The sequence below is a fragment of the Methylotenera sp. genome (assembly GCF_030653755.1).
Classification (GTDB): domain Bacteria; phylum Pseudomonadota; class Gammaproteobacteria; order Burkholderiales; family Methylophilaceae; genus Methylotenera.
This window is the reverse complement of the sequence record NZ_JAURYU010000047.1, coordinates 1-56,372: the sequence shown is the minus strand read 5'-3', so window position 1 is coordinate 56,372 and position 56,372 is coordinate 1. Positions and strand designations below refer to the sequence as shown.

At 43.5% G+C, this 56,372-nt stretch carries 59 protein-coding genes; 30 read left to right on the top strand and 29 right to left on the bottom strand.

The window, feature by feature from the left end:
• Positions 1-282, bottom strand: a 282-nt coding sequence (locus Q7U33_RS10320; RefSeq protein ID WP_304860536.1) for a sodium-dependent bicarbonate transport family permease, incomplete at its 3' end; no start/stop codon positions are given.
• Between the two features lie 120 nt (positions 283-402).
• Here Q7U33_RS10320 and Q7U33_RS10315 point away from each other — a divergent pair.
• Positions 403-1,293, top strand: a complete 891-nt coding sequence (locus Q7U33_RS10315) for a LysR family transcriptional regulator (protein WP_304860534.1) — start codon at positions 403-405, stop codon at positions 1,291-1,293.
• A gap of 137 nt (positions 1,294-1,430) precedes the next feature.
• On the opposite strand, the gene Q7U33_RS10310 is transcribed toward Q7U33_RS10315, so the two are convergent.
• From Q7U33_RS10310 to Q7U33_RS10285, 6 genes are all read right to left on the bottom strand, one after another.
• Positions 1,431-1,859, bottom strand: coding sequence for an OsmC family protein (locus Q7U33_RS10310; RefSeq protein WP_304860532.1), 429 nt, complete (start codon positions 1,857-1,859; stop codon positions 1,431-1,433).
• Positions 1,860-1,966: 107 nt separating this feature from the next.
• The gene (locus tag Q7U33_RS10305; protein ID WP_304860530.1) at positions 1,967-2,440 is read right to left on the bottom strand and encodes an FKBP-type peptidyl-prolyl cis-trans isomerase; all 474 of its coding nucleotides are present in this window, start codon (positions 2,438-2,440) and stop codon (positions 1,967-1,969) included.
• Positions 2,441-2,542: 102 nt separating this feature from the next.
• Positions 2,543-3,946 carry a D-alanyl-D-alanine carboxypeptidase/D-alanyl-D-alanine-endopeptidase gene (gene dacB / locus Q7U33_RS10300; protein WP_304860528.1) on the bottom strand — a complete coding sequence of 468 codons (1,404 nt, stop codon included), beginning with the start codon at positions 3,944-3,946 and terminating at the stop codon, positions 2,543-2,545.
• The gene (gene bioA / locus Q7U33_RS10295) at positions 3,943-5,271 is read right to left on the bottom strand and encodes an adenosylmethionine--8-amino-7-oxononanoate transaminase (RefSeq protein WP_304860526.1); all 1,329 of its coding nucleotides are present in this window, start codon (positions 5,269-5,271) and stop codon (positions 3,943-3,945) included. Before bioA ends, dacB begins: the two co-directional genes overlap by 4 nt.
• A 16-nt stretch (positions 5,272-5,287) precedes the next feature.
• Positions 5,288-5,578: a type II toxin-antitoxin system RelE/ParE family toxin gene (locus tag Q7U33_RS10290; RefSeq protein ID WP_304860523.1), complete on the bottom strand. Its 291-nt coding sequence runs from the start codon at positions 5,576-5,578 to the stop codon at positions 5,288-5,290.
• A gap of 16 nt (positions 5,579-5,594) precedes the next feature.
• The gene (locus Q7U33_RS10285; RefSeq protein ID WP_304860520.1) at positions 5,595-5,876 is read right to left on the bottom strand and encodes a ribbon-helix-helix protein, CopG family; all 282 of its coding nucleotides are present in this window, start codon (positions 5,874-5,876) and stop codon (positions 5,595-5,597) included.
• A gap of 109 nt (positions 5,877-5,985) precedes the next feature.
• Here Q7U33_RS10285 and Q7U33_RS10280 point away from each other — a divergent pair, with 109 nt between their 5' ends.
• Positions 5,986-7,908: a U32 family peptidase gene (locus tag Q7U33_RS10280; protein ID WP_304860518.1), complete on the top strand. Its 1,923-nt coding sequence runs from the start codon at positions 5,986-5,988 to the stop codon at positions 7,906-7,908.
• Here Q7U33_RS10280 and Q7U33_RS10275 read toward each other — a convergent pair.
• From Q7U33_RS10275 to Q7U33_RS10265, 3 genes are all read right to left on the bottom strand, one after another.
• The gene (locus tag Q7U33_RS10275; protein ID WP_304860515.1) at positions 7,905-9,521 is read right to left on the bottom strand and encodes a diguanylate cyclase; all 1,617 of its coding nucleotides are present in this window, start codon (positions 9,519-9,521) and stop codon (positions 7,905-7,907) included. The two genes, Q7U33_RS10280 and Q7U33_RS10275, sit on opposite strands and share 4 nt — an antisense overlap.
• A gap of 162 nt (positions 9,522-9,683) precedes the next feature.
• Positions 9,684-10,025, bottom strand: a complete 342-nt coding sequence (locus tag Q7U33_RS10270; RefSeq protein ID WP_304860512.1) for a zinc ribbon domain-containing protein YjdM — start codon at positions 10,023-10,025, stop codon at positions 9,684-9,686.
• A gap of 132 nt (positions 10,026-10,157) precedes the next feature.
• Positions 10,158-11,228, bottom strand: a complete 1,071-nt coding sequence (locus tag Q7U33_RS10265; RefSeq protein WP_304860509.1) for an aldo/keto reductase — start codon at positions 11,226-11,228, stop codon at positions 10,158-10,160.
• Between the two features lie 162 nt (positions 11,229-11,390).
• On the opposite strand from Q7U33_RS10265, the gene Q7U33_RS10260 reads away from it, so the two are divergent.
• Together Q7U33_RS10260 and groL are read left to right on the top strand one after the other, a co-directional pair.
• Positions 11,391-11,678, top strand: coding sequence for a co-chaperone GroES (locus Q7U33_RS10260; protein WP_015831377.1), 288 nt, complete (start codon positions 11,391-11,393; stop codon positions 11,676-11,678).
• An 86-nt stretch (positions 11,679-11,764) separates the two neighbouring features.
• Positions 11,765-13,405 (top strand): chaperonin GroEL, encoded by a 1,641-nt coding sequence (gene groL, locus Q7U33_RS10255; RefSeq protein WP_304860506.1) that lies wholly within the window; start codon positions 11,765-11,767, stop codon positions 13,403-13,405.
• Positions 13,406-13,630: 225 nt separating this feature from the next.
• Here groL and Q7U33_RS10250 read toward each other — a convergent pair whose 3' ends face one another.
• Together Q7U33_RS10250 and Q7U33_RS10245 are read right to left on the bottom strand one after the other, a co-directional pair.
• A complete protein-coding gene (locus Q7U33_RS10250) occupies positions 13,631-14,359 on the bottom strand; it encodes a hypothetical protein (RefSeq protein WP_304860503.1) in 729 nt (242 codons plus the stop codon).
• Positions 14,360-14,983 carry a hypothetical protein gene (locus Q7U33_RS10245; RefSeq protein WP_304860501.1) on the bottom strand — a complete coding sequence of 208 codons (624 nt, stop codon included), beginning with the start codon at positions 14,981-14,983 and terminating at the stop codon, positions 14,360-14,362.
• 284 nt (positions 14,984-15,267) lie between these two features.
• On the opposite strand from Q7U33_RS10245, the gene Q7U33_RS10240 reads away from it, so the two are divergent.
• From Q7U33_RS10240 to Q7U33_RS10225, 4 genes are all read left to right on the top strand, one after another.
• Positions 15,268-15,894, top strand: coding sequence for an FKBP-type peptidyl-prolyl cis-trans isomerase (locus Q7U33_RS10240; RefSeq protein WP_029144172.1), 627 nt, complete (start codon positions 15,268-15,270; stop codon positions 15,892-15,894).
• Positions 15,895-16,192: 298 nt separating this feature from the next.
• Positions 16,193-17,002, top strand: a complete 810-nt coding sequence (locus Q7U33_RS10235) for an alpha/beta fold hydrolase (protein WP_304860498.1) — start codon at positions 16,193-16,195, stop codon at positions 17,000-17,002.
• 180 nt (positions 17,003-17,182) lie between these two features.
• Positions 17,183-18,433, top strand: a complete 1,251-nt coding sequence (locus Q7U33_RS10230; RefSeq protein WP_304860496.1) for an OmpP1/FadL family transporter — start codon at positions 17,183-17,185, stop codon at positions 18,431-18,433.
• A gap of 233 nt (positions 18,434-18,666) precedes the next feature.
• Positions 18,667-19,059: a cupin domain-containing protein gene (locus Q7U33_RS10225; RefSeq protein ID WP_304860494.1), complete on the top strand. Its 393-nt coding sequence runs from the start codon at positions 18,667-18,669 to the stop codon at positions 19,057-19,059.
• 103 nt (positions 19,060-19,162) lie between these two features.
• Here Q7U33_RS10225 and Q7U33_RS10220 read toward each other — a convergent pair whose 3' ends face one another.
• Complete coding sequence (locus Q7U33_RS10220) at positions 19,163-20,308, bottom strand: mechanosensitive ion channel protein MscS (protein ID WP_304860492.1); 1,146 nt, start codon at positions 20,306-20,308, stop codon at positions 19,163-19,165.
• A 612-nt stretch (positions 20,309-20,920) separates the two neighbouring features.
• Here Q7U33_RS10220 and Q7U33_RS10215 point away from each other — a divergent pair.
• The gene (locus tag Q7U33_RS10215; RefSeq protein ID WP_304860490.1) at positions 20,921-21,622 is read left to right on the top strand and encodes a pirin family protein; all 702 of its coding nucleotides are present in this window, start codon (positions 20,921-20,923) and stop codon (positions 21,620-21,622) included.
• Positions 21,623-21,755: 133 nt separating this feature from the next.
• Here Q7U33_RS10215 and Q7U33_RS10210 read toward each other — a convergent pair whose 3' ends face one another.
• A complete protein-coding gene (locus Q7U33_RS10210; RefSeq protein WP_304860489.1) occupies positions 21,756-22,559 on the bottom strand; it encodes a class III extradiol ring-cleavage dioxygenase in 804 nt (267 codons plus the stop codon).
• A gap of 468 nt (positions 22,560-23,027) precedes the next feature.
• On the opposite strand from Q7U33_RS10210, the gene Q7U33_RS10205 reads away from it, so the two are divergent.
• On the top strand, positions 23,028-25,259 hold the full coding sequence (locus Q7U33_RS10205; protein ID WP_304860487.1) for a UvrD-helicase domain-containing protein: 2,232 nt from the start codon (positions 23,028-23,030) through the stop codon (positions 25,257-25,259).
• 664 nt (positions 25,260-25,923) lie between these two features.
• Here Q7U33_RS10205 and Q7U33_RS10200 read toward each other — a convergent pair.
• The 4 genes from Q7U33_RS10200 to Q7U33_RS10185 form a co-directional block, all read right to left on the bottom strand.
• Positions 25,924-26,700 (bottom strand): BPSS1780 family membrane protein, encoded by a 777-nt coding sequence (locus Q7U33_RS10200; RefSeq protein ID WP_304860485.1) that lies wholly within the window; start codon positions 26,698-26,700, stop codon positions 25,924-25,926.
• A 111-nt stretch (positions 26,701-26,811) separates the two neighbouring features.
• The gene (gene thrB, locus Q7U33_RS10195) at positions 26,812-27,747 is read right to left on the bottom strand and encodes a homoserine kinase (protein WP_304860482.1); all 936 of its coding nucleotides are present in this window, start codon (positions 27,745-27,747) and stop codon (positions 26,812-26,814) included.
• A gap of 109 nt (positions 27,748-27,856) precedes the next feature.
• Positions 27,857-28,204, bottom strand: a complete 348-nt coding sequence (locus tag Q7U33_RS10190; protein WP_304860479.1) for a DUF2782 domain-containing protein — start codon at positions 28,202-28,204, stop codon at positions 27,857-27,859.
• Between the two features lie 86 nt (positions 28,205-28,290).
• Entirely contained in the window at positions 28,291-29,019 is a 729-nt protein-coding gene (locus tag Q7U33_RS10185) for a TIGR00730 family Rossman fold protein (protein ID WP_304860477.1), read from the bottom strand.
• A gap of 216 nt (positions 29,020-29,235) precedes the next feature.
• Between Q7U33_RS10185 and polA the strand changes: the two genes are divergently transcribed.
• The 4 genes from polA to Q7U33_RS10165 are packed head-to-tail and all read left to right on the top strand — an operon-like array spanning position 29,236 to position 33,765.
• Entirely contained in the window at positions 29,236-32,097 is a 2,862-nt protein-coding gene (polA, locus tag Q7U33_RS10180) for a DNA polymerase I (protein ID WP_304860474.1), read from the top strand.
• A gap of 29 nt (positions 32,098-32,126) precedes the next feature.
• Positions 32,127-32,873 carry a molybdopterin-binding protein gene (locus Q7U33_RS10175; protein ID WP_304860470.1) on the top strand — a complete coding sequence of 249 codons (747 nt, stop codon included), beginning with the start codon at positions 32,127-32,129 and terminating at the stop codon, positions 32,871-32,873.
• Positions 32,852-33,475 carry a hypothetical protein gene (locus tag Q7U33_RS10170; RefSeq protein WP_304860468.1) on the top strand — a complete coding sequence of 208 codons (624 nt, stop codon included), beginning with the start codon at positions 32,852-32,854 and terminating at the stop codon, positions 33,473-33,475. The genes Q7U33_RS10175 and Q7U33_RS10170 overlap by 22 nt, the downstream gene beginning before the upstream one ends.
• Positions 33,476-33,495: 20 nt before the next feature.
• Entirely contained in the window at positions 33,496-33,765 is a 270-nt protein-coding gene (locus tag Q7U33_RS10165) for a YkgJ family cysteine cluster protein (protein ID WP_304860466.1), read from the top strand.
• Here Q7U33_RS10165 and Q7U33_RS10160 read toward each other — a convergent pair.
• A complete protein-coding gene (locus Q7U33_RS10160; RefSeq protein WP_304860463.1) occupies positions 33,727-34,995 on the bottom strand; it encodes an MFS transporter in 1,269 nt (422 codons plus the stop codon). The two genes, Q7U33_RS10165 and Q7U33_RS10160, sit on opposite strands and share 39 nt — an antisense overlap.
• 292 nt (positions 34,996-35,287) lie before the next feature.
• Between Q7U33_RS10160 and dusB the strand changes: the two genes are divergently transcribed.
• The 8 genes from dusB to Q7U33_RS10120 all read left to right on the top strand — a co-directional run bounded on the left by dusB (position 35,288) and on the right by Q7U33_RS10120 (position 44,780).
• Entirely contained in the window at positions 35,288-36,331 is a 1,044-nt protein-coding gene (gene dusB, locus Q7U33_RS10155; RefSeq protein ID WP_304860461.1) for a tRNA dihydrouridine synthase DusB, read from the top strand.
• Between the two features lie 8 nt (positions 36,332-36,339).
• Entirely contained in the window at positions 36,340-36,576 is a 237-nt protein-coding gene (locus tag Q7U33_RS10150; RefSeq protein WP_019899687.1) for a helix-turn-helix domain-containing protein, read from the top strand.
• 193 nt (positions 36,577-36,769) lie between these two features.
• Positions 36,770-38,356 (top strand): bifunctional phosphoribosylaminoimidazolecarboxamide formyltransferase/IMP cyclohydrolase, encoded by a 1,587-nt coding sequence (gene purH, locus Q7U33_RS10145; RefSeq protein ID WP_304860457.1) that lies wholly within the window; start codon positions 36,770-36,772, stop codon positions 38,354-38,356.
• An 89-nt stretch (positions 38,357-38,445) separates the two neighbouring features.
• Positions 38,446-39,714, top strand: a complete 1,269-nt coding sequence (purD, locus tag Q7U33_RS10140; protein ID WP_304860455.1) for a phosphoribosylamine--glycine ligase — start codon at positions 38,446-38,448, stop codon at positions 39,712-39,714.
• 17 nt (positions 39,715-39,731) lie between these two features.
• Positions 39,732-40,646: an oxygen-dependent coproporphyrinogen oxidase gene (hemF, locus tag Q7U33_RS10135; RefSeq protein WP_304860453.1), complete on the top strand. Its 915-nt coding sequence runs from the start codon at positions 39,732-39,734 to the stop codon at positions 40,644-40,646.
• Positions 40,647-40,651: 5 nt separating this feature from the next.
• Positions 40,652-41,956 (top strand): M18 family aminopeptidase, encoded by a 1,305-nt coding sequence (locus tag Q7U33_RS10130; RefSeq protein WP_304860451.1) that lies wholly within the window; start codon positions 40,652-40,654, stop codon positions 41,954-41,956.
• Positions 41,957-42,042: 86 nt separating this feature from the next.
• Positions 42,043-43,386 carry a sodium:alanine symporter family protein gene (locus Q7U33_RS10125; RefSeq protein ID WP_304860448.1) on the top strand — a complete coding sequence of 448 codons (1,344 nt, stop codon included), beginning with the start codon at positions 42,043-42,045 and terminating at the stop codon, positions 43,384-43,386.
• A 41-nt stretch (positions 43,387-43,427) separates the two neighbouring features.
• The gene (locus Q7U33_RS10120; protein WP_304860446.1) at positions 43,428-44,780 is read left to right on the top strand and encodes a sodium-dependent transporter; all 1,353 of its coding nucleotides are present in this window, start codon (positions 43,428-43,430) and stop codon (positions 44,778-44,780) included.
• Positions 44,781-44,898: 118 nt separating this feature from the next.
• Here the strand turns inward: Q7U33_RS10120 and Q7U33_RS10115 are convergent, their stop codons facing one another.
• From Q7U33_RS10115 to Q7U33_RS10090, 6 genes are all read right to left on the bottom strand, one after another.
• Positions 44,899-45,228 (bottom strand): c-type cytochrome, encoded by a 330-nt coding sequence (locus tag Q7U33_RS10115; protein WP_304860444.1) that lies wholly within the window; start codon positions 45,226-45,228, stop codon positions 44,899-44,901.
• Positions 45,229-45,454: 226 nt separating this feature from the next.
• Positions 45,455-46,393, bottom strand: coding sequence for a D-hexose-6-phosphate mutarotase (locus tag Q7U33_RS10110; protein WP_304860442.1), 939 nt, complete (start codon positions 46,391-46,393; stop codon positions 45,455-45,457).
• A 107-nt stretch (positions 46,394-46,500) separates the two neighbouring features.
• Positions 46,501-48,351: a dihydroxy-acid dehydratase gene (ilvD, locus tag Q7U33_RS10105; protein WP_304860439.1), complete on the bottom strand. Its 1,851-nt coding sequence runs from the start codon at positions 48,349-48,351 to the stop codon at positions 46,501-46,503.
• A 90-nt stretch (positions 48,352-48,441) separates the two neighbouring features.
• On the bottom strand, positions 48,442-48,828 hold the full coding sequence (locus tag Q7U33_RS10100; RefSeq protein WP_304860437.1) for a type II toxin-antitoxin system death-on-curing family toxin: 387 nt from the start codon (positions 48,826-48,828) through the stop codon (positions 48,442-48,444).
• A gap of 2 nt (positions 48,829-48,830) precedes the next feature.
• Complete coding sequence (locus tag Q7U33_RS10095) at positions 48,831-49,055, bottom strand: AbrB/MazE/SpoVT family DNA-binding domain-containing protein (protein WP_304860434.1); 225 nt, start codon at positions 49,053-49,055, stop codon at positions 48,831-48,833.
• A gap of 141 nt (positions 49,056-49,196) precedes the next feature.
• Positions 49,197-50,195, bottom strand: a complete 999-nt coding sequence (locus Q7U33_RS10090) for an integron integrase (RefSeq protein WP_304860432.1) — start codon at positions 50,193-50,195, stop codon at positions 49,197-49,199.
• Between the two features lie 154 nt (positions 50,196-50,349).
• Between Q7U33_RS10090 and Q7U33_RS10085 the strand changes: the two genes are divergently transcribed.
• Both Q7U33_RS10085 and Q7U33_RS10080 read left to right on the top strand, forming a co-directional pair.
• Complete coding sequence (locus Q7U33_RS10085) at positions 50,350-50,583, top strand: hypothetical protein (protein WP_304860430.1); 234 nt, start codon at positions 50,350-50,352, stop codon at positions 50,581-50,583.
• 56 nt (positions 50,584-50,639) lie between these two features.
• Entirely contained in the window at positions 50,640-50,918 is a 279-nt protein-coding gene (locus Q7U33_RS10080) for a hypothetical protein (protein ID WP_304860428.1), read from the top strand.
• 109 nt (positions 50,919-51,027) lie between these two features.
• On the opposite strand, the gene Q7U33_RS10075 is transcribed toward Q7U33_RS10080, so the two are convergent.
• Positions 51,028-51,303: a hypothetical protein gene (locus tag Q7U33_RS10075; RefSeq protein ID WP_304860426.1), complete on the bottom strand. Its 276-nt coding sequence runs from the start codon at positions 51,301-51,303 to the stop codon at positions 51,028-51,030.
• Between the two features lie 69 nt (positions 51,304-51,372).
• Between Q7U33_RS10075 and Q7U33_RS10070 the strand changes: the two genes are divergently transcribed.
• From Q7U33_RS10070 to Q7U33_RS10045, 6 genes are all read left to right on the top strand, one after another.
• Positions 51,373-51,792 (top strand): hypothetical protein, encoded by a 420-nt coding sequence (locus tag Q7U33_RS10070; protein ID WP_304860424.1) that lies wholly within the window; start codon positions 51,373-51,375, stop codon positions 51,790-51,792.
• Between the two features lie 64 nt (positions 51,793-51,856).
• The gene (locus Q7U33_RS10065; RefSeq protein ID WP_304860422.1) at positions 51,857-52,249 is read left to right on the top strand and encodes a hypothetical protein; all 393 of its coding nucleotides are present in this window, start codon (positions 51,857-51,859) and stop codon (positions 52,247-52,249) included.
• A 60-nt stretch (positions 52,250-52,309) separates the two neighbouring features.
• Positions 52,310-52,756 carry an SMI1/KNR4 family protein gene (locus Q7U33_RS10060; protein WP_304860420.1) on the top strand — a complete coding sequence of 149 codons (447 nt, stop codon included), beginning with the start codon at positions 52,310-52,312 and terminating at the stop codon, positions 52,754-52,756.
• Positions 52,757-52,821: 65 nt separating this feature from the next.
• Positions 52,822-53,304: a hypothetical protein gene (locus tag Q7U33_RS10055; RefSeq protein WP_304860417.1), complete on the top strand. Its 483-nt coding sequence runs from the start codon at positions 52,822-52,824 to the stop codon at positions 53,302-53,304.
• 78 nt (positions 53,305-53,382) lie between these two features.
• Entirely contained in the window at positions 53,383-53,850 is a 468-nt protein-coding gene (locus tag Q7U33_RS10050; RefSeq protein ID WP_304860415.1) for a hypothetical protein, read from the top strand.
• A gap of 548 nt (positions 53,851-54,398) precedes the next feature.
• Positions 54,399-54,596: a hypothetical protein gene (locus tag Q7U33_RS10045; protein ID WP_304860413.1), complete on the top strand. Its 198-nt coding sequence runs from the start codon at positions 54,399-54,401 to the stop codon at positions 54,594-54,596.
• 63 nt (positions 54,597-54,659) lie between these two features.
• Here the strand turns inward: Q7U33_RS10045 and Q7U33_RS10040 are convergent, their stop codons facing one another.
• The 3 genes from Q7U33_RS10040 to Q7U33_RS10030 form a co-directional block, all read right to left on the bottom strand.
• Positions 54,660-55,448: a DNA adenine methylase gene (locus tag Q7U33_RS10040; RefSeq protein WP_304860410.1), complete on the bottom strand. Its 789-nt coding sequence runs from the start codon at positions 55,446-55,448 to the stop codon at positions 54,660-54,662.
• A 234-nt stretch (positions 55,449-55,682) separates the two neighbouring features.
• A complete protein-coding gene (locus Q7U33_RS10035; RefSeq protein ID WP_304860408.1) occupies positions 55,683-55,982 on the bottom strand; it encodes a Gp49 family protein in 300 nt (99 codons plus the stop codon).
• Positions 55,983-55,986: 4 nt separating this feature from the next.
• On the bottom strand, positions 55,987-56,109 hold the full coding sequence (locus Q7U33_RS10030; RefSeq protein WP_304860406.1) for a Com family DNA-binding transcriptional regulator: 123 nt from the start codon (positions 56,107-56,109) through the stop codon (positions 55,987-55,989).
• Between the last annotated feature and the right edge of the window lie 263 nt (positions 56,110-56,372).

The window sequence follows — 56,372 nt, the reverse complement described above, 5'->3', positions numbered from 1 at the left end:
ATTTAAATGGTCAATTTTTCCAATTCTATTAATAATAAAATAAGCAATAATCGGCAATGAAACACCAAGCATTATTGCCGTCAATATTGAGGGTACTGCATCAAAAAAAGTCGTATGCGATAGCTCTATACCGCAGTGTATCCCTACACTAAGTAAAAGATAGATAGTGATAGACTTCGTGAGTTCTACTGGTAACTTTAAATCAGATTTAATTAATTGCGCTATAAAACCTAGCGCAAAAAACATGATTGATGGAGTTAATAAGCTTTGAAAGCTATTCAATTGTGGATTCCTGTTAGAAGATGATGGCTATTCTCACCCACATTAATTGTTCTGTATAATATATTTTTTATATTAGAACATTCTTTAAAATAGAACCTTATAAATTTTACTTAATTATCAATGTCCAAGCTTAACTACCATCACTTAAATTACTTCTGGCATGTCGCTAAAATTGGGAATCTAACCAAAGCAGCTGAAATATTGCATGTCTCTCAATCTGCCTTATCTGTTCAAATTAGGCAGTTAGAAGAGAGTGTGGGCAAGCAGCTATTTACAAGACAAAATCGAAAGCTAATCCTAACAGACACAGGTAATATTACTTTTTCATATGCTGAATCAATATTTAATATTGGCGATGAGTTGGAGGCGCTGCTTAAAAAAGGGCTACCATCAGAAAGTCAGGTACTTAGAATCGGCATGCTATCAACCATGTCTCGTAACTTTGTTGAAGACTTTATCAATCCGCTGATGAATAACCCAAAAGTTAAATTAAATATTGCCGCACGGGGGCAAACAAACTTATTAAATGACCTAGCAAATCATCAGTTTGATTTAGCACTCACCAATATTGAGGTTAGAGGTACAAATAAGCAAATGTGGCAATGCCAGTTACTTGTGCAGCAACCTATCTGCGTCATTGGGCAATCTGGGCTTCAACTTAGTCAACAGTTTAATCAAAACTATAAGTCCGTTGATTGGATATTACCGACATCAGGGACCCCTACCCGATCAGCATTTGACGGATTCTGCGCACAACATCAATTTCAGCCCAATATCGTAGGTGAGGCAGATGATATGGCGATGCTCAGATTGCTTGCCAGAGACAGTAAGGCTCTAGCTGTCATGCCAGACGTAGTCGTGAAAGATGAGATTTCTGCTGGCAGTTTAACGTCATACATGACCCTGCCTAATATATATGAGAACTTTTATGTCGTGACCGTAAAAAAACATTTAACTAATCACTTAGTCTCTGACCTGATCAAGCACTACACCAGCGCTGAAAGAATATAATCTGATTGAGATTAGCAACGCATAAGTAAATATAGTTAAAAAAGGGGCTGAAATATCAGCCCCTTTTTTAACAATTGAACAAGTATTTTCACAACTGCGCAAGGGCGCAATTACGATGTAGCATAAACCAACAAACCTTAAGCCGCTATAGTCAATGGCTTAATCTCAAAATCATGTGTGATTTCTACACTTTTACTCAACATAATAGAGGCTGAACAATATTTCTCAGCCGATAATTTAACGGCTCGCTCCACTTGTACTGCGTTTAAATTATCGCCAGTAATCACAAAATGCACATGAATTTTTGTAAACACTTTGGGAATTTCATCAGCGCGCGTTGCGTCAATTTCTGCAACACAATCAACAATAGGCTGACGTGCTTTTTTCAGAATCGCGACCACGTCAAATGAAGTGCAACCACCCATGCCGATTAACAGCATTTCCATCGGGCGCATGCCAATGTTACGGCCTCCGTTTTCAGGCGCACCATCTAGCACAACTGCATGACCAGTCTCTGACTCGCCCACAAAACTTACACCGTCAATCCACTTAATTCTAACTTTCATGTTCCATCTCTCGTACAGTGAGGTCAATCAATCGTTGTTAGCAAATAATGTGCAATAGCACACAGTAGACAGGCCATTAGATGCTAACCATGAAAACTATTAATGAGTTATTTAACGCCTAATAATTCCACATCAAAAATCAAGTCCGCATTAGGAGGAATCACACCGCCAGCACCGCGTGCGCCGTAGCCCATCTCTGAAGGGATAATCAATGTACGTTTACCACCGATTTTCATGCCTGCAAAACCTTCGTCCCAACCCTGAATCACTTGGCCGCCGCCTAAGAAAAACACAAACGGCTCTTTACGGTCTACACTGCTGTCAAACTTTTTGCCTTTACCTTCTGCAGCAGATGGGTCGTACAACCAACCTGTGTAATGCACAGTGACATTAAATCCAGGCTCAGCCTCACGGCCATCACCAACCAATGTATCAATCTTTTGTAACTCTTTCACTTGTTCTGTCATCGCTTTTGCTTCCTTTACTGTTGATTTATTTGATGTTGGCTGATTTTGTTCAGCTTGGCAGGCGCTTAAGCTTAACAAGCAAAGCCCTGCAAGTAGTGACCCTAATAATTTCATTCTATGTCCTGTGGCGTTGTATTTAAATTAGCGGTTTTTAAAAGACTTAATACGTAATCATACTTTAAATTTGCACCCAACGTTAACCCCAAGGTCGTTAACTCAAGGCAACTGATGCACCCATTCCACTAAGGCATCTTGCGCACCTCGGCTAGCACCCGCGTTAGCATGATTCACTAGCATCACCATCACATGGCGATGTCCGTTTGCATCTAACACATACCCTGCAATTGAACTTACGCCATTAATTGAGCCGGTTTTAAGATGCGCACGTCCATTCGAGGCACTATCTTGCAAGCGTTGTTTCACAGTACCATCCATCGACAAAATGGGCATAGAGGATATGAATTCAGGCATCACCGGGCTTAAGTAAGCACGTACTAACATCTTGCCTAATTGCTCTGCGCTGATGCGCTCAACACGCGACAACCCTGAGCCATTTTCGAGCACGAATCCATTGACATTTACCCCACTTGCTGACAGCCAGCTTTTAATCGCCACCACGCCTTTTGCGACAGTAGCAGGTGTGCTTACTTTTTCTGCGGCTATGGTCAGCAATAGTTGCCGTGCCATCAGGTTATTGCTCCATTTATTGATATCGCGCACGACACTACCTAATGGCTCAGAAGTTTGCTCTAACAATTTATGAGTTGTGCTGGGTATTGGCTGACGCTTCAATGTGCCTGCAAACTCGCCACCTAAGTCACGCCATATTTTTTTAAAGGTGAAAAACGCATATTGCGCATCATCAAACAAACTAAGCTCTAAGAACCGCTCGCCACAGTCGGGGGCATAAACACCATTAAAAGTGATGACTGCTGTATTGGTGTTGGTTTGCACATCATAGTTCATTCTGCCGCGCCAATTTCCACAATCGCCTTTAACCGTTTTCATGTTGTTAACAATCGTCACCTCAGGTAGCTCAAACTCCTGATTCACATTCAGCGCATCGTCGTTCGCGCTAAACCTAAAACTGGTACTGCGGCCATTCACAGAAAATGCGCTTGGCTTTGCGTTATAAGCACGCCACTTTTCGTCATCAAAGCTAATGCCGTTATCCACATCATCAGCAAAGTAAGTTTTATCGATAATTAAGTCACCATTAATTTTCTTAACGCCTGCTTGCCTTAAACTCATTAATAAACGCCAAAAATCCTGCGCTTTAAAGCTAGGGTCACCATAGCCTTTAATCATTAAATTACCATTTAACTCCCAATTTTTAATGTACCCATCATGATACAACGCAGTTTTCCAACGATAAGCAGGGGTGAGTAAATCAAGCGCAGCATTGGTGGTGACCATTTTCATGACCGATGCAGGATTCATACTTTTGTCTTCATTGTGTTTTAAGATGGCGACATTGCTATCCACCGCTTGCACGTAAACAGACACGTTTTGCTGAGGGACACCCGCTTCCTTAAGAGCATTGGCAACGGGTGCGGGAAGTTCAGCTTGCGCTTGCAGGCAATACCAGATCAAACCAAGAAATAGTACGAATCTTTTCATAAAATATTCTGAATCACTGCATTGGTTTGACTCACCATGAACTCAATTTCGGCTTCATTAATGGTATAGGGCGGCATAAAGTAAATTGTGTTGCCTATAGGTCGTAATAATAAGCCTTGCTGCATTGCCACTTGGTAACATTGCTTTGCAAACTGCGCATTATCCGTTACGACATCAAACGCAAAGATCATCCCTTGATGTCGTAAATGTTGAATTGGCAGGTGAGTAAGTACTTGCATCTCTTTCAAAATCAGCGCCGATTTTTCAAGATTTTTCTGGACGATATTTTGTGACTCAAAAATATCTAGGGTCGCTAATGCCGCACTACATGCGAGTGGGTTACCTGTATAACTATGGCTATGTAGAAAACCTCGTACAGTACTATCGTCATAAAATGCCTGATAAACAGTATCAGTCGTTAGCACTGCCGATAACGGTAAATATCCGCCAGTAATGCCCTTAGAGAGGCAAACAAAATCAGCAATATCACCTACTTTACACCCCTCAGTTTTTGCTTGTTCAGTCGCAAACATTGAGCCTGTGCGGCCAAACCCTACGGCAATCTCATCCACAATTAAATGCACCTGATATTGCGTACAAATCTCGCGTGCTTTAGCAAGGTAAGTCGGGTGATACATCGCCATGCCTGCGGCACATTGCACCAGCGGCTCAATAATAAATGCCGCCAACTCTGCATGATGCTGGGCAATATAGCTGTTCAGTTGCTCGGCACAGCGCAGTGCGTAATCTTCTGCACTTTCGCCTACTTCGGCCAACCTAAAATCGGGGCTAGGCATTTGTGCAGATTGCCTTAACAAAGGCGCGTAAGTATCTTTAAAGATAGCAACGTCCGTCACGCTCAACGCGCCTAACGTTTCACCGTGGTAGCTATTTTGCAGGCTTATAAATTTGGACTTATCAGGTTGGCCAATATTACGCCAATAGTGAAAGCTCATCTTTAAAGCAATTTCAGTAGCACTTGCACCATCACTTGCGTAAAACGCATGGCCAAGACCTGTGAGTATAGCTAATCTCTCTGAAAGGCTAATCACGGGCTCATGCGTAAAGCCAGCCAACATGACGTGTTCTAAAGTATCAAGCTGTTGCTTGATGGCATCTTTGATATGCGGGTTATTATGCCCAAACAGATTCACCCACCATGAGCTGACAGTATCTAAATACTTGTTACCATCTGCATCATAGAGCCAGACACCTTCACCTTTATGAATCGGCGTTAATGGAAAAGATTCATGTTGTTTCATCTGTGTGCAAGGATGCCATACAGATTGCATACTGCGGTTGAGCAGGTTTTTATTGGTTGTCATATTTTTAGAAAAATCTTTAGCTAAATGGGTCTTCACGCTGATGTTTAATTGCCAATACCACCACAACATTCACTAATCTATCAAACTCGTAAATAGCTATATAGCCTGTATTGCCACGTGAAATTACTAACTCACGCATACAAGTGCCTACCAAGCGCCCAACTTCTGGATGACGTTTTAGCAGATGAAGGCCGTCGTCAATGATGTCAAATGTATCAAGTGCCGCGCCTAAATCCACATCCATTAAAAAATTAACTAACCGTTCAATATCAGCCATTGCCGCGTTTGAATACTCAAGCTTTGTCATTTAATGACCCTAGCACTCAACCGCGTTTAATGGGCTGTGGTTTTGGCAAGTCAATGCCTTGAATTTTCGCGCGAAAATAAGCACTTGCATCATCAGCATCGTAGGCAATGCCCGTTTCTTGATAATGCTTTAGTGATGCCTCAGCGCGCGCCATAAAGGCTCGGTCCTCTTCAATACGGTCTGTCTGCTCTGCAATTGCTTCTACCATAAATGCATGTGCAGATTTGCCTGTATCTGCAGCTAGTTTTACGATGCGCTCTTTTAAGCTATCAGGAAGTTTTAAGCTTGTCGTTGCCATTTTGTTCTCCTTAACTCGACAAAGTGTTACCAAAGTAACACCTTGCATTAAAGCTGTCAAACCGTGTTTATGGTATAGTGCGCATCTTATTGATTTAACTGTAATATCCATGCAAAAAACTCGTCGCCATTTAGAACTACTCGCTCCTGCAAAAAATGCTGATTTTGGCATTGAAGCCATTAATCATGGTGCAGATGCAGTGTATATTGGTGGCCCAGCCTTTGGTGCGCGTGCTAAAGCGCCTAACACCATTGCTGACATTGCACGCTTAGTGAAACATGCACACCGCTACCACGCAGAGGTGTTTGTGGCGCTCAACACCATTTTTCATGATAACGAGCTTGAGGGTGCGCGTGAGCTTGTGCACCAACTTTACGATGCTGAAGTAGACGCACTCATCGTGCAAGATATGGGCCTGCTAGAAATGGATTTACCGCCGATACAGCTACACGCCAGTACACAGACGGATATCCGTACGGTAGAAAAAGCAGCGTTTCTCGATCAAGTTGGCTTTTCACAAATAGTACTCGCGCGCGAGCTTGATTTAAACACCATCAAAAAAATCGCTGACGCCACCTCATGTAATCTGGAATTTTTCATTCACGGTGCGTTATGCGTAGCTTTCAGTGGTCAATGTTTTATCAGCCATGCACACACAGGACGTAGCGCCAACCGTGGTGAATGCTCACAGGAATGTCGCTTACCATTTACGCTAGAAGATCAAAAAGGTCGCATTATTGGTAAGGATAAGCACTTTTTATCCATGAAAGATAACGACCAAAGTGCCAACTTGCATGCATTGATTGAGGCTGGTGTTAGCTCATTTAAAATTGAGGGTCGCTACAAAGACTTACCCTATGTAAAAAACGCCACCGCGCATTACCGTGAGTTGATTGATGAAATCCTGAACGACAGGCCAGAGCTGGCAAAATCATCCTCAGGCCATGCCACTTACACATTCACACCGCAACCAGAAAAAACCTTTAACCGCAGTGCAACCGACTATTTTGTGAACGGACGCCAAGCTGATATTGGTGCGTTTGATACGCCTAAATTCTCTGGTGAAGCATTAGGCAAAGTCACCAAAGTTGGTAACAATTACTTTGAAGTGGAAACCAATATCGAGCTACACAATGGCGACGGCGTATGCTTCTTTGATGTACATAAAGAACTAGTCGGCTTACGCGTGAACACGGTAGAAGGCAAAAGACTCTACCCCAACGAAATGCCAGCAGATATCCGCCGCAACACCATCGTCTACCGCAATCGCGACCACGCGTTTATGCGCCTGCTAGAAAAAGATTCAGCACAGCGTAAAATAGCAGTTGCCATGAATTTTTACGAAACTGCTAATGGTTTTGCATTAACCATTACCGATGAAAATGGCTTTAGCGCAACTGCCACCTGCGAAGCAGAAAAGCAAAGCGCACAAAATCTGGAAAAAGCGGAAACTAGCCTGCGTGAAAACCTGAGTAAACTTGGCGGTACAGACTTTACCACCCAAGAAATTCAGATTAGCACTGCTCAAACATGGTTTATCCCCGCCTCGATTATTAATAATTTACGACGTGATGCAATCGAGCAATTACAGCAAACACGTGATTTAGGCTACCAACGCCCACCACGCCGTGAGGCAGCGCAACCACCTGCTATTTTCCCTGAAGATACACTCAGCTACCTTGCCAATGTGTACAACAAAAAAGCACGTCAGTTTTATGAAAAACATGGCGTAAAAATGATTGCAGCGGCGTACGAAGCCAATAAAGAACTCGATGAGGTACCGCTCATGATTACCAAGCACTGCCTGCGCTTTAGCCACGGTTTGTGCCCGAAAGAAGCTAAAGGCGTGATTGGCGTGCAAGGGACTGTTACCGCAGAACCAATGACGCTGATTAACGGCAATGACCGTTACACATTAAAGTTTGATTGCAAACCATGCGAGATGCATGTGATGGGTAAAATACGCAAAAACATTTTGCAAATACCAGCGCCGCAGCCAGTGAGCTTTTTCCCTAAGGCATTTTCACGTTAATAAAATTGCTCATTCTGAGCGCGTTTATGAGAGCGCTTATTTTCATACATACGCAGGTCAGCCATATGCATCACAGCATTGTAATTATCCATCTCCTCATAGATAAATGCCGTCCCTGCGCTCACGCCGGCTAGTTCGAAGCCATTAGCTATTAAATGTGCCACGGTTTCATCCAACATCGCTTGAATTTTTACCGCATCTCCATAATGCGAGGTAATCGCAAACTCATCACCACCTAAACGATGCAAAATCGCCATGCCACCCAATTTTTCTTGTAAAACACGGCTAAAGTCGCACAGCAACTTATCACCGTAAGCATGCCCAAATTTATCGTTATAATATTTGAGACGATCTAAATCTAATATGGTGATGCTGCCCGTTTTGGGTAGCCCCTGAATAGCCGCCTCCAGTGCAACCCGATTGGGCAAGCCCGTTAATTTATCTATTTTAATTTGCGCCTCACTAATACCTAACGCTGCCAATACCTGCTCTTTTTCATTAAACAACTCACTAAATTGGTAGCTAAGTACAAATGACAGCAACAGCGCTTCTACTGTTACCGCAGCCAAGCCTAAATGCTCAACATAGAGCGTATAACCAGCAACATCTTGAGCCGCAATCGTTAAGCCACCTAAAACAAAAAACGTAATAATCGCAATCAGATAATAGCGCGCAGTCATATTCTTTTTACTGCTGAGGTAAAGGCTGCATGCCAACCCAAGACTGAGAAAAATCCCAACGCCATAACGCGCCATCTCCATCATCCAGTGAGGCGCAACCATACCCCATAACGCAAACAAAACCAGTATCACTAGTGCATATTGAATCCAGCGATACAGTTTAGGATTGCTTTGCTGACGTATACCCAGCAAACCTTTCACAAAAAACACATAAGCGATATTGGAAAACAAAATAGGGAATGCGCTCAAGTAAAACCAACGAATACCAAATGTGTCGGAGAACACCAATAAAGATGTGCCCTGCATGAATAGGTTACCTAAAATGAATAGCGCGTACATGCCATGCACCATTTGCCCTCTTATTAAGCCCAGCACTACATAATAAGCCAGCAATGCGGCCAACATGCCTAGACAAAGCAGCGCGATCACATTACCAAGCTTAATCGCCTGCTGGTAATGTTCTTTTAAGTCTAAATACGGCAGTGGTTGCGCAATAAGATAAGGTGTTTTGAGCGAAGTCTCCAGCGTGTAGCTTCCGGCATCTAAATACACCTCCCGCGCATGCCTTAAAGCAAATGGATTGATTTCAGCACTACTAATACCACCTTGTAACTCCGCCACTACCACTTTGCGACTATTCAGCACCGTATGTTTAAACATCGAAAATGTGCTGGTGTTTTTAAAATCAATCACATAGTTACCCGTTACAGCAACTTGCAACGTACCTTTGAACACAAAATCACCACCAGTTAAGGGTAAAGCTTTAATCGGTGAAGTAGGTTGATCAACGACATACCACTGCCCAACAATCAGACTAGGGCTTGCATGGCAAGGAAAGATAATGAATAAAAAAAGACCGATAAAAATCGAAAGGTAATGTACCAAACAAGCCGAACCAGCGCGCAACTTTTGTTGATTAAACCATGGCATCATTTGGTAATAGTATCTGCGTATTAATGGTAGATAACCTACAATATACAGACTAATGGCTGTTTATTGAAGTGCTTCTTTAGGTAAGTGCTCAGCCTTAACCATGAGTGGATCACCACCAGCTTTAAAAGCTTAAATGATGACCACACTACCACCAAACAAATACTAAGCTTTTTTCACAAACTCAGACTTCAACTTCATCGCACCAATGCCATCAATTTTGCAATCAATATCATGGTCACCGTCCACCAGCCGAATGTTTTTGACTTTAGTACCTACTTTAACCACCAATGAAGACCCCTTTACTTTCAGGTCTTTAATTACAGTAATCGTATCGCCGTCTTGCAGCACGTTACCATTGGAATCTTTAATGACACGCACATCATCAGTGCTTTCTGCGCCACCATCTTTTGACCACTCATGCGCACACTCTGGGCAAACGTACATATCGCCATCTTCATAAGTGTATTCAGAGTTACATTGAGGACATGATGGAAGTTGAGACATAGATAACTTTCTAAACGATTAAACAATATTTAGAATTGTAGTTCAGTAGAGGCCTTAAGGGAAAGACAATATCTTGAACATGGTTATATTAAGCTGGATATTTAACACAACAATAAAAACAGATTTCAATCACTAAGGCGCTGGATTCATCATCGTCAAATGTAAATGCTCAATCTCTTGTATAACTTCTGGTGATAGCTTGGTATCCCACGCATCAATATTTTCTTTTAATTGCTGCATCGTAGTCGCACCAATTATCGTGCTGCTCACAAACCAGCGGTGATACACAAAGCTCAATGCTAATTGTGTGGGTGTAAGCCCATGCGCCCTTGCCAGCTTGGCATATGCCGCACTCGCAGGAAATACACCTGGCTTTTTGTAGCGCTGTGCATAGCCTAAAAACATGGTGACGCGCCCTTTTGCCTCAGGGTTATCAATGTACTTTGCTGTTAGGTGACCAAATGCCAGCGGAGAATACGCAAGCAAACCCACTTGCTCGCGATACAACACTTCAGACATACCAAACTCCATGCCGCGGTTAATCAAGTTATAGCAGTTTTGCACACTGGCAATGTGCGGCAGGTTATAAGTTTTAGCGATACGCACAAACTCCATCACACCCCACGGCTGCTCATTCGATAAACCGACATAACGCACTTTGCCCTCTTGCACTAACTCAGCCAGCGTTTCTAGCTGGTTCTGTATCGACACCCACGCCTTTTCTTCGCCTTGCTGATAAACGCCAGACTCAAACTCACCCGCAGGGTCAAACTGATATTGCCCAAACATCGGCACATTGCGCTCTGGCCAGTGCAATTGGTATAAATCGATATAATCAGTCTGCAAACGCTGCAACGAGCCCTCAATCGCAGCGCGGATATTGGCACGATCTAGTGATGGTGGGCCGCCGCGAATCCAATCTAATCCACGGCGTGGCCCTGAAACTTTACCCGCTAAAATAATCTTGTCTCGTGGCTGCCTCTTGAGCCAAGTACCCACCATCGTTTCTGTACGTGTATAAGTATCAGCCTTTGGCGGCACTGGGTACATTTCAGCCGTATCAATAAAATTAATGCCGCGCGCCAACGCATAGTCTAATTGCTCGTGCGCCTCTGCTTCAGTGTTTTGGTCGCCATATGTCATGGTACCTAAACAGACTTTAGAGACATTAAGCGCTGAGTTTCCTAACTTAGTAAATTCCACCGTACAACCTCATTTATTTTAAAAAAATATCAGCATCAGCACTTGAAATTAATTTTTAGTGCCCCAAATTAGCAATCAAGGTGTGCGAGTGCTAAAATACCGCATTACCCATGCAATTCAATATTTAGATGTATATTTTAAGACTTAATCAGGAGAAACCGTATGAAAATTCGTCCTTTACACGATCGCGTTATTGTTAAACGTTCAGAAGAAGAGCGTACAACCGCATCTGGCATTGTGATTCCAGATTCTGCCACAGAAAAACCAGACCAAGGCGTGATTCAAGCTGTAGGTTCTGGCAAGCGCGATGAAAGCGGCAAAGTAATTGCCCTTGACGTTAAAGTAGGCGACAAAGTGCTTTTCGGCAAATATGCAGGCCAAACTGTTAAAGTTGACGGTGAAGAGCTACTAGTAATGCGCGAAGAAGACATCATGGCGATCGTTGAGTAATCTAAAGCTTACAACGGGTAATTGCCCGTTTCAGCACGTTAGATCCAACAAAGTATTAGTAAAGACTAAATTAGGAGATTTAAATTATGGCAGCTAAAGACGTAAGATTCGGCGATGACGTTCGCCAAAAAATGGTAAACGGTGTCAATATTTTAGCAAACGCAGTGCGCGTCACTTTAGGCCCTAAAGGCCGTAACGTAGTGTTAGAGCGTTCATTCGGCGCACCTACCATCACTAAAGATGGTGTTTCAGTAGCTAAAGAAATCGAATTAAAAGACAAATTCGAAAACATGGGCGCACAAATGGTGAAAGAAGTTGCTTCTAAAACCAATGACATCGCTGGTGACGGTACAACAACTGCAACAGTATTAGCACAAGCAATCATCCGTGAAGGTATGAAATCTGTTGCTGCTGGTATGAACCCAATGGATTTAAAACGTGGTATCGACAAAGCAGTTGAAGCAGCAGTGGCTGATTTAAAAGCACAATCAAAACAATGTACAACTAGCAAAGAAATCGCTCAAGTTGGTTCTATTTCAGCTAACTCAGACACATCAGTTGGCCAAATCATTGCTGATGCAATGGACAAAGTAGGTAAAGAAGGCGTCATCACTGTTGAAGATGGTTCAGGCCTAAGCAACGAACTAGACGTCGTTGAAGGTATGCAGTTTGACCGTGGCTACTTATCACCATACTTCATCAACAACCCAGAGCGTCAAATCGCTTTAATGGACAATCCATTCGTGTTGTTGCATGACAAAAAAATCTCAAACATCCGTGATTTGTTACCAACTTTAGAGCAAGTAGCTAAAGCTGGCCGTCCGTTGTTAATCATCGCGGAAGATGTTGATGGCGAAGCATTGGCAACATTGGTTGTTAACTACATCCGCGGTATCTTGAAAACTGTGGCTGTTAAAGCTCCTGGTTTCGGTGATCGTCGTAAAGCAATGCTAGAAGATATCGCTATCTTAACGGGCGGTACAGTGATTGCTGAAGAAGTTGGCCTAAAACTTGAAAACGTAACGCTTGAAGATTTAGGTCAAGCTAAACGTATTGAAGTAGGTAAAGAAAACACGATCATCATTGATGGTCACGGTGTTGAAGCAAACATCAAATCACGCATCACACAAATCAAAACTCAAATCGAAGAAGCGACAAGCGACTACGACCGTGAAAAACTACAAGAACGCGTAGCTAAATTAGCTGGCGGTGTTGCAGTGATCAAGGTTGGCGCGACCACTGAAATCGAAATGAAAGAGAAAAAAGCACGCGTTGAAGATGCATTACACGCAACACGCGCAGCAGTTGAAGAAGGTATCGTAGCTGGTGGTGGCGTAGCGTTGATTCGTGCACGTGACGCTATCTCTAAAGTGAAAGGTGACAACCTTGACCAAGAAGCTGGTATCAAAATCGTATTGCGCGCAGTTGAAGAGCCATTACGCCAAATCACACAAAACGCTGGTGTTGAACCATCAGTAGTGGTGAACAACGTGGCAGCAGGTACTGGTAACTACGGTTACAACGCTGCTAACGAAACTTATGGCGACATGATCGAAATGGGTATTTTAGATCCAACTAAAGTAACACGCTCAGCATTGCAAAATGCAGGTTCAGTGGCTGGCTTAATGCTAACTACTGATTGTATGGTGGCTGAACTACCTAAAGATGACGGCCCAGCGATGGGTGGGGATATGGGTGGGATGGGCGGCATGGGCGGTATGATGTAATTCCATTCTTCACTTCTTTGGTGATGCGTTGTTGGTTTCACCGTTTGCGCCTAGTCGTACTAAACGTACTGCCTTCGTTGCAAACGGCTCACCGCCTAGCCTCACCTTCGAATTGAAGCTGGAATGCAGAGTTAGTCCAACTGCAGTTAAATAAAAAAGCCTCGCAATTGCGAGGCTTTTTTATTTAACTGCATAATTATTTACATTAATTTAGTTTGCTAATATCTATTTCGCTAATCCAGATTTGTAGAGTAACTCTTCAATAGTTGCCCTATATTTAAGTTTAATCGGCTCTATATCACTTCGCCTTGCATTGTAATAAATCTTATGTGCTGAATAATTTCCTAACTCTCTAAATATATCTAGTGTTACCTTTGAATCCTTTGATAAGGATATTTTCTTTGATTGCTTCGCTAATTTAATAATATTTTCAAGAGATAAGTAGCCATGCTCTGAATCTTTAATTTCATTACTTATCAATAGATTTTCATAGGTTAATATCAACAATATTTCCACTAACCTTCTCATCAAAACTGCGCAACCGTCGAATATATTAAATTGATAACTAGCATTGATTTGACGAACCAAAAGCTCAATATAACCTCTCGTATTAGAGATCAGAGCTGTCGATATAATCGTATCATCACTAACTATGTCATCGCTTTTTTGGATTAGATATGGATATTCCTGTTCTAGGGTACGTATTTCTTTAGCATGTAGTTTGAAATCACCACCACTCCCTTTTATAAAGCTACTGGAAGCTATTAATTTATCTCTAAGGCGACTCACATTAGGTTTAGCTAAATGTAATTGATCTAGTACTTCTATCACAGAAGCTATACTAAACTCAGCCTGCTTTTTACTTATTAGCAAATAGAAAGCGATCAATCTGACTTTATCAAGCTCCGTAGCTTCAAGTAAAGCAGATTTCTCAACAAATGTATTTAATCCCATTTATTTTTTAGTCTTTTCTACTTTTGGAAGATCGTGCTCTATAAAAACAACGCCTCTGTGAGGAATAACATAGCTTCCATCATCGTTGAGTTCGATATAACCAAGTTTACTTTGTGCGTCTCTAAAACTTTGCTTGAAATGTTCTGCCGGTTTTTTCTTTACTTCCGCATAGCACGTATATACTTGATCAAAGGTAGCATTACTAAATCCTTTAAGTTTTATTAAGTAATAAATCGCCAGTGCATTAAACTCGGCAGTTGATGTTGGATTTTTCTCTGCGTAGAATTCTTTAAACGAAGGACTATCTGCACTACCTGTCAAATCAAGATGCCTATCAATTTTGAAAGATTCTTTTGCGGCTTTCTTTCTAACTAGGATTGATTTTTGCTTTGTACCCACATTGGACTTTTTCGGGCTATCAGTAAAAGGTAACTCATCTGCACCAGACAAAACTTCAATTTCGACCTTTTCATCTATGGATGTCGTATTGAGTTTGGCTGTTCCATTACCTAGATAACTATTTACCAATAAGCTAAATACTTGCTTCTTAATATCATCTGGAAACTTTTCCACAACATTTGCAATTTGTAATAATTCTTTTTTTAGATTCTCGTGACTATCCATTTAAAATCTCCAAATTACCCGTTTATACACCACGAGCGTTTAATATTAAACCAAACATTACCAGTCAATAAGGCAAGAATCAATCACCTATGAATATGATTATTAAATAAACGCTCTCAGTTATGCAGTCCAGTAGGGTGGGCAAATAATCGCCACCTCTACTCGTTTCACAATCCGCCTCAGCGAGCTTTGTTTTATCTACCATTCTCCGTCATAATTACAGTTTATGCCACTAGCATCACTCGCATTAAAAGTATCCCCTCAAACAACGAAAGAAACACACAATGGCAATTGAATTAAACACTTTAACCCAACGCTTAAGTTATATTGTTGGTGAAAACATGGCGCATCAGCTTAAGAATGATGGCTTAGCCTTAGACGCAGACGCAGTTGCACAAGCTGTTATCGATGTAATGGCAGATACCCCATCACGCTTAACGGATGCAGAAAAAAGAAGCACAGTTGAGCAAGTGCAAAAAGAGAGCCAAGAAAAACAAATGGCGGCGCAGGCTGAGCAGTCTGCAAAAAATCAAGCGGAAGGCGCGGCTTATCTGGCTGAAAATGCTAAAAAAGAAGGCGTGATCACTACCGATAGCGGCTTGCAATATAAGTCATTGGTAGCTGGCGATGGTGAAAAACCAAGCAAAAGCAATAAAGTAAGAGTGCATTACAGAGGCACATTGATCGACGGTACGGTGTTTGATAGCTCTTACGACCGCGGTGAGCCTATTGTTTTCCCAGTCACTGGCGTGATTGCTGGTTGGGTTGAAGGTTTACAGTTAATGAACGTAGGCAGTAAGTTTGAGTTAACGATTCCATCAAACTTAGCTTATGGCGCAAACGGCAGTGGCCCAGCGATTGGCCCAGATGCAACATTGATCTTTGAAGTTGAGTTATTAGCTATCGAATAAGGTTAGCACTTATCGGGTGGGGCTTAATGTAAACCACTTATGTACATTACTTACCCATGTAGGGTGGGTCACTTGTGACCCACGCGTTGCAATCGTACATTTTGTAACTCCCGCGTGGGGTTAAAACCCCACCCTACAAAAATCACTAATATTATGCCCATCCTAATCAGATTGGGAGTTTTAACCATTACGAAGAGTCTCTTAGCATCTCCGTTTATCACAATATATTGTTACCATTGATGTCCTAATGTGACTACCCAGCTAACGCACTCTAAAAACCATTGTCCAACAAATTCTTATGCAATTACATTACCAAACCTTAGGCGATAAAACTTTAGCCCAAGCCCAACCACTTATTTTATTGCACGGTTTATTTGGCTCTGGCGATAACTGGGGCACCGTTGCTAAACACTTTTCGCAACACTACCAAGTGATTAGTGTGGATTTACGCAACCACGGCAAATCTCCACATAGTGACTCGCAAACCTACACCGAGATGGCAGATGATCTGCTTAAGTTATGCGATACGCTAGGTTTAGACCGCATTCACTTACTCGGCCACTCACTTGGAGGAAAAACGGCGATGCAATTTGCTACACACTACCCTGACAGGCTAGAAAAATTGATTGTGGTGGACATGGCGATACGGTCTTATCCTGATGCTTACACGCATATGATTGATGCGATGATGGCAGTTGACCTTAGCGCCATGCAAAGCCGCAGTGACGTAGATAAAGCATTGGCTAGCAAGATTCCCCACGCGATGGTGCGCCAATTTTTACTGATGAATTTAATCAAGTCAGACGTCAATCACGCAGAAAGTGATGTCAATAAAACTGGTCTGACGTGGCGCATTAACCTAGCCGCACTCAAAGCTAACTACCCTAGCCTGCTGCAAGCCGTTTGTGAAAGCGCACGCTATGAAAAGCCTAGTCTATTTATCCGCGGTGAGCGCAGTGATTACGTACAGGATGATGATATTGAACATATCAAAACCCATTTCACCAACGCACAATTTTCCAGCTTAGATACAAACCACTGGGTACACGCAGAACAGCCACAAGCTTTTATTGAAGTGGTCGCTGATTTTCTTGGGAGTGGGAAATAACATCCCGTTAAGCACCAATTGGCTAATGTGCATGAAAGTGTAAAGTTCTACCAGCGCCTACAGAATAGAAAAATACTGTCGTTAAAGATTAAATATAGATTATGCTGATTGCATAATTAAGATCCAATAAAAAATCAAACAAAAAACTAATCGCCTAATCACCAAAGAAATAACAATAAAATGAAACGCAACCACACTATTGCATTAATACTTTGCGGGCTATCGATTACAACACAAAGCCATGCGACAAACGGCTTCAATTTAATTGGCTACGGGGCAGAATCAACGCTGATGGGTGGCGCTGATACTGCGGTGGCACGCGACACCAGTGCGTTAAACACCAACCCTGCAGGCTTGGCACAGATTAAAGGAAAGATGTTTGATGCGTATGGTTCAATGCTACGCACCACTGATTTGGCACACAAAGACGCACGCAATGATCAGCATGCTGATAATCGTTACGTCTTTCTTGCTGGTGGTGGTTATGCACAACAGCTAGAAAACTCACCTTGCACTGCTGGTATTGGATTTTTCTCGCAAGGTGGCGCAGGCGCTGTGTTTAAACATATTAAAACGCCATTTGGTACCGATGATGAAATGAGCTCGCTGTTTGCTATCGCCAAAGTAACGCCAGGCATTGGCTGCCAAGTGACCGACAACCTTTCCATAGGTGGCTCTGTTAGCTTAATTTACGCCAGTATCGAGCAAAAGTTTTTTTACCACACGCCCCCAGCTGGCGGTTTCGCGGGTTTTGAAAATAAAGGTGCAGATACTATCCGCCTTGGGTTCAAACTAGGCGCGCAATACAAGTTAAACGAGCAATGGACACTAGGCGCAAGCTATACAGAAAAAACTGAATTACCGCTCACTGGCGGTACTGCTAAATTTAACTTTGGCGCGTCTGGCATTGCTAAATATGACAACCTAAGCATAAAAGGATTTGCGCTACCGCGTGAAGTAGCGATTGGCGCGGCCTTTAAACCTAATCCCGATCTATTGCTTTCAGCCAAAATCAATTGGCTTAACTGGGCAGATGCCATTAACGACGTCACAACTACATGGAGCGACACTTCAAACGCCTCTGCACCCGCCTCGATGGTAAATGTCACCCAACAAGATTGGCATAACCAGATAGTATATGCACTAGGTGCAGCCTACACTTACAACGACAAAACTACATTATATGCAGGCTACAACTATGGCAAAAATCCAGTGCCTAGGAACAACTCCAGTGCTTTGCTCGCCGCAACATTAGAACAGCATGTCACACTGGGCTTTGCTCGCCAATTGGATGAAACGTGGAAACTCACAAGCGGTATTGAGTTTTTATTACCTAAAAAAGTGACTTACGATAGCCCGTTATTTGGCAATAATACTGAAGTACGCAATGAGGGATTTTTTCTGCATTTAATGCTAAGCAAACAGTGGTAAAACTTTCTATGCAATAAAGATACGTACCTCGTCTTGTGCGAGGTGATTCAAAAAAACCGCATCTAAAACCAAAAGCCCTAACCCTTTACAACATCGCTATTGGGGGCATCAATTTGTGACAATACAGACGAAATCTATTACTTAAATTATTGTTAGCGCTCAATACAAATGCTATCCAACTGGAGTTGAATTATATGAAAATGCTAAAAATAACTTTCCTACTGGTTACCTCATTGGCATATCATTCCCAAGCATATGCGTTGGAGCAATCTGCTTCGGTCAAGGTTTCTACAGTATTGAAGACGGAAACAAGTTGGGACGGCAATCCAATTGTATACCCATCTGGAAAAGCTGAAATTACAGGCATGCTTGTAGAGATCGCCCCTAATAGTGAAACGGGTTGGCACTTGCATCCAGTCCCTTCATTCGGCATGGTTCTGGAAGGTGAGCTGGAGGTTCAGCTAAAAAACGGTACAGTAAAACGATTAAAGTCTGGTGAAGCGCTGGCAGAGGCGATTAACACGCTTCACAATGGTCGTAGTGTTGGTTCTGTTCCAGTAAAGCTGGTTGTTTTCTATGCTGGTTCAGTAGGAAAACAACTATCAGAGAAAGAAAACCCACACTAAGAAGTCGCTCAAGCACTTTCAGTGCTTTGCGCTTCACTGTACATCTTCGCCGCTTAGCGCTGCCCCCCACATCCATTAAACATGATAGTAATCGTTGCGCTATCTAGTGTTGATCGGTATCTACTATTTTTGTATCGAAACCAAATACATTACCAGCCCATATCCACATCACTAAAGCCAACACGCCAAACGGCATATAGCCCATATAGCCTAAAAGCGGCATTTCTGAAAAGATGTGAATCACATTGACGTATGGAATATCGTAAACCCAGTAATTAGGATTAGTAATTGGCATTTGAGGATGTGCACTTCCATAGTTCCAGCACTCCCAAACAAAACCATTCAACATGGTTGCCAACGCAACTAGAAGCGCGGACGTCCAGTTGCCTTTTGCCATGTCAGCAAACGGCGTCCAAATATTAAGATTGATGAGTACGCCTGAAAATATCATCAACACCCCTATCCACAGTACCCAAAATAAAGGATAAGGCCAAAACACCATTAGAAATAATAATACATAGCCTGCATACAATAAAAAATTACCATTGACAGAAACTTTGGGGCCTTGAGAGTACCTACTGACCAAACTAGGACAAGTGTTCAACAACATATACCATTGAAAAATAGCAGGCCAAACGGTCGTGTAAGCAAGTAAGAATATCACCACTACCGTCTCATGTGACAATGAAGGAATACTCTCTGTTTGCGGGTAATACCAATTACCTAAAGCAAAATAATTGTAATACTCAAACACATACCAACCAACCAAGGAAACCAATGCACTGATTAGCAGTGTTTTGGGTTTAGATGAAAACAAAGACTGCCCGTTGTTATAGCGATAAACAACGCCATCCATTGTAAAAATAAAGCTCCACCAAAGCGGCGTAAAGGCATAATAAACTAGGCTGCCAAATATAGTCACTCGCGTCCACATCAGCCATAAGAAAAACACTGTAGACACTAAACCCACCCAAAACCAAACAGGTAAAGGTAACGGTTTGTTAGGTGCCGCAGGCACGACCTTTTTAAATCCAAATAGCGTGGGGGCAATAAATAACGCGAGCACTACCAACTCTACGAAGGCCAACGCACAAAATATAATTAAATTAAAGCCTGGCGCATCTGCTACATATTGCGGAGGAAACACACCAAAACCAGGTGGCAAATGCGTATCGGGATAAGCAAACCAACTCGCAATTAAAGGTACTAGCAAAGCTAGTATGATGGGCATTATTATTTTTTTCTTCATTTGCTGTCTCATTGTTAATAAAAAAGCCACAATTATCTACAAGCTTGATAGCCGAGAGCTAGATGGAAAGTTCGTTTGCATGCGTATAAATTCAAATTAGCAAAAACATTATCAGTCAATAAAGTTAGAAACAATCACCCAAACGGAATAGATTGTTAAATTCAGAAACTAATCGATCACTCAACCCCTACCTACATCACCAAAGATTTCTGCCATGTTTTGTGATTTAATTCTATCTATCCAGCATTTCCACCTTACCCCTTGTTGCCACTTCGCCTAGCCATATGAATGGATTTTTTCTGGCATAGTTCTTCTACTTGTGTTCTTACAGCAAACACTATCGGAGCCCTTTTCACGAAGCGAGAGATGGCTCAATTTTTAACAAAATTATAAAAATAACCATCCTCGCGGAAGCTGGAATACCGAAATTGTCATTTTTTAAGGTTAAATCCACTTTGTACAAAACGCTAAATCGTTGGGGTTTTTCTGATTTTCATCTGGAAATGATAGGTTCATAATGCTGATTACATTAACAGGCAGTCATTTATTAATACACCCTATGTTTTAAATTACCTCACTAAATAAATACCTAACAAACAGGAGGGACTCATCATGTTACAGGTGCTAAAAAATAATCACCGCGGCGCTGTAGATCATGGTTGGTTGCAATCTAACCATTCGTTTTCATTTGGCCATTACTACAACCCAGAACAAATGGGGTTTGGGCCTTTACTGGTGATAAATGAAGACCGTATTGAACCTGCACGCGGGTTCGGCACACATGGCCATGAAAATATGGAAATTATTAGCTACGTACTTAGTGGCGCGCTGGAACATAAAGACAGCATGGGCAATGGCTCTGTGATTCGTTATGGTGACGTACAAAGAATGAGTGCGGGGACTGGTGTGACGCATAGTGAATTTAATCACTCCAGCACTGAACGTGTGCATTTTTTACAGATATGGATTACACCTAACGTAACAGGCATTACACCAAGCTACGAGGAAAAACATTTTGATGTGGCATCAAAATCTAAGCAACTTCGCTTGATTGCCTCACCAGATGGAAGTGATGGCTCAGTATTGATTCATCAGGATGCCAGAGTTTACGCATCTATATTGAACAGCACCACGCTATTAACACACTCATTAGCTGCAGGCAGAACTGGATATGTACATGTGATTAGAGGCCAAGTTGAAGTCAATGGCATTCAATTGACCACAGGTGATGCTTTAAAAATTCAGGCCGAAGCTGTAATTAAATTTACCAATGCAGTGGGGGCAGAACTCTTAATGTTTGACCTGCCTTACTAATTTTTATTTAGGGTTAAGGACTGTAGTAGACTATCAAAGAGCTTATGCAAACTATAAGCCACAAGGGTGCAGCATCTAGGTTGGGACACGTGCAGATTACTCGAACTAACCTTAATATCTACTAATAAAATAGTTAACCAAATCGGTAAGAGGCCATGACCACACCAAACACCGCATCAGTAAAAATACGCTCACCTACACTCTCACCCGCTGCTCCTGCCACTACCATCAACGGTATAAGATGATCTTCTCTTGGGTGAACCAACCGCGCATAAGGCGCTTGCTCCCAACCTACCAACGCTTGATTACGCTGCTGCGGATCATGGTTAGTCACTACTTCATATAAATACTGCTCAAATTGCACAGAAGGCTCAAGCGATGCTGGCCTGCCAAAACCACGCATATTATGATAAGTGAGCCCACTACCGATAATGAGCACGCCTTCATCTCTTAAGGGCGCTAGGGCTTCACCAAGCTTAATGTGTTCAAGCGGGTCGTAGGTGGTTTTCATGGAGAGCAGTACAACAGGAATATCCGCATTTGGGTACATCAACATGAGCGGTACAAAAGTACCGTGATCAAAACCTCTTTTCTCATCTTTCAATGCGGCAACCCCACTTAACGCCAACAGCTCACCAACTCTTTTCGCTAACGCAGGGCTGCCGCTCGCAGGGTACTGCACATGATATGTATGTTCAGGGAAGCCAGAATAGTCGTACACCATCGGCGGTTGCTTTGCGGTAGATACCGTAAATTGTGGCTCTTCCCAATGGCCTGTAATCACCAAAATCGCTTTAGGTTTTGTAGGCAGAGTTGCTGGCAACTTGGCCAACTCCGCCTCTGTTACTGCAAAACGCTGACGCATGTCTTCAATATACGGCCAAGGGCCACCACCATGTGAAATAAACAACGTAGGAAATCGAATGCTTGGCTTCATTCAAGTAAGCTACTCCTTATTTCTTACGTTTCAAACATTCACATAATAAATTTACAAACAATTACACATTATTTACAATTAGCAAGATTTGCGTTTATACTAATGCTTATAAATTAAAGCCTATGCACAAATAGCAGGCAAAAAAAGACCCCAACCAAGGGGATGAAATTGGGGTCCAAAAAGTGCCTCATCGTCTAAGGCTTCCGCTCAGGGAGGATTGGAGCGGAAAGGTAACTTGCGTTACCTGTAAGGTCTGACTGAGCCTTTTCAAAATAAGTTCCCAATTAATACTGAAGTAAATGCTAAAAACTTTCATTTTTTACACACAACCCTATTTTCTCTTGCTCCACCCTTGCACCACCTCACAAAACCACGCCATACTCAACATCAAACACATGTCCGAAATATATATAAATTACAGCCACATATGAAATATTCGGTTTAAGTTGTCATGCTAAAATATCGGCTATGAATAGCCAACCGCAAACCACGATACAAGACCCTCTGTTAGCTGGATTAAATAATAAGCAGCTTGAGGCGGTCACATTACCCCAACAGTCTGCATTGATTTTAGCTGGTGCTGGCAGTGGTAAAACACGCGTACTCACCGCACGTATTGCTTGGCTGATTCAAACTGAGCAAGTCTCGCCTACTGGTTTACTGGCTGTAACCTTTACCAATAAAGCAGCAAAAGAGATGCTCACCCGCATTACCGCATCGCTACCCATTAATACGCGCGGGATGTGGGTTGGCACTTTCCACGGTTTATGTAATCGTTTATTACGCGCACACCATCGCGAGGCTGGGCTGCCTGCTAGCTTCCAGATTTTAGATATTGCAGATCAGCTTTCCGTCATCAAACGCTTAATGAAGCTGATGAATGTAGATGATGAGAAGTTTCCACCTAAGCAAGTACAAAACTACATTAATGGCTGTAAAGACGAAGGGCTACGCGCACATGCAGTTGATGCTTACGACCCACACTCACAAAAATTACGTGAGATTTTTGAAGAATACGATAAACAATGTCAACGCGATGGCGTAGCAGACTTTGCCGAGCTGCTATTACGCTGTTATGAACTGCTCGAACGTGACACGAACATCCGCCAACATTACCAAAACCGTTTCCGCTACATTTTGGTGGATGAGTTTCAAGATACCAATCGTTTGCAATACCAATGGCTAAAACTACTAGCTGGCCAAAGTAAGGATGGACAGCACAACTGCATGTTTGCAGTTGGCGATGACGATCAGTCTATTTACGGCTTCCGTGGCGCGCGCGTCGGCAATATGCGCGACTTTGAAACTGACTTTAACGTGCAAAGCATTGTGAAGCTAGAAGAAAACTATCGCTCGCATAGCAATATACTCGATGCTGCCAATGCCATTATTTCGCACAACAAAAACCGTTTAGGCAAAAACTTATGGACCAGTGCTGGTGCTGGTGAGCCTGTGCGTGTATACCAAGCTTACAACGATAATGATGAAGCGCAATTTATTGTTGATGAAATTAAAATGCTGCATGCGGAAGGCACAGAACTAGGTGAAATGGCCCTACTTTACCGCTCAAACGCACAATCTCGCGTATTAGAGCATGCGCTATTCTCTGCCAACTTACCTTATCGCGTTTATGGCGGCTTGCGCTTCTTCGAACGTGCTGAAATTAAACACGCGCTCGCCTATATGCGCCTGATTGCCAATGCAAATGATGACACTGCATTATTACGCGTGATTAACTTCCCCGCGCGTGGCATCGGCGCACGTAGCTTAGAGCAGTTACAAGAAGCTGCCCGTGCTGAAAATTGCAGTTTATGGCAGGCCGCGATTAATAAAGTAGGACATGGCAAAGTTGGTGGTAAAGGCATTGATGGTTTTGTCGCACTCATCAGACAAATGGTGGATGAAGCTTATGGCATTAGCCTATCTGAACTGGCGGAGCTTGCTACGACGCTTTCAGGCCTTAAAGCACATTACCAGAATGAAAAAGAAGGTGAAGACCGTATTGCCAACTTAGAAGAGTTGGTCACAGCGGCAGTTGCCTTTACAAATCAGGATTTTGGCAACCATAGCAACGCAGATGGCGAAACCGAGCAAGACTTACTCACACAGTTTTTGAGTCATGCAAGCTTGGAAGCTGGCGAACATCAAGCCGATGTTGGGCGTGAAGCCTTACAACTGATGACAGTCCATGCGTCTAAAGGCCTAGAGTTTAAAGTGGTGTTCATTAGTGGGCTAGAAGAAGGCCTGTGCCCACATGAGCAAAGCACTTACGAAGCCAATGGCTTAGAAGAAGAACGCCGCTTAATGTACGTAGCAGTGACACGTGCTAGACAGCGCCTATACCTCAGCCATGCACAAAGCCGCATGCTACATGGGCAAGTACGCTATGGCATTCCATCACGCTTTTTAGATGAAATTCCAGAAGAACTACTCAAACGCTTAAATAGCAAACCTGTGGCTAAATCTGGCTATGGCAGAGACTACAACGAACTGCCCGCAGTGATGAGTAAGCAACAAAGTAGCACCCAAAAAAGTGCAATGCCTTGGAAAATTGGCCAGCAAGTAGCGCATAGTAAATTTGGAAATGGCGTTGTGGTGAGCTATGAGGGCAACGCTAATGATATGCGTGTACAGGTAAATTTTGGCCGTGAAGGCCTAAAATGGCTGGCGCTGGAATTCGCAAAGCTCACTGCAATATAAGCAACAAGATAAGAAAGACCGTAGCACAAGGTTAAAACTGGCAAGGTTAATCTAAGAAGAAAATGCCAGAAATTAAGCTCCATAGCTTTTGTTATCAATAAAAGACTATTTCGCAGAAGCGGTCAGTTGGCGTGTGAGCCAGCGTTTGGCTTCCCCAATTTACCAGACCAGTAAACTGGTAAGTAAAGTGTGAAATAAGGCAATTTATTGCCTATATTCCACGGACACGCCTAGCACTGGTAACCGCGAATGCTGGCTTATTTGTAGGAGCGGTCATTGACCGCGAATGATATGCTGAGTTTTCACCTAACATTTTAACAATCCAATAATGTAGCTAATTGAGAGGTTTTGTTCGCGGCTACTAGCCGCTCCTACATACGACTTTGCAAGTGCTGTGGCACTTAGCAAATCGGAGTGCCCATTGTACATGCGAGTTTGCAGCTTACATTGTGGCGATGACTTGTACAGGTAGCAAATCGCTGTGTCACTTCGCCTGTAGGAGCGGTCATTTGGCGTGTGAATAAGGCAATTTATTGCCTATATTCCACGGACATGCCTAGCACTGGTAACCGCGAAAGCAATGCTGAATTTTCACCTAACATTTTAACAATCCAACAATGTAGCTAATTGAAAGGCTTAGCGGTGCTGACTAAACGTTTGTATCTTAAACAATATCTTGGCTTGGTGCTTCTATGCCAAAAATATCAGCATAACTAGTGTACAAACTGGTCATCATGACAGGAATAATGGCAACAAACACCACCGAAAAAATGACGTGCAAGCTCACCACCAACCACATTGCAGCCATCAGCACCGCCATAAATATCAAGCCATACAGTAAAAATGGCAGCATATTCTTAAAGCAGGCAACAAAACTCAGCTTCATTGCATCGACTGCTTTCATTTGGTTAAGCCCAGCTAACACTGGCGCAAACCAGTATCCCATTAACACTGGCATAAGAAATAACATCGCAATCAACAATGGCAATAAAACAGCGCTCGCTTGCTCAGGGCTTAAATCTTTACCTTGCGCAATCAGTTCAATAGTCGCTTTATCCATCATCAGCACAGAAAACACGGCAATGACAAGTAAACTTATCATGTAGATTCCGCCAACTGAGATTAACTGCGAGGTGTTTTGCTTGAACCCCTGAAACAGGTGATTAATTTCTAAATCTTGGCGACGAGTAAGCGCTTGGCAACCCCACATCATGCCTGCCGCAAAAACTGGAGCGAGTAATGTACTCACCACAGAACCCAATATAGGCACCAGCGAAACTGGAATCATAATCGCCAAATAAATCACTAGCAAAATGATCCACATCACAGGATTAGCTCTAAACAACGCGACGCCTTTTACAATCCAAAGCCATGCGTTTGCCGCTGGCACCTGATTGACGACAGGAACTTGGGGGAGTTGTGTGTTTAGATCTTCTGCCATGATACTTTCACCTTTAGTTTTAACGCAGGTCACTCAAAATTAACATTACTAACCAATATCAAATACCAATTTAAAGCGCCCATCAACTTGGATTAACTTTATTAATTAACGTTACGCGGACCGTAACTTAAGTATATTTTTAAAATGATCAGGGTCTTTTGCATGCGTTAACTCACCCGCTTGCGGATAAATTTGATCATACAATCGTGATAACCAAAAACGCAAGGCGGCAATTCGCAACAAACCATTCCAAGCAGCATGCTCAGCTTGCTCAAACGGCCTAACAGCTTGATAGGCTTTTAACATGGCCTCAACTTTTTCTGCATCTAGCTGCCCATCTGCCTGTACGCACCAGTCATTCGCGACAATCGCTAAATCATAAGCAAGCACATCGTAACAAGCGTAATAGAAATCAATTAAACCGCCGACTTTATCACCATCAAATAACACGTTATCTCGGAACAAATCAGCATGAATAATGCCTTTAGGTAATGCTGAGGTGTCAAGCTCAGCTTGAAATGCCAATGTTTCAGTGAGTAACTTTTGGTCATCTGTCGACAAATGCGCCATCACTTCTTGTGCGGTTTGCTTGCGCCACTCAGCACCACGTGGGTTCTGGTGTGCTTGTTCTGAAGACTGCGCGGCAAAGGTTTGTCCTGCCTGGTGCATTTGCGCCAGCACTCTGCCAACCTCAGCACAATGCACTGCGTTTGGCGCAGCAATATCGCGACCATTGAGGCAGCTAATCAGTACTGCTGGCTTACCGTTAAGCATATGCAAGCTTACCCCTGACCTATTCGTGATGGGGTCAGGACAAGGTACACCGTGCTCAGATAAATGGTGCATTAAATCAATAAAGTATGGGAGCTCATCAATCGTGTTGTGCTCAAATAAGGTGAGTACGTACTTACTTTTCGTGGTTGTCACAAAGTAATTGGTATTGGTAATACCTGAAGAAATGCCTTTTAAGTCAATTACTTCACCAATTGGGTAATCTTGAAGCCAAGCTTGTAATTGTTGAATGCTAACTGAGGTAAAAACAGACATAGGTATAATTTAAAAACTGGAAATGGTTAATAGCGAGGCATTATAACAAGCATGTGAATGAAAGCACTCAGGCCTCATCCACATGAACACTCGGAAAGTGTAAGGTTGGTTAAAATGTAAAAATGGTCCATTTAGGCACTGACAATGGTGGATTTGGCCCATCATTAATCCAAGCGCCTTCTTGATCTTCACGATGCATGTAATACGGAACGCCATGCTTAGGGGTAATTTTTAGCATATATAATTTCCCTCCAACACGATATTCCTCAATCGTTTCATTTTCTTTTTTGATGATCGTAATGACTGGTTCATCCGCGTTATCTTCAGCACCAATGCTTGGCGGTGGAATATCTTCCAATGGCTCAAGATTTGATGGTAAATCTCTTGCTTGCGCCAATGCTGGTAAAAGCATTGCCGCCATCAGTAAAGACGCTATATTTTTGTAACTTTTACGCATAATCATTACCACCCTTAACGGCATAAACACAACTCAGGAATCAATCTCTTATTCTATCAAAAACCACCCAACATAAGACCATATGCTTACAAATAAAGCTGAATCCGCTCTTCTTCTGCAGAAAGCTTAAAGCCACGTGTTTCGTAATGTTTAAAGATGGCTTGAACGATTTCAGCAGGATCATCAATCATCTGAATCAAATCGAGATCGCTTGCTGAGATCATTTCCTCATTAACTAATGTAGTTTTCACCCAGTCAACCAGCCCGCGCCAAAAAGGCTCACACACCAAAATAATTGGGATTCTGAGCGTTTTACCTGTTTGCACCAAGGTGATGGCTTCCATTAATTCATCTAAGGTACCAAAGCCGCCTGGCATCACTACATAGGCGCTTGCATACTTCACAAACATCACTTTACGCATGAAGAAATGTTTAAAGTTTTGGCTAATATCCTGATAAGTATTCGCATTTTGCTCATGTGGCAACTCAATATTTAGGCCAATACTGGGCGAAGCTCCAGCAAACGCACCTCTATTGGCGGCCTCCATAATGCCTGGCCCGCCGCCAGAAATTACAGAAAACCCTGCATCAGATAGCCTTCTGGCGATATCTACCGTCAATTCATAGTAAGGACTATCTGGCTTAGTGCGCGCACTGCCGAAAATAGAAACCGCTGGCGTAATTTCTTTGAGTCGCTCAGTCGCATCTACAAACTCGGACATAATCTTAAACGCATGCCAAGACTCAAGCCCAGTATGGTGCATCCCTTGCACATCAGGATCTGTGATTTTTGGAATTTTTTTAACAACTGTCATGACTGAGAAATCCTTGATGAGTGAAGTATCAACAATTGATGGAATGCCAACATTTAAGCAGATTAAATAAACGCTACATATAAAACAATTTTTAAGCACGCCATATATGTTTTATTATGTAGGCGATTAAAGACCGTTGGCAACAACCTATTACAACTTTTTGTTCAATACCCTACAAATGTACATCAAGCGTGCTCGTAATTTTTGGATTTTTACATGAAAACTTTATTATTAGTCGATGGCTCATCTTATTTATATCGCGCATTTCACGCGATGCCTGACCTAAGAAATCGCCAAAATGAACCCACTGGGGCGATTCAAGGTGTATTGAATATGCTACGGCGCTTACATAAAGATTACCCTAGCGATTATAGCGCCTGTGTTTTTGATGCAAAAGGCAAAACGTTTCGCGACGACATTTATGCAGAATATAAAGCCAACCGTGCTGCCATGCCAGATGATCTACGTCCGCAAATAGAGCCGTTGCATGAAGCCATTAAAGCCATGGGCTGGCCACTACTGATGATAGAAGGCGTAGAGGCCGACGATGTGATTGGCGCACTGGCTAAACAAGCAGAGCGTGAGGGCGTACGCGTCATTATTTCCACTGGCGATAAAGACATCACGCAACTGGTCAACGAACACATCACTGTCATCAACACCATGCGCGATGCTTTCCGTAAAGTTGACGATGTGCTGGACATTGCAGGCGTAGAAAATAAATTTGGCGTACCACCAAACTTGATGGTGGATTACCTCGTGTTAGTGGGCGACACCTCAGACAACGTGCCAGGCGTGGAAAAAGTGGGCCCAAAAACTGCCGTAAAATGGCTAAAAGAATATGGTTCGCTCGATAACATTGTCGCCAATGCAGAAAATATCAAAGGCGTGGTAGGCGAGAACTTACGCAAAGCGCTACCTTGGCTGCCAACCGCACGCGAGCTGATTACCATTCGTTGTGATATTGGCATGCAAGAGAATCTAAGCGACCTTGCACCGCAACCGCAAAACAAAACCAAACTGGCAGAATTGTTTGACCGCTTTGAGTTTAGAACTTGGCGCCGCGAATTGGACAACATGCCAGATAATGCGCCTTCCAGCGCTACACCAATACAAACGGAAAATACGCCACAATCAGACTTATTCGGCACAACCTCCGTTCGCCCTGAGTCCTTTGACCAAGCTCAGGAGAGCACTGTCGAAGGGCAAATCAGTGGCTCGACAAGCGCACCACGAGCGAATGTGTTTGAACCCACTTATCAAGCCATCACCACACGTAAGTACGAAACCATTTTAACCAATGCACAGTTAGATGACTGGCTCAATAAAATCAGCACCGCAGCATTGGTCTGCTTTGATACGGAAACCACCTCACTTGACCCGATGACCGCAAAAATCGTAGGCATGTCATTTAGCGTAGAAGCAGGCAGTGCAGCCTACTTACCATTAAAACATGATTACTTTGATGCGCCATCCCAGCTAAATTTTGATGAAACGCTGGCTAAGGTCAAACCGCTACTTGAAAACCATGCCATTAAAAAAGTGGGACAAAACCTTAAATACGACCAACACGTATTAGCCAACCATCACATACAGCTTAACGGCATTGTGCACGACACATTGCTGCAATCCTATGTATTTGAATCGCATAAAACCCACGGCATGGATGCCCTAAGCGAGCGACATTTGGGCATTAAAACCATCACGTTTGAAGAAGTAGCAGGCAAAGGTGCAAAACAAGTCAGCTTTAACCAAGTGACGGTTGAGGTTGCCGCAGAATATGCAGCTGAAGATGCTGATATTACGCTGCAATTACATGAAGCTATGTACCCGCAAGTAGCTGCAGATGCAAAACTTGACTACATTTATAGCCAAATTGAAATGCCTGTTTCAAACATTCTGTTCACCATTGAACGCAATGGTGTACTGATAGATGCCAACATGCTCAATGCACAAAGCAATGAAATTGGCCTAAAGTTAGTCGCACTAGAAAACCAAGCCTACGAGCTTGCAGGGCAACCATTCAACCTAGGCTCACCAAAACAGCTACAAGAAATCTTATTCGGCAAACTTGGGATTAAGCCGCTGAAAAAAACACCAAGCGGCACACCATCCACGGATGAAGACGTATTGCAAGAATTAGCGTTGGACTACCCTCTGCCAAAAGTGCTATTGGAGTATCGCGGTTTAGCCAAGCTTAAATCCACGTATTCTGACAAACTTCCACGCATGATTAACCCCAGCACAGGTCGCGTACATACCAGCTACAATCAAGCCGTAGCCATTACAGGCAGGCTTGCCAGCTCAGACCCTAATTTACAAAATATCCCTGTGCGCACACAAGAAGGCCGCCGCATCCGTGAGGCATTTATCGCCCCACAAGGCAGCCACATTGTATCTGCCGACTACTCGCAAATTGAACTACGCATCATGGCGCACCTATCGCAAGATGAAGGCATGCTCAACGCCTTTGCCAACAATGAAGACATTCACCGCGCCACTGCCGCTGAAATTTTTGGGGTAGAGCGTAACAATGTAGACAATGAACAACGCCGCTATGCAAAAGTCATCAACTTTGGCTTGATTTACGGCATGAGCGCTTTTGGTTTGGCGCAAAACTTAAATATCGAGCGTAGCGCCGCACAAAGCTATATCGAGCGTTACTTTGCGCGCTACCCTGGTGTGCGCCAATACATGCAAGAAACACGCGAGATTGCCAAACAAAATGGCTACGTAGAAACCTATTTTGGACGCAGACTCTGGGTGCCGGAAATCAACAGCAGCAATGGCATGCGCAGAGCTGGTGCTGAACGTGCTGCGATTAACGCGCCGATGCAAGGCACCGCCGCTGACTTAATTAAACTCGCGATGATTGCAGTGCAGAATTGGTTAACTGCAGAAAAATTAAACACCAAACTCATCATGCAAGTACACGATGAATTGGTATTAGAAGTGCCAGATAGCGAACTCGCACTAGTCAAAGAAAAACTACCAGAACTCATGCAAAATGTGGCTAAATTGGACGTACCGCTACTGGCGGAGGTTGGTGTGGGTAGTAATTGGGAAAGCGCGCATTAACTAAACAACTATCAAGACACTTAACAAATATGCAAAACTTCGGCCTCTACATCATTGGTGATGAAATCCTCTCTGGCAAACGCCAAGATGCGCACCTCACTAAAGTCATCGAACTGCTTTCAGCACGCGGGCTACAACTCAGCTGGGCAAATTATTTAGGTGATATTCCAGCGCAAATTACCGCCTCACTTAAGGCTAGCATGAGTAGAGGTGATATTGTATTTAGCTGTGGCGGCATTGGCGCAACGCCAGATGACTTCACTCGGCAATGTGCGGCTGATGCTGCAGGGGCACCGATTGCACGCCACCCAGCAGCAGTGGCAGAAATTGAAGCACAGTACGGAGAAGGTGCCTATCCAAAACGCGTATTAATGGCTGATTTTCCACTAGGGGCAGCGCTTATCCCCAACCCGATTAATCGGGTGGCTGGCTTTTCAATTAATGAACATTATTTTGTACCTGGCTTTCCACAGATGGCACACCCGATGATTGAATGGGTGCTGGATACACACTATCCCCACTTATTTCATCAGCAAGACTACATTGAATATTCTATTCTGGTGATGGATGCAGGTGAAAGCCAATTGATTGATTTCATGAACCATATTGTTGTGAAATATCCTGACATTAAATTATTCAGCTTACCCAAGCTAGATAACCGCCGCACCATAGAGCTAGGTGTAAAGGGCGCGGCTCAGCAGGTTAGCTCTGCGATGAGTGACATCAAACAAGAGATTGCTGCGCTAGGTTTTCCATGGCTAGAAATCGCAAAATAATCAACCAACCACACTTCACCCCGCCAGCCTACCGTTGGTTATTTATATGCATTTTTGTCACACTATTTGTGCTCATTTTTTATGCCATGATGCATCAGTTTATCCCCTCGCCAACTTGGTATGCACTCGGCTTTAAACTCAACATTGGCTTCACTATCATCATGGCTAGCTGGTTTTACTGCATGTTGAGGCTTAATCCTGCATCGCTCTCTGAGGTTTACAAACGCTATTACAAATGGTTTGTGATGTTATCTGCGCCTGCCATATTTTATTTTCTAGGCTACGTGGCTATCATTTATAGTATCGGCAATATTGTGGGCAATTTTTCGGACACGCCTCATATCATTCATGATGTGATGCAAAAACAATCGGTGGAATCAAGAAGAGGCTGTAAAACACGTTTAGTGGGTAAAAGTTTGCAGCATGCTTTGCCACCTAATTTTTGTATTACGCAGGCATCTTTCAACCAACCACCTCAAGAAATCGCAGTGAGGCTAGTGGGCAAACAGAGTTATTTTGGCTTTTCGCTTGACTACATTGAATACGATTGGGAAAAGACGCTGAAACTATATCCCAGCAGCTTACTTTTAACCGCAATTTAATTTTAACCGCCTCCCCAACCATGAAATGCAGAGATCATTGCGGTGCATGTTGCATCGCGCCTTCTATTAACAGCCCGATCCCAGGCATGCCTAACGGCAAGCCCGCTGGTGAGCGCTGTGTTCAGCTAGATGAACAAAATATGTGCAAGATTTTTGGCAAGCCAGAACGTCCAGCTTTTTGCGGAGGCTTACAACCAAGCTTAGAAATGTGCGGCGAAACGCGTGAGCAAGCGATTAATTGGCTAACTAAACTAGAGCAACTCACGGCGCCAAGTCTCGCCCAACAATAACACCGCAATAAAACTCACCGCAGCGGCAATTGAAACATACGCCCCTACCCAACCTAAACCACCAGCCGACACTAACAACTGTGAAATATAAGGCGCCATTGATGCGCCTAAAATTCCACCTAGCTGATATGCCAAACCCGCGCCAGTATAACGCACAGCTACGGGAAACTGCTCTGGCAGATAAGCACCCATCGGTGCAAATGTGGCGCCCATTAAAAACAAGGCTAACGATAAAAACACTGTCACTTGCAACATAGCGCCACTTGCCAATAAAGGGCTAAGCGTAAATCCAGCAAGCACGGCGAGCGCACTACTGATTAACAATACTGGCCTGCGCCCCCAACAATCACTTAGCTTTGCTGAGAGTGGTGTGGCAACCGTCATGAATACAATCGCAATACAGAGCATGCCTAAAAAATCACTACGCGTAATGCCAAGATACGTAGTGCCATAACTTAAGCAAAATACGGTAGCGGTATAAAATAGGTTATAGCACACCACCATTGCCAAGGCGCCTAATAACACTGGGCGCATATGTGTTTTTAGCAAGGGCTTAATCGGCACTGCATGCGTTTTATTTTGTTCCAGTGCCGTGGTAAAAGCTGGCGTTTCTGTGAGCCTAAAGCGTACATACAAGCCCACAACCACCAACAAAGCACTCGCAATAAAAGGTAGGCGCCAGCCCCAAGCTTTAAACTGTGCATCACTTAGCCATACTGACAAAGCCAGATAACTCAATGTCGCCAGTAAAAAACCTACAGATGGGCCTAATTGAGGGAACATACCAAACCAAGCGCGTTTATCTTTTGGTGCATGCTCGGTTGCCAGCAAGGCAGCACCACCCCACTCACCACCTAAACCCAAACCCTGCCCAAAGCGCAATATGCACAATAAAATTGGCGCCCAGATTCCTAACACATCGTAACCTGGCAACAAACCAATCAGCAAGGTTGAAATCCCCATCAACAATAAAGAAGCCGCCAGCGTTGTTTTACGGCCTACTCTATCGCCAAAATGTCCAAACACAATTGCGCCAACAGGCCGCGCAATAAAAGCAATACCAAAGGTTAAAAACGCATTAAGTGATTGTGTGGCAGGATCACTGGCAGGAAAGAATACTTGACCAATCACCAAAGCGGCTGCCATGGCATAAATATAAAAATCGTAAAATTCAATCGCAGTGCCTATAAAGCTAGCAAAGGCGATGTGAGTGGTCGATGGTTTTTGCATAATCAAACTCAATAACAAACTATTCCCAATTGTATGCTGAAAATTGTTTTCTCAAACTAAGATTGCGTATAAAATAGGCAGCTTGCCTGCAAAGTTGTTTTGGACTTTCTTTTAGTTTTTTAATACATAAAGAAGGCGAAACGAAGGCTACGCTTAATGCATCACCTCAAAAGGTCGCACGTTAAGCACAGATTGATAGAGCTGGGCTAGAGATTAGTACAAATAATAAACAGTGCTGCGAGTTTGTCGGATTTGCAGTTAACAACCTTATCGTGAAGATTAAATAATCTAAATGCAAATTGGTAATCACATCTTAAAAAACAACCTAGTCGTTGCTCCCATGGCGGGCGTAACTGATAGGCCTTTCCGCCAGCTTTGTAAAAAGATGGGCGCGGGTCTGGCTGTATCTGAGATGGTCACCTCAAACTCATTACTATACGGTAGCGAAAAAACAAAACGTCGCGCCAATCACGAAGGCGAAGTTAACCCGATTTCAGTGCAAATTGCTGGCGCAGACCCAAAAATGATGGCTGAAGCAGCTAGGCATAATGTAGACAATGGCGCACAAATCATTGATATCAACATGGGTTGTCCGGCTAAAAAAATCTGTAACGTGATGGCAGGCTCTGCATTACTTAAAGATGAACCGCTTGTTGCACAAATTCTTAGAGCGGTCATCGCAGCGGTTGATGTGCCTGTCACATTAAAAATACGTACAGGTTGGGATAAACAAAACCGCAATGCGATTCAAATTGCAAGAATGGCGGAAGACCTAGGCGTTCAAGCGCTTGCAATGCATGGTCGCACCCGCGCATGTGCTTATATGGGCGATGCCGAGTACGATACGATTGCTGCCGTTAAACAAGTGATTAAGATTCCGCTCATTGCTAACGGTGACATCACCACGCCTGAAAAAGCAAAATTCGTATTAGATTACACTGGCGCTGATGCCGTAATGATTGGCCGTGCCGCACAAGGTCGCCCATGGATATTCCGCGAAATTAATCACTACCTCACTACCGGTACGCATTTGTTAGCACCAACCGTCGATGAAATCCACACTGTGATGTTAGAACATCTACATGATTTGTATGATTTTTATGGCGACTTGACTGGTATGCGTATGGCACGTAAGCATATCTCTTGGTACACCAAGGGCTTGGCTGGCTCTGCCCAATTCCGCCACAATATGAATACGTTGCAAACCATCGAGTTACAACTACAAGCAATTAACGACTTTTTTGTTGAACTAAAAACAAAAAATGAACGTTTAGTTTACATTGATCCTGACGCTGAAGACGCCAAGACCGATTCGTCAGAAGCATTAGCAGCCTAGGAACTACTATGTCAGAAAACTGTAAGCTCAGCCAAGCAGTCAAAGAATCTTTGGATGATTATTTCATTCACCTAGATGGTGAACCGCCTCATGCCGTTTATGACATGGTATTGGGTTGTGTAGAAAAACCTTTACTTACTTACATCATGCATAAAGTCGGTGGCAATCAAAGTAAAGCAGCTGAAATACTCAGCATCAATCGCAACACGTTGCGTAAAAAACTTCAGCAGTACAAGATTGAATAAAACAACCCATCAAAAGTGGGTCTCTTTATAAACTATTGCATTTTGCTTATTTAAACTTGCTTGCAACTGCAAAAGCCAAATTTAGCAAGCAAGAAATAACAGGCAGCAAAAATTGAATGTGTTTTAGCAACTTATCAGCTAGGCACTGTTTTTGAGCTAACACAGCTTATCATTTGTATTATGGAATAAATTTATGGCAACTATTAAACGTGCGCTTATTAGCGTTTCTGATAAAACTGGCATCATCGACTTTGCAAAAAACCTTCATGATTTAGGCATTGAAATTTTATCTACTGGCGGCACCGCTAAACTATTCCGTGACAATGACATCCCTGTCATTGAAGTAAGTGATTACACTGGCTTTCCTGAAATGTTGGATGGCCGCGTTAAAACATTGCACCCAAAAGTACATGGTGGCATTTTAGGTCGTCGTGATTTACCAGAGCATGTCTCTGCAATGCAATCACAAAACATTCCTAACATCGACATGGTGATCGTGAATTTATATCCATTTGAAGCAGCCGTCGCCAATCCAGATTGCAGCCTAGAAGATGCAATCGAAAATATCGATATCGGCGGCCCAGCCATGGTGCGCTCAGCAGCAAAAAACTGGAAAGACGTTGCAGTGATCACGGATGCTAACCAATATGCTGATGTACTGCGCGAACTAAAAAGCACAGGCGGTGCAACCAGCCAAGCCACAAACTTTGCCTTATCTGTCGCTGCATTCAACCGTATCAGCAATTACGATGGCGCAATCAGTGACTACCTATCAAGCTTTAATACCGATGGCACACGCAACCCTTACCCTGCGCAAGTGAATAGCCGTTTTGTAAAACTGCAAGACTTACGTTATGGCGAAAACCCACATCAAAGCGCTGCGTTCTACCGTGACATTAACCCAGCACCTGGCAGCTTAGTGACAGCTCAACAACTACAGGGCAAAGAGTTGAGCTATAACAATATTGCCGATGCTGATGCAGCATGGGAAGCCGTAAAAAGCTTTGATTCAACAGCATGCGTCATTGTTAAACACGCAAATCCATGTGGTGTTGCCCTAGGCAAAGACGCGCTTGAAGCTTACAGCAAAGCCTTCCAAACTGATCCAACTTCAGCGTTTGGCGGCATCATCGCATTCAATACCACTTTAGATAAAGCTGCCGCAGAAGCAGTTAGCAAACAATTTGTAGAAGTACTGATTGCCCCTGACTACACTGAAGACGCACTAGCGATATTTAGTGCCAAAGCCAATGTACGTGTACTTAAAATCGCTTTACCAGAAGGTGGCAATACAGCATGGGAACAAGGTCGCAACTCACACGACACCAAACGTATTGGTTCTGGCTTGCTGATTCAAACTGCAGATAACCACGAGATGAGCGTTGATGATTTAAAAATTGTCAGCAAAAAACAACCAACCCCAGAACAATTACAAGATATGTTATTTGCATGGCGTGTTGCAAAATACGTGAAATCAAACGCAATTGTATTCTGCGGCAACAGCATGACACTTGGTGTAGGCGCAGGGCAAATGAGCCGTGTTGACAGCACTAAGATTGCAGCGATTAAAGCGCAAAATGCTGGTTTAACTTTGAAAAACTCAGTGGTTGCATCTGATGCGTTCTTCCCGTTCCGCGATGGCATTGATGTACTAGCAGAAGCTGGTGCAGCATGCGTGATTCACCCAGGTGGCAGTATGCGCGATGAAGAAGTGATTGCAGCAGCTGACGAACATGGCTTGGTGATGGTGGTCACTGGGATTCGCCACTTTAGACACTAAATTATTTAAAGTAATACGTTTGTTTTCTTTTTGCCACAGCTAGTCTCACACCTAGTCTGTGGCGAAAGATTTTTAAGGGCTTCAAATACATGAAAATTTTAGTTATCGGTGGTGGCGGTCGTGAACATGCGCTCGCTTGGAAAGTAACGCACAACAAAGAAGTGAGCCGTGTATATGTAGCGCCAGGCAATGCAGGCACTGCACTAGACCCAGACATGGTAAATGTTCCTATTACTGCCGTAGATGATTTAGTTAAATTTGCACAAGATGAACAAATTTACCTTACGATTGTTGGCCCAGAGGCGCCATTATCTCAAGGGGTAGTCGATGCATTCCGCGCCGCTGGCTTAAAGATTTTTGGACCAACCAAAGCAGCGGCACAGCTAGAATCTTCTAAAGATTACGCTAAAGCATTTATGATGCGCCACAACATCCCGACCGCGGCTTACGGCACATTTACCGATGCTAAACTCGCGCATGATTACGTAAAACAACAAGGTGCGCCTATCGTTATTAAAGCGGATGGGTTAGCTGCGGGCAAAGGTGTTGTGGTTGCGATGAACGAAGATGAAGCACATGCTGCCATTGATGCCATGCTAGAAGACAATAAACTCGGCGCCGCTGGTGCACGCGTGGTGATTGAAGAATTTCTGCAAGGTGAAGAAGCCAGTTTTATGGTGATGGTGGATGGTAAAAATATTTTACCATTAGCCACCAGCCAAGATCACAAGCGCCTGCTTGATGCAGACTTAGGCCCTAACACAGGCGGCATGGGCGCCTACTCACCAGCACCAGTTGTGACACCTGCCATTCACGCTAAAGTCATGCGTGAGATTATTAAACCAACAGTTGAAGGCATGGCTAAAGATGGCATTCCTTACACTGGTTTTTTATACGCTGGCTTAATGATCAGCCCTAATGGCGATGTTAAAACGTTAGAGTTTAATTGCCGCATGGGTGACCCAGAAACGCAGCCGATTATGATGCGTTTGAAAAGTGATTTAGTTGGCCTGATGGAACATGCAGTTGATGGTACATTAGACCGTGCTGAAGCGGAGTGGGATAGACGCGTAGCTTTAGGCGTTGTCATGGCGTCAGCCAATTATCCAGAAACACCAAGACTTGGCGATGAAATTACCGGCCTGGAAAATCAATTAGCAGATACGCATATCTTCCATGCAGGTACTGTGCAAAAAGACGGCAAAGTGGTCACCAGCGGTGGTCGCGTACTTTGCGTGACGGCACTTGGTGAAACCGTAAAGTTTGCACAACAACAAGCGTACCAAGCTATGAAAGAAATTAAGTTTGATGGCGCACAATTCCGCACGGATATTGGTTACCGCGCCATTAAAGGCTAAGCCCTAAAGGTTATCTCATGAACACCCAAGACGTTTTTAACTACTTACAAAACCTGCAAGCCAAAATTGTAGAAGCCATTGAATTAGTCGATGGTAAGAATTTTCTGCAAGATAGCTGGCAACGTCCTGAAGGTGGTGGTGGCAATTCTTGCCTGCTAGAGGAAGGCAACGTATTTGAACGTGCTGGCGTGGGCTTCTCTCATGTCATCGGCACTAAGTTACCCCCTGCTGCTAGCGTTGCACATCCAGAAGCAGCAGGTCGCCCTTGGGAGGCGATGGGTGTATCTTTAGTATTTCACCCGCGCAACCCATATGTACCTACCGTACATATGAATGTACGCTTTTTTATCGCCAAAGCACAACATGCCACAGAACAAGATATCTGGTGGTTTGGCGGTGGTATGGATCTCACGCCTTATTATGGTTTTACTGAAGACTCAGAACACTTTCATCGCACCAACAAAACTGCATTAGATGCGTTTGATATCAGTTTCTACCCTAAATTCAAAAAAGAATGTGATGAATACTTTTATCTGAAACATCGCCAAGAGCCTCGTGGTATTGGCGGTATTTTTTATGATGACTTTAACGAATTAGGCTTTGAGCGTAGCTTTGATTTTCATCGCGCAGTGGGCGATGCGTTCTTACAAGCGTATTTGCCAATCGTGCAACGTCGTAAAGACACGCCCTATGGCGAGCGTGAGCGTGATTTCCAAGCCTACCGCCGTGGACGTTATGTTGAATTTAACTTAATTTACGATCGCGGCACTATTTTTGGATTGCAATCCAATGGCCGCACCGAATCCATCTTGCTTTCAATGCCACCTATTGTGAAATGGCGTTATGACTGGAAGCCAGAAACAGGTAGCCCAGAAGCTAAACTCTACACTGATTTTCTTATTGAGAAAGACTGGCTCTCTCTTAACCAGTAAACATCATGAATATTTCCACCCAAGCACATGCGCTAGCAAAAGACCTACTCAACTTTATTGATCTCAGCCCTAGTCCTTGGCATGCGGTTGATTATATTGAGCAGCAGTTATTAAATGCAGGTTTTGCCAAGTTAGATGAAACACAAGCTTGGCAGCTGAGCACTGGTCATCGCTATTTTGTGGTGCGCGGCGGTGCTTCTATTATTGCCTTCACGCTTGGCAACAAACCTATCACCAATACAGGCTTTCGTATGGTGGGCGCACATACAGACTCGCCTAGCCTAAGACTCAAACCTAAAGCCGCTTATGAAACTGACGGCCTACTGCGCATTGGCGTAGAAGTCTATGGCGGGCCAATTTTGGCAACATTTACAGACCGTGATTTAAGTATTGCAGGGCGTGTGACTGTACGCACCGAAACTGGCCATACCATCAAATTACTTAAATTTGATAACGCACTCATGCGCTTACCCAACTTAGCAATTCACATGAACCGCGAAGTGAATGAAAAAGGCCTTAAGCTCAACAAACAAACCGAACTACCATTATTATTTGGTGAAAGTGAAGCTGGCATAGAAGCAGACCAGCAATTTCTTGCCTATATCGCTGAAGCCCTCGACATTGCGCCACAAGATATTGTCACATTTGAATTTAATGTATTTGATACGCAAAAAGGTGCATTCTGGGGCGCCCAGCAAGAGTTCATCACCAACAGCCAACTGGATAATCTTGCATCGTGCCACGCTGCGATTACCGCGCTACTCAACTCCAGCAATCAAGAAACAAGCAACATCTGCGCATTATTTGACCACGAGGAAGTGGGTAGCGAGAGCGCGACAGGTGCAAGCGGTAGCTTTTTATCAGATGTGATTAACCGTATCACCGCAAACACAGGCATGAGTGAGGAAGATCGCCTACGTGCCCTAGCCCTAAGCTTTTTTGTGAGTGCAGACATGGCGCATGCTTATCACCCTAACCACTCTAGCGCCTACGAACCATGTCACCATGTGATGGTAAACCAAGGCCCTGTGATTAAAACCAATGCGAATCAACGCTACGCTAGCAATGCAGATACTGCCGCACGCTTTATATCCCTGTGTGAGCGTGCTAATGCACCATTTCAGCAATATGCGCATCGTACAGACTTAGGTTGCGGTAGCACAATTGGCCCGATTTTGGCCTCTGGTTTAGGTGTTGCAAGTGTCGATGTTGGCTCACCCATGTGGGCAATGCACAGTATTAGAGAAAGTGCAGGCGTACTTGATCACTATTACATGATAGAAACACTTAAGGTATTGTTTAATAGCTGATTTGGGTACTCCCTAACAAACACAGTGATGACTATAATCCTTAATCTATACATCAAAAAACAAAAATGAATAAGGATTAATCACCTATGCAAACGATTGAATCAGTGATTGCGACCCTCTCGAATTGGGTGTGGGGCCCGCCAATGTTGACCTTACTGCTAGGTACTGGCCTATACCTCACCATCTTACTCAAAGGCATGCAGTTCCGTGCATTGCCCTTAGCGCTCAAACTTATTTTTCATAAAGATCATCATCATGAGGGCGATATTAGCCACTTTGCCGCACTCATGACTGCACTTGCAGCCACCGTAGGTATCGGCAATATTGTAGGCGTGGCCACTGCCATTACATTAGGTGGGCCTGGTGCTGTATTTTGGATGTGGGTCACAGGCATGCTGGGCATGGCAACCAAATATGCAGAAGCAGTATTGGCCGTTAAATATCGTGAAAAAGGCCCTCATGGCATGCGCGGTGGCCCTATGTATTATTTAGCAAAGGGTGCAGGGTTGCCGTGGTTAGGCACGATGTTCGCTGTTTTCACTGCATTTGCCGCCTTTGGTATTGGCAATATGACTCAAGCCAATGCCACAGCCAAAATATTTGAATCCACGTTTAATATTGCACCACACATTACAGGCTGGGTGCTTATGATACTCACAGGCCTAGTGATTCTGGGCGGCATACGTGCCATTGGTAGATTTACCTCTTTTCTCGTACCTTTCATGATCATCGCGTACGTAGGAACCGCACTCTTGGTGCTGTTCATTAATATAGAAAAAATCCCGCACGCGTTTTCACTCATTTTTTATCATGCATTTAACCCGATTTCTGCCACAGGTGGATTTATCGGTGCCACCATTGCGGCGGCAATGCGCTACGGTATCGCACGTGGTGTTTTTTCTAATGAATCGGGCTTAGGTTCTGCGCCTATCGCCGCGGCAGCAGCACGTACTAATGACCCAGTAAAACAAGCACTAGTGAGCATGACTCAAACGTTTATTGATACGCTTGTCGTCTGCACGATGACAGCACTCGTCATCCTCACCGCCACATCCTGGACGCAAGGCATCAGCGCAGGCGAACTCACCAGCGCCAGCATGGCAGAAACATTAGGCGACACAGGCAAGATCATTGTTGCCATCACCACTGCACTATTTGCCTATTCCACTTTAATAGGATGGAACTATTATGGAGAAAAAGCGATTGAGTATTTATTTGGACCACGCGCCATTGCAACCTACCGCGTATTATTCACCGCCACAGTCATTATTGGTGCGACCACTAGTCTAGAGTTTGTATGGAACTTCTCCGACCTGATGAACGGCATGATGGCCATCCCCAATTTGATTGGCCTATTATTACTCGCTAAGATAGTAAAATCAGAAACTAACCGTTATTTCTCTGAGCTAAAAAATAACGATAATAATTAACAATCACTTAAACATCATCATTCGACTAGAGGCAACCACTCATGACTCACCATCGAAGTGCATGGCGCAACCGCTGGACTTTCATCCTAGCGACTGCTGGCTCTGCCATTGGCTTAGGCAACATCTGGAAACTACCCTACATGATAGGGGTTAACGGTGGCAGTGCTTTTGTCCTAGTGTTTATCGCCTGCATATTTTTTGTGGGCATCCCGCTGATGATGACTGAGATTTTGCTAGGGCGTCGAGCACAAAAAAACCCACTCAACGGTATAGAAACACTTGCGATTGAAGCTAACGCATCTCCCCATTGGAAGTATCTTGGCGGGATGGGAATGATAACGGGGCTTTTGATTTTGAGCTTTTATAGCGTCATCGGCGGATGGGTGCTTAGCTTTATTGGCACGGCAGCAAGTGGCGGCTTTACAGGCATGGATGGTGTCCAATCTACCGCGAACTTCAATCAACTACTCGCATCACCTCTCACCCTATTATTTTGGCATACCGTGTTTATGATCATGACCATGAGCGTTGTGGCGCGTGGCGTTAACTCAGGCCTTGAAAAAGCCAATAACATTTTGATTCCAGCACTCTTTGCTATTTTACTGATACTGTTAGGTTACAGCATGTCAGTAGGCGATATGAGTGCCTCTTTTCGCTTCATGTTCAGCCCTGATTTTTCTAAAATCACGCCAGTAACAGTGCTTTCTGCACTGGGTCACGCATTCTTCTCACTCAGCCTCGGCATGGGTTCGGTGATGGTATATGGCTCATATTTGCAACGTGATGTTTCAATTGCACGCGCCACTATTTATATCGCACTAGTGGATACGCTACTAGGTCTATTAATTGGCCTCGCGATTTATGCCTTAGTCTTCGCTAACCAGCTAGCACCCAATGCTGGGCCTGGCTTAATTTTTCAAACACTGCCAATTGCATTTGGCCAAATGCCTAGCGGCAGCTTGATCGCAACACTGTTCTTTATCCTTGTTGCTTTCGCGGCATGGACCTCCGCCATTTCTCTTGTTGAACCAACCATCGCTTGGGTAGTTGAAAACACACAAATTTCTCGCAAAATTGCCACAACAACATTAGGGCTGATTATCTGGCTAATTGGGATCAGCGTTGTACTATCTTTTAATAAATGGCAAAACGTTAACATCATATTCGGGCTCAATATCTTTGATACCCTCGACAAACTCACCTCCACTATCCTGCTACCCCTTGGAGGTCTACTGATTGCAATATTTGCGGGCTACTTTATGCAAAAAAACCATGTTCAAGAAGAACTCAATTTACATCAATGGTCTTTTAAAGCTTGGGTTTTCATGAATAACGTCATCGCACCTATAGGCATTATTGCGGTGTTTCTCTATCTTTTTAAGATTATTCAATAATCGTACTGTTTAACAGCTAACCCTCACTATTCAACTAATCATCAATGAATAGTCACTTAAAACAAAAGCGCCAGCTTTTTGAGCTGGCGCTTTTATTACGTACGAGGTTTGGACTGGATTACAGTGACAACACCCATTGAACAACTGTAGTGATGTCAGCATCTTTAACCTGGCCACCCATTGCTGGCATTGGCATAGGGCCCCAAACACCGCTACCACCTTTTTTAACTTTTTCAACTAGCTTTGCTTCCGCAGTTTTGTCGCCTTTGTATTTTGCCGCAACATCTTTATATGATGGGCCTAATACCTTTTTCTCTACTGTATGACATGCTAAACAGCCACTTTTTTGAGCTAAAGCTTCAGCAGCTTTGGCATCCACTGCAGCACCTGCTTGCGCAGTAAGCAACATAGAACCAGCAGTAGCGATTGTTAATAATAAAGCTTTCATGCTATCTCCTTGAATTAACGCTTAATAATAGTAGTTATAAATTTTACAACCCACCTATCATACTGATAATTTAGTTTATGACAAGTGTGTTAAATCAAATGAATCATTAATAAATTACAAATTATCTGACTCAACAATTTAAAATAAATTCGCTATATCTAGAATGAATTCAACGCTTTTAAGATGCACTACGTTGACACAACAAACAATAAAATTATTTAAAGAGTTAAAGTGCTTCTACACTGTACTCTACAGACATCGTATGCGTTCTATTCGGGCTAATTACCACAGAGTTTTCTAATGCATTTGCTGTTTCTACACACACGGTTTTACGCCATTCGTCTGCATAACCCATATCGCCCATTGCGTGGGCTTTTTCAGCTCCTGGTGTCCATACCACTGTAGTATCACTGCCCGATTTACCTACACGTACTACTCGGTTATAAACAGGGTCATGTATTAAACAATCAGAGTTATGATCTAAGTAAACACGGTCAAACTCACCATCAAACTTCAATACATTATGCTCAACATAACGTCTATATTGGCGTAACTTATCTGCATAAAGACAATCTTGCAGACCTGTCACGCGGATATTACCCACATCACTCACATTAAGATAAGTATGGAACGCCTCACCAATTAAAAATGGATGGTCTGACTTATTGGTTGTGGCTAAGTCGATTTTCAAACGTTTACCAATCGTCACCATCATGGTAAGTACGTATGAATATGAAAGCTGCCTTTTGGCCTCTGGTGTTTCTATCATTTGCAACACTATGCGCGTTGCACCTGTTTCAGTTGCATCAACATCCACCATTTGCCATGGAATCACCCTTGCAAAACCGTGCGGACACAATGTGCTATCCGTTGGATGTGCGCCAAACCAAGGCCAGCAAATTGGCACACCACCACGGATAGAGCGGCCTTTTACATATCTAGCATGGTCAGATAACCAAAGCACTGGATGTTTTTCTGCTTTTGGTTGCCATTGGATAACATGGCCGCCTTGCAAAGCAATTTTAGCGGTCGCTAACGGATTATCTATCTCTAAATATTGCAGACCAGCGTCATCTTCAGTCACGGTCACATGAGGATGCAGTGTTGAACGCCCTTGCCCGTCTTTCTTTCTAAATATATGGTCTTCTAGTGAATCTAATGTCATACATTACCTTGTCAGTTTGTCACTTTTTAGCGTTACTTTAAAGCGCCGACTTAAAGTCTTACTTAAACTTAAAGTTTTACTTAAAAAGTGAGGTTTTATCTTGTCAATTATTTCTCAATTTGAGAAACATCACGTACCGCGCCACGTGCAGCACTTGTGCTCATTGCGGCATATGCGCGCAATGCTGGTGAAACTGCTCTTTCACGGTTAACTGGCTTCCAAGCATCTTTGCCTTTGTCTTCCATTTTGGCACGACGGTGCGACATCTCCTCATCACTAATCGCTAAGTGAATGGTACGGTTTGGAATATCAATTTCAATCGTGTCATTCTCTTCTACCAAGCCAATCGCACCGCCTTCAGCTGCTTCTGGTGAAGCATGGCCGATACTCAAGCCAGAGGTACCGCCTGAAAAACGTCCGTCTGTGAGTAAAGCGCAGTCTTTACCAAGACCTTTAGATTTTAAGTATGAAGTTGGGTACAGCATTTCTTGCATACCAGGGCCACCGCGTGGACCTTCATAACGGATCACCACCACGTCACCTGCTACTATCTTATCGGCAAGAATCGCCTCCACTGAAGCGTCTTGGCTTTCAAAAATACGTGCACGGCCAGTAAACTTCAAAATACTGTCATCCACACCCGCAGTTTTTACAATACAGCCATCTAACGCGATGTTGCCGTAAAGCACTGCCAAACCACCGTCTTGCGAATAAGCATGCGCTTTATCACGAATACAGCCTTCGCTTCTGTCATCATCTAAGGTTGGGTAAAGCATGCTTTGAGAGAATGCGATGGTAGTTGAAATGCCACCAGGCGCTGCACGGAAAAATTTCTTCACATCTTCGTTTTGAGTGACTTTAATGTCCCACTCATTGAGTGCATCACCCAAGCTTGGGCTATGTACCATTGGTGTATCACGGTGAATCACACCAGCGCGATCAAGCTCGCCTAAAATACCCATCACACCACCCGCACGGTGCACGTCTTCCATATGGTACTTAGCCGTTGCTGGCGCCACTTTACTGACACATGGCACTTTACGTGAAATGCGGTCAATATCACTCATGGTAAAATCTAAACCAGCCTCATGTGCGGCAGCCAGCAAATGCAACACTGTATTAGTAGAGCCGCCCATTGCTACGTCTAGGCTCATTGCGTTTTCAAATGCTTTCATGTTGGCAATGCTACGCGGCAATACGGTGTAGTCATCTTGCTCGTAATGGCGTTTTGCAAGGTCAACAATCAAGCGCCCTGCTTTTAAGAACAATTCTTTACGTGCCGCATGTGTGGCTAAAGTTGAGCCGTTGCCTGGCAAGCTTAAGCCTAGCGCTTCAGTTAAACAGTTCATTGAGTTAGCAGTAAACATGCCAGAGCAAGAACCACAGGTAGGGCAAGCTGAACGCTCAATCGCGTCAGATTCTGCATCACTCACATTGCTATCTGCCGCGGCCACCATCGCATCTACTAAGTCTAGTTTATGTGTGTTACCGCCCCAGTTCACCTTACCAGCCTCCATTGGGCCGCCAGAAACAAACACGACTGGGATATTCAAACGTAATGCCGCCATCAACATACCTGGGGTGATTTTGTCGCAGTTTGAAATACAAACGAGCGCATCTGCACAGTGCGCATTGACCATATATTCAACGCTGTCTGCAATTAAATCACGGCTAGGCAAGCTATAAAGCATACCGCCATGGCCCATCGCAATCCCATCATCAACTGCAATGGTATTAAATTCTTTAGCTACGCCACCTGCTTTTTCAATTTCACGTGCCACTAACTGGCCCATATCTTTTAAATGCACGTGACCTGGCACAAACTGAGTAAAAGAGTTAGCAACCGCGATAATTGGTTTATCAAAATCGCCATCTTTCATGCCAGTTGCACGCCATAATGCGCGCGCACCCGCCATGTTGCGACCGTGAGTAGTGGTATGTGAACGATAAACTGGCATGATAAAAATCCGTAAAAGAGTGAATATTAATTAATAGTGTGATTTTAGACTAGCTAGCGCCAACTAGCCAAAGAAATGTGCATTTGAACGCTATCTTTGCATAGCGTTATTGCGTAACCATGTAGCAAAACTGGCTTCATCCATATCGCTCGAGGCAACGGCGAGCATGGTTAATGTTGCGTCAACTTGCGTGGGCTTTAGTTTATAACCATTCAACCCTAAAAACAAACCAACAGAAAGAAAAGCTGCTCTTTTGTTACCATCTATGAATGCACGATTTTTAGCTAGCCCAACACCGTAAGCCGCAGCTAACTCTGCAAAATCAGGATTACCATACATCGCTAAATTCACTGCACGATTTAAGGCAGAATCAAGCAAGCCCTCATCTCTTATACCAGATGCCCCGCCATGCATCGCCAAGCTTTCATCATGCAAAGTAATAAGCAAGCGCTTATTTATCCACCTGAATTGACTCATGGTTACTTTGCCAAGGCATTAAACGTGTCGCGATACTCACGCATAAACTCACGCCCAATATCAAGCTGCTCTTCAAAACTTGGGTCATGCGGCGTAATAGTCACAGCCCCTGGCGCATCAGTTAAAAATACCGTATCGCCCTTTTCAAGCTTTAAGCGTGCTAATACTTCTTTCGGCAAAATTAAGCCTACGGAGTTACCAATTTGAGTGAGTTTTAAAGTTTGCATATTGCACCTCCAAATTACCATGTTATAACAATTGTTATAATAATTCAGTTACTCTAGGAGCGCAATTAATTAACAGCACTTGCCAGTTCACTGGCTTAGTGTTGCTTATCAGTTTTCTCTGATTGCGTTCTTACCCTACCCCTACAGCACATCCAACGGACTACCCACCCCACGCCCACCTTTATTCAACACATGCGTGTAAATCATAGTAGTCGCCACATCAGAATGCCCCAGCAACTCTTGCACCGTGCGAATATCATAACCGCCCTCAAGCAAGTGTGTAGCAAAGCTGTGACGAAACGTATGCGGTGTTGCTGGTTTGGTAATTTCTGCATCGACCACCGCTTGACGCATCGCACGTTGCACAGACTGATCTTGCAAATGATGGCGACGGATCACAGGCTCATCACCATCTTTAGTACGCGGGTCCTGCGACAACTTACCACTTGGAAAAACATATTGCCAAACCCAATCCCGACCAGCATAAGGAAACTTTAAACCCAAAGCCTGCGGCATATACACCGAACCAAAGCCATCATTCAAATCATTTTGATGCAACTGCTTCACGCGATTCAAATGTGTTTTAAGTGGCTCAACTAAGGTAAGCGGTAACATGGTCACGCGATCTTTAAAGCCCTTACCATCGCGAATTAAAATCTCTTTGCGTTCAAAATCAATATCTTTCACCCGCAAACGCAATGCTTCTAAAATACGCATCCCCGTACCATAGAGCAAACTCGCCACTAACCAGTGCGTACCAGTTAAACGTCCCAGCACCGCCTGCACCTCAGTTTTTGTAAGTACCACAGGTAAGCGCTTAGGCGCTTTTGCCTGTTCAACATTATCCAACCAAGGCAACGCAACACCCAATACCTCTTTATACAAAAACAACAACGCACTTTTCGCCTGATTTTGCGTGCTAGCCGAAACATGTCGCTCAACCGCCAAATGTGTTAAAAACACCTCCACCTCTACTGAGCCCATTTCACTTGGATGACGCTTGTCAAAATGTAAAATAAAGCGTTTAATCCATTCTAAATAAGCTTGCTCAGTACGAATACTATAATGCTTAAGGCGAATCTTGCCGCGCACCTGTTCTAAAAGCTTGGGCGACTCCACGTTTTGTACAGAGTTCTGCATATTCTTACGCCGTATCTAAATAAAATTTTAGGCAATACTAAAAAAAGTTAACACCATGATTTTATTATACACTTTATTAATAAAAATTAATTGGCATTCACTTATGACGTATTTAAAACCGTAAAATAGGATGCCTATTTTACGTTAGGCGTTTATGTTTAAATATCAGGACGGTTCGGATATTTTGATTGGCGATTCTGTGCTTTTTGAGAACGGAAAAACTAATGGTATCGTTGAGTTGGTAGTGGTTTCTGAACAGGAAATGAAAAACATTAATGTTAGTGAGGCTGGCATTATGGTGAAATCTCAACCTTTTGGCTTAGTCTATTTAAGTGAGTATTGGTTAAAAAATGACCCTTTATTATTCGTATCACATGCACCAGCCTAACCCATCATTCAAGCGGGACGCCTAACGGCGCCCCTTAATTCAAACGTTAGCCATATATGAATTTAAGCATCATTGAAAATGAGATATTGGATTTGCTTCTTGATGACTATGAAGCGCCAGAAACTATCGCTCAAAACATCTCAATCAAAATCACCAAAAAAGAAATTCTTAGTGTACTTGACTCATTAACTACGTCAGGACTGGTTCAACCATTCATTTACGATACTGCATCCCAGCAATACAAGAAAATTGAGCCTGCTTCTACTAATCCAAACCAAGAAGTATGGTTCCTTGCAACGTCTGTTGGTCGTAATTGGGCAGCTAATAATGGCTAACCCATCAGTCAAGCGGGACTGGCGAAAGCGCGCTTTGAATAGACAATTATTAATAACGAGGGTTGAGCCACCATTGTCGCCAGCCCCTTACTTCAAACGTTAGGAAAACTCAATTATGGCTAACTTTCTCGATAGTGCTGAAATCGAAATCCCTTGCGAAAATTGCTCCCGCAAAACTAAGAAAAGCATCGGATGGGTAAAGTCGCACAAAGACTTTACCTGTGGTTGCGGTACTAAAATCACAATCGACGCGAGCCAGTTCAAATCCGAAATCGCTAAAGTCGAAAAGTCTTTCGCTGCGTTGCAAAAAACTTTGAAAAATTTCGGTAAATAAAAACAGTGGCTGTGCATCACATTCTATTTTTAATGTTACTTGGTTACTCATTTGTAGTTCTCCATAGTTTTGGGTTTCCTAACCCATCCATTAAGTGGGACTTGCTAAAGCAAGCCCCTTATGTCAAACGTTAGCCAATCAAATATGAATCTAGACCGAACTGAATGCTCAGAATGTGGGGTTGAAATTGACACAAGCAAAGACACTGAAACTTCCCGCACATTATGCCCAGCTTGCGGCAGCGAGAAACGTACTATGCATTGTTCAGTTTCAGAAACATTGATTGCAAGAGATGGTATTGGCGTTAAGGCTAAAAGACCGAACGAAAAACGCCCTTACATTGAAGACCGCTCGATGCCTAGCTATTCTTATAGCAGAGAAAAGTTAGTGCACCGAGAAATGGTTATAGACAGAGACAATGACAAATACTACGAAAAAGTAACTGATTATGAAACTGGTGAAATAATTCACGAGAACCAAGAGTCTCTATCTGCACATCAGAATCATGGCTCTGCAAAAATCAAAAAGGTTTCTAAGTAATGGCTAACCCATCATTCAAGCGGGACGCCTAACGGCGCCCCTTAATTCAAACGTTAGCCCTCAAATGAATGAAGCTATAGAATTTCACGATTCAGAAGTACAGCTAGCCGAAGGTGCTATCGACGTATTCCGTATTGTTTTTTCTTCTGCTTATGTTCATCGCTCAGCTGGTCTTCCTGGCGTTGATGCAGGGGCGGGCTACACTCAGCAAGCCGAACTTATATTCACTTCAGCTACATGGTCAAAATCTTTACTTCCCATTGTTGGTAAGTTGTCTGATGGTTTTCTTATGCTACGAGGCAAAAAACATTCTCTTATTTCCATGCCTTTGTCTGTTTCTGGCAAAATTGAGGCTGAGTTGGTTTTTGTTTCGGGTGCGGTGCTATCTATTTCAGCATCGTCAGTGTCTTGTAAATTTACCAGTGAGGCTCACTTCGTAGAAAATTATGCGGGCTAACCCATCATTCAAGCGGGACGCCTAACGGCGCCCCTTAATTCAAACGTTAGGGCGCATTTCTTGAGCGACGCTTTTTCTACCGACAAGTTGGAGCCGACAGGCGACCAGTTTCACTGCGCCGGCGCGGAAGACATTGCGCGGATCGAGGCTGCAGTAGGTAGCAAACTACCCGCCGCCTATGTTCGATTTTTGGAGAACTATGGGGCATCCATGATTGGAGGTGGCGCGGGCGTGGTATTAGATACGGGCGAAGAACTTGACCTTTTCACGTTTTTTGCCGCGTCCGGCGAGCAGGGAGTTTTTGCTGACTTACTTGCGCACGATGAATATGCGCCTCAAGGCTTAGTCCCGATTGCAGACGATATCTTTAACAACCGGTACTTACTTCATGCTCCAAGTGGGAAAATCTTTTTCGTCCAGTATGCTCGCGGTGAAGTGCGGTTCATGGAGGTCGCGTCGTCTTTCGAGGCATTTATCAATTCGGTCAAGTTGGACGCCGATGAGTAGCGCCCTAACTTGTCATTCAAGCGGGACGCCTAACGGCGCCCCTTAATTTAAACGTTAGAAGGCCTATGATTAGCAGCGCAGTTTCCAAGCTCACGGTCGACCCTAATTTAGCTATTGAATTCTTGGCTATGTTTTCGCGGTTTGAGTACGCGCTGAAAGTCACAAAATTTCGCATGTCTGGAAATGGAGAAGCAAAAGCGAACTGGGAGACATTCGTATCTGAAGTTGAGCCATTGTTTGATCATAAAACTGATAGTTCATTGTCAGAGGCTTTCAATTATCTGACAGATCAACCACTCAGATTTCTTGGGATCCATGGTGGAGTTTTAGATTGGTATGAGTTCAATTTACCTGCAAATAGCACTGATGCAGATAAAGTCATTCGCATTATTAAGCAAGTCCGCCACAATCTCTTCCATGGCGGCAAATTTGCGCATGATTCGCATGCCTCTAAAGACCGTGACACCAAACTCCTTAAATATGGGTTAACAGTCCTTGAGAATATGATTCAGTTAATTGAAGAGGTGAAGTCTGCATATGAACATTAAAGACCTTCTAACCCATCATTCAAGCGGGACACGCTAAAGCGTGCCCCTTAATTCAAACGTTAGCCCTATACAATAATTATGAATAAATTTCTCAAAATTCTCGGTGGTATTTTTCTATTTTTGCTCGTGGGCGGTGGAATTGCCATCGCTGTGCTTTATTTCAAATCATTACCCTTAGAAAAAAATGCAACATCTTATTTTAACGAAAATATTCCACTAATAGTCGAGTCATGGGACTCAGAAGCTCTCATTAAAAGAGCTACACCAGAACTCCTGCAACAGGCATCCAAGAAGCAAATGCAAGAGATGTTTACTTGGCTTTCTAAATTAGGAAAAATTAAAAAAGTTGAAGTCCCCTCGGTAGTAATTACTACTGGGACTTATCCAAACACTCCGTACAACGGGACATGGGCAACCTGCGACGCAGATGCTCAGTTTGAAGCTGGGGCTGCCAAAATTAGAATGGTATTAAAACGCAATGGTGATAGTTGGCTTATTATGGGTTTTCATGTTAACTCACCAGCTTTAATGGCAACTAATGGCTAACCCATCATTCAAGCGGGACGCCTAACGGCGCCCCTTAATTCAAACGTTAGCTATTTATGAAACTGTCAATTTACACAAAGTATTGGTATTTATTATGCTTGTATCTTTTGGTAGGTTTTATCCTTTGTATTTATGTAGTTGAGTCACAATCAATGTTGGCTGTTGGTCTCTTTTTTATGTGGTTTGTTATTTGTAGTTTTCAGCTACATCGCATGAGATGCCCAGATTGTGGGGTTCATGTAACATATCAAGGCCAAATGTCTGGTTTTTCAATTTCGTCTAGTTTTATTGGTCGTAAGTGTAAAAATTGTGGGGCTGACTTTTGTTCAAATTAGCCATTTTATTAAACTTGGTCAGCTTTAAAGCTAACCCATCATTCAAGCGGGACGCCTAACAGTACAGCGCGTTTGATTTCTGGACAGTTTGCGCTTGAATTCTGGATGCGAATAAAACCATAAAATACCATGAATTCAGGATACGAATAAACTTGCTTTTTAACGCACACAGAGCGGCAATGGTGTCATCAATTTTAATTAAAGGATGACACCATGAATATCAGCAACCATGAACAGAACGCTTTGGAGTATTTACAAATCATGCCGTCAGAAATATTAAGTCAGTTTATTAAAGGTGAGGTCGATTTAAACAAACTGGCTAAAGTTGAGTTGAGCAACAGAGGTCAAGATACTAATGGTCGGTGGGTAGGTTTCAAAGAGGCCACAAAGATTCATCAAGTGACCGTTTAAACGCCATTCAAACGCCATGTAAACCCACTTTAACGTGGGTTTTATTTTGTCCTGGCTAATCATCTAATTTAGTTTGTAATTTGCAATCAATAGCTCGGTGATCGGCTTGCTGGCCGTCTTTGAATTATTAATGCTGTAGCTTGTTTGTACTTCTTTGAATTCAAAACCCTCAAACAGAGTGCGTATCTGAGGCACGTTATTGATGCTGACCAACCATTTACCTTTGGCGCTTTTTAAAACGTCTCTCAGGCGCTCAAAATCGGTCTTGTCAAACAAGCCTTTGCCATAATCGTTCTCACAATTCCAATACGGTGGGTCGATGTAAAAGAATACGTCTTTGCCGTCGTAGCGCCTGATTAGCTCGTGGTAGGGTAGATTTTCAATACTTACGCGGCTTAACCTCATGTGCGCTTCAGATAAATCCTCTTCTAGCCTAAGCAGGTTTAAACGTGGTTTTGAGCTATTGGCCACACCGAAGGATTGTCCAACTATCTTTGCACCGAATGCATTTTTAACTAAATAATAAAAGCGCGCTGCGCGTTGAATATCTGTAAGGGTTGTTTCATCTACACGTTGCAGGCGTTGGAACTCTTCACGGCTGACGAGTGACCATTTGTAGTAACGCACGAACTCTTCAAGATGGTTTTGTATGACTCTGTAAAGGGTGATTAAGTCACCGTTGATGTCGTTAATCACTTCGACCTTGCTTTGCTCTTTTCGAAAGAGCACCCACGCAGCACCTGCAAACACCTCAACGTAACATGTATGTTTGGGTATTAGAGGGATGATGGTGCTGGTGAGTTTGGATTTACCACCGACCCATGCCAGTGGTGATTTGCGTTGTGTTGCCATGAGTACTCCTATATATAGTATAGGCGCTCATGGCGCTCTGAATAATCAGCAGGTTACTCTCATCCTGCTAGTCGCGCATCAACCCTGCGGCGGGTATATATTCGACAGGTGCCAGTGATAGTCTAATTACACTGGTTTTAATTTTGGCTACTACTTCACCACATTAGACCGCAGCTGGTAGATTAGGCGATACAGCATGCCCACGCCCTTCTCGGGGTGCATACTTAAAAAATACTAAGCTGTAGCCAATCTTTCGCGCAACAAATAGCCTTCTAGCGCCCAGATTTTCTCGCGGGCATTTTGCTTGGCAATTTTCTGACCAAGCTCTGCATTAAAGTTTTCAGGGCTGGCGCATGCGCTTTCACCTGTTACTGTGTAGCCATTGTTAAGTGTTAAACAGCACACAGTTAAGCACGTGCCTTCAAACACATGAAACTGCTCTAATTTGATGGTTGCGTCAATTAGCTCAGGCGTAAGGCGAGGTGCATTAAGACCTTTGTCTTGAATCTCTTGCTCAATTTGTTTTTCGTTCATTGCTTTAATCCTTATATTGGTTTATTTGGCCACAACGTGGACACTTGATACTTAATTGAATGGCCAAGCCCTCAGCCAGTTTTTTATTGCACTTGCTACAACGTAAATCTTTAATAGTGTATTTCATACGGGTCACCTATAATTTCCCTGCCGCTAGTGGCGCAGGGTCTTTGGTTGATCCGTACCTTGGTTACGGTGAGACGGGTGGTTAAAGTACTCGTAATACTTGAATCACTCGCCCTGTCTTTCGCGTGTGAATAATGTGCTTTAGCACATATATTCCACGGCGAAGCCCTTTACGGGCTTAATACTTTCTCAAACCAACAATCCGATTTGCATATAGTTTTCTCGGCAACGGTGCGCTGCGGTGAGCTTTCCAGCCAATATTGG

What these genes read in the sequence shown, in the direction of transcription:
- Q7U33_RS10315 (WP_304860534.1), top strand. Translation starts at nt 403, where the DNA reads ATGTCCAAGCTTAACTACCATCACTTAAATTACTTCTGGCATGTCGCT.
- Q7U33_RS10310 (WP_304860532.1), bottom strand. Translation starts at nt 1,859, where the DNA reads ATGAAAGTTAGAATTAAGTGGATTGACGGTGTAAGTTTTGTGGGCGAG.
- Q7U33_RS10305 (WP_304860530.1), bottom strand. Translation starts at nt 2,440, where the DNA reads ATGAAATTATTAGGGTCACTACTTGCAGGGCTTTGCTTGTTAAGCTTA.
- dacB (WP_304860528.1), bottom strand. Translation starts at nt 3,946, where the DNA reads ATGAAAAGATTCGTACTATTTCTTGGTTTGATCTGGTATTGCCTGCAA.
- bioA (WP_304860526.1), bottom strand. Translation starts at nt 5,271, where the DNA reads ATGACAACCAATAAAAACCTGCTCAACCGCAGTATGCAATCTGTATGG.
- Q7U33_RS10290 (WP_304860523.1), bottom strand. Translation starts at nt 5,578, where the DNA reads ATGACAAAGCTTGAGTATTCAAACGCGGCAATGGCTGATATTGAACGG.
- Q7U33_RS10285 (WP_304860520.1), bottom strand. Translation starts at nt 5,876, where the DNA reads ATGGCAACGACAAGCTTAAAACTTCCTGATAGCTTAAAAGAGCGCATC.
- Q7U33_RS10280 (WP_304860518.1), top strand. Translation starts at nt 5,986, where the DNA reads ATGCAAAAAACTCGTCGCCATTTAGAACTACTCGCTCCTGCAAAAAAT.
- Q7U33_RS10275 (WP_304860515.1), bottom strand. Translation starts at nt 9,521, where the DNA reads ATGATGCCATGGTTTAATCAACAAAAGTTGCGCGCTGGTTCGGCTTGT.
- Q7U33_RS10270 (WP_304860512.1), bottom strand. Translation starts at nt 10,025, where the DNA reads ATGTCTCAACTTCCATCATGTCCTCAATGTAACTCTGAATACACTTAT.
- Q7U33_RS10260 (WP_015831377.1), top strand. Translation starts at nt 11,391, where the DNA reads ATGAAAATTCGTCCTTTACACGATCGCGTTATTGTTAAACGTTCAGAA.
- groL (WP_304860506.1), top strand. Translation starts at nt 11,765, where the DNA reads ATGGCAGCTAAAGACGTAAGATTCGGCGATGACGTTCGCCAAAAAATG.
- Q7U33_RS10250 (WP_304860503.1), bottom strand. Translation starts at nt 14,359, where the DNA reads ATGGGATTAAATACATTTGTTGAGAAATCTGCTTTACTTGAAGCTACG.
- Q7U33_RS10245 (WP_304860501.1), bottom strand. Translation starts at nt 14,983, where the DNA reads ATGGATAGTCACGAGAATCTAAAAAAAGAATTATTACAAATTGCAAAT.
- Q7U33_RS10240 (WP_029144172.1), top strand. Translation starts at nt 15,268, where the DNA reads ATGGCAATTGAATTAAACACTTTAACCCAACGCTTAAGTTATATTGTT.
- Q7U33_RS10235 (WP_304860498.1), top strand. Translation starts at nt 16,193, where the DNA reads ATGCAATTACATTACCAAACCTTAGGCGATAAAACTTTAGCCCAAGCC.
- Q7U33_RS10230 (WP_304860496.1), top strand. Translation starts at nt 17,183, where the DNA reads ATGAAACGCAACCACACTATTGCATTAATACTTTGCGGGCTATCGATT.
- Q7U33_RS10220 (WP_304860492.1), bottom strand. Translation starts at nt 20,308, where the DNA reads ATGAAGAAAAAAATAATAATGCCCATCATACTAGCTTTGCTAGTACCT.
- Q7U33_RS10215 (WP_304860490.1), top strand. Translation starts at nt 20,921, where the DNA reads ATGTTACAGGTGCTAAAAAATAATCACCGCGGCGCTGTAGATCATGGT.
- Q7U33_RS10210 (WP_304860489.1), bottom strand. Translation starts at nt 22,559, where the DNA reads ATGAAGCCAAGCATTCGATTTCCTACGTTGTTTATTTCACATGGTGGT.
- Q7U33_RS10205 (WP_304860487.1), top strand. Translation starts at nt 23,028, where the DNA reads ATGAATAGCCAACCGCAAACCACGATACAAGACCCTCTGTTAGCTGGA.
- Q7U33_RS10200 (WP_304860485.1), bottom strand. Translation starts at nt 26,700, where the DNA reads ATGGCAGAAGATCTAAACACACAACTCCCCCAAGTTCCTGTCGTCAAT.
- thrB (WP_304860482.1), bottom strand. Translation starts at nt 27,747, where the DNA reads ATGTCTGTTTTTACCTCAGTTAGCATTCAACAATTACAAGCTTGGCTT.
- Q7U33_RS10190 (WP_304860479.1), bottom strand. Translation starts at nt 28,204, where the DNA reads ATGCGTAAAAGTTACAAAAATATAGCGTCTTTACTGATGGCGGCAATG.
- Q7U33_RS10185 (WP_304860477.1), bottom strand. Translation starts at nt 29,019, where the DNA reads ATGACAGTTGTTAAAAAAATTCCAAAAATCACAGATCCTGATGTGCAA.
- polA (WP_304860474.1), top strand. Translation starts at nt 29,236, where the DNA reads ATGAAAACTTTATTATTAGTCGATGGCTCATCTTATTTATATCGCGCA.
- Q7U33_RS10175 (WP_304860470.1), top strand. Translation starts at nt 32,127, where the DNA reads ATGCAAAACTTCGGCCTCTACATCATTGGTGATGAAATCCTCTCTGGC.
- Q7U33_RS10170 (WP_304860468.1), top strand. Translation starts at nt 32,852, where the DNA reads ATGGCTAGAAATCGCAAAATAATCAACCAACCACACTTCACCCCGCCA.
- Q7U33_RS10165 (WP_304860466.1), top strand. Translation starts at nt 33,496, where the DNA reads ATGAAATGCAGAGATCATTGCGGTGCATGTTGCATCGCGCCTTCTATT.
- Q7U33_RS10160 (WP_304860463.1), bottom strand. Translation starts at nt 34,995, where the DNA reads ATGCAAAAACCATCGACCACTCACATCGCCTTTGCTAGCTTTATAGGC.
- dusB (WP_304860461.1), top strand. Translation starts at nt 35,288, where the DNA reads ATGCAAATTGGTAATCACATCTTAAAAAACAACCTAGTCGTTGCTCCC.
- Q7U33_RS10150 (WP_019899687.1), top strand. Translation starts at nt 36,340, where the DNA reads ATGTCAGAAAACTGTAAGCTCAGCCAAGCAGTCAAAGAATCTTTGGAT.
- purH (WP_304860457.1), top strand. Translation starts at nt 36,770, where the DNA reads ATGGCAACTATTAAACGTGCGCTTATTAGCGTTTCTGATAAAACTGGC.
- purD (WP_304860455.1), top strand. Translation starts at nt 38,446, where the DNA reads ATGAAAATTTTAGTTATCGGTGGTGGCGGTCGTGAACATGCGCTCGCT.
- hemF (WP_304860453.1), top strand. Translation starts at nt 39,732, where the DNA reads ATGAACACCCAAGACGTTTTTAACTACTTACAAAACCTGCAAGCCAAA.
- Q7U33_RS10130 (WP_304860451.1), top strand. Translation starts at nt 40,652, where the DNA reads ATGAATATTTCCACCCAAGCACATGCGCTAGCAAAAGACCTACTCAAC.
- Q7U33_RS10125 (WP_304860448.1), top strand. Translation starts at nt 42,043, where the DNA reads ATGCAAACGATTGAATCAGTGATTGCGACCCTCTCGAATTGGGTGTGG.
- Q7U33_RS10120 (WP_304860446.1), top strand. Translation starts at nt 43,428, where the DNA reads ATGACTCACCATCGAAGTGCATGGCGCAACCGCTGGACTTTCATCCTA.
- Q7U33_RS10115 (WP_304860444.1), bottom strand. Translation starts at nt 45,228, where the DNA reads ATGAAAGCTTTATTATTAACAATCGCTACTGCTGGTTCTATGTTGCTT.
- Q7U33_RS10110 (WP_304860442.1), bottom strand. Translation starts at nt 46,393, where the DNA reads ATGACATTAGATTCACTAGAAGACCATATATTTAGAAAGAAAGACGGG.
- ilvD (WP_304860439.1), bottom strand. Translation starts at nt 48,351, where the DNA reads ATGCCAGTTTATCGTTCACATACCACTACTCACGGTCGCAACATGGCG.
- Q7U33_RS10100 (WP_304860437.1), bottom strand. Translation starts at nt 48,828, where the DNA reads ATGAGTCAATTCAGGTGGATAAATAAGCGCTTGCTTATTACTTTGCAT.
- Q7U33_RS10095 (WP_304860434.1), bottom strand. Translation starts at nt 49,055, where the DNA reads ATGCAAACTTTAAAACTCACTCAAATTGGTAACTCCGTAGGCTTAATT.
- Q7U33_RS10090 (WP_304860432.1), bottom strand. Translation starts at nt 50,195, where the DNA reads ATGCAGAACTCTGTACAAAACGTGGAGTCGCCCAAGCTTTTAGAACAG.
- Q7U33_RS10085 (WP_304860430.1), top strand. Translation starts at nt 50,350, where the DNA reads ATGTTTAAATATCAGGACGGTTCGGATATTTTGATTGGCGATTCTGTG.
- Q7U33_RS10080 (WP_304860428.1), top strand. Translation starts at nt 50,640, where the DNA reads ATGAATTTAAGCATCATTGAAAATGAGATATTGGATTTGCTTCTTGAT.
- Q7U33_RS10075 (WP_304860426.1), bottom strand. Translation starts at nt 51,303, where the DNA reads ATGAGTAACCAAGTAACATTAAAAATAGAATGTGATGCACAGCCACTG.
- Q7U33_RS10070 (WP_304860424.1), top strand. Translation starts at nt 51,373, where the DNA reads ATGTCAAACGTTAGCCAATCAAATATGAATCTAGACCGAACTGAATGC.
- Q7U33_RS10065 (WP_304860422.1), top strand. Translation starts at nt 51,857, where the DNA reads ATGAATGAAGCTATAGAATTTCACGATTCAGAAGTACAGCTAGCCGAA.
- Q7U33_RS10055 (WP_304860417.1), top strand. Translation starts at nt 52,822, where the DNA reads ATGATTAGCAGCGCAGTTTCCAAGCTCACGGTCGACCCTAATTTAGCT.
- Q7U33_RS10050 (WP_304860415.1), top strand. Translation starts at nt 53,383, where the DNA reads ATGAATAAATTTCTCAAAATTCTCGGTGGTATTTTTCTATTTTTGCTC.
- Q7U33_RS10045 (WP_304860413.1), top strand. Translation starts at nt 54,399, where the DNA reads ATGAATATCAGCAACCATGAACAGAACGCTTTGGAGTATTTACAAATC.
- Q7U33_RS10040 (WP_304860410.1), bottom strand. Translation starts at nt 55,448, where the DNA reads ATGGCAACACAACGCAAATCACCACTGGCATGGGTCGGTGGTAAATCC.
- Q7U33_RS10035 (WP_304860408.1), bottom strand. Translation starts at nt 55,982, where the DNA reads ATGAACGAAAAACAAATTGAGCAAGAGATTCAAGACAAAGGTCTTAAT.
- Q7U33_RS10030 (WP_304860406.1), bottom strand. Translation starts at nt 56,109, where the DNA reads ATGAAATACACTATTAAAGATTTACGTTGTAGCAAGTGCAATAAAAAA.